The organism is Stenotrophomonas maltophilia group sp. RNC7, from assembly GCF_030910085.1.
Taxonomy (GTDB): domain Bacteria; phylum Pseudomonadota; class Gammaproteobacteria; order Xanthomonadales; family Xanthomonadaceae; genus Stenotrophomonas; species Stenotrophomonas sepilia.
The window spans coordinates 1-57,671 of the sequence record NZ_JAVFVN010000503.1; the positions used below are offsets into that span (position 1 = coordinate 1).

Consider the following 57,671-nt stretch of genomic DNA (forward strand, 5'->3'; position numbering starts at 1 on the left):
GGTCCGAGCGACTCGGCCAACTCCACGGCTTGGTGCTTGAACTCATCGGTGTAGCTACGACGGGTGATACGGGACATAAGGGACCTCCAAGTGCGATCAAAGTATCGCTTCTTGGCGTCCGCTGACGGGGGGCCAGATCACACGCCCCTGCACGGCCCACCCGCCCCGCCTCGGACAGGTTCCGGCGTGCGACCGGCCACGGAGTGAAGAAGGAAAAGCGAAAGCGGGTCGCTTCGCTGCGCTTGCTCGGAGCGGAGCATGGCTCCGCTCTACAGAATCATTCATTCCGGAACATTCGTTCATGAGAACGTTTCATCCACGCATGGCGTGGATCCACCGGACGCACCGGGATACTGTCAGGGGCGGGGAGGCATGGGTTCGCGGGGGTGTCCGCGGCATGGATGCCGCGGCCAAGCCTGCAGGGATGGATTCACGGCGTCCCCCGCGAACCCATGCCTCCCCGCCAAGCCCTCAGCCCAGCTGTTGCTGCTGCCGTTGCTCCGGCTTCAAAGGCGGGTGCAGGGCCGCAGGCCCTGCAATGCAGAAAACCTCACTTACCCCGCAGACGGCTGTGCCTGAAGCCGTAGCAGAAATAGATCACGAAACCGACGAAGGTCCAGACGCCCATCAGCATCCAGTTGTGCATCGTCATCGCCGACAGCAGGGCCAGGCAGCTCAGCACGCCCAGGCTGCAGACCAGCCACGCCATCGGCATGCGGAACGGGCGCGGCAGGTCCGGCTGGGTGCGGCGCAGGATCAGCACGCCGGCACACACCGCCGCGAACGCGATCAGCGTGCCCATCGAGGTCAGCTCGCCAAGGATGTCCAGCGGGAACAGCGCCGCCAGCAGCGCGATGCCGATGCCGGTGATCACCGTGTTGATGTGCGGGGTGCGGTACTTCGGGTGGATCCTGGTGAATACCGGTGGCAGCAGGCCGTCGCGGCCCATGATCATGAAGATGCGCGGCTGGCCGATGATCATCACCAGTACCACCGAGGACAGGCCGACCAACGCGCCGACCTCGACCACCCTGCGCAGCCAGCCCAGCTGCGGATGCGCCGCGACTGCGGTCACCACCGGCTCATCGGTGCCCAGCAGCTGGAATGGCACCAGACCGGTCATCACCGCCGCCATCGCGATGTAGAGCACGGTGCAGACCACCAGCGACAGCATCATGCCGATCGGCATGTCGCGCTGCGGATTCTTCGATTCCTGCGCCGCCACCGACACCGCCTCGAAGCCGATGTAGGCGAAGAACACCATCGCCGCGCCACGCAGCACGCCTTCCATGCCGTACTTGCCGGGGCCTTCGTTGGCGGGAATGAACGGGGTCCAGTTGCTGGTGTCCACATACTTCCAGCCGACCACGATGACCAGCAGGATCAGGCCGGTCTTCAGCACGACCATCGCCATGTTCATCGCCGATGACTTGCTGATGCCGACGTAGCACAGCCAGGTCAGCAGCAGTACCAGCGCAGCGGCTGGCAGGTTGGCGATCGCGCCGGTGGGGCGCAGCTGTGCATCGAGTGGCGCACTGACCAGCGCCGCTGGTAGATGAATGTCGAACTGGCTGAGCAGGCTGAGGAAATAGCCGGTCCAGCTGACCGCCACCGCCGACGCAGAGACGCCGTACTCGAGCACCAGCATCCAGCCGATGAACCAGGCCGACAGTTCGCCGAAGGTGGCGTAGGTATAGGTATAGGCGCTGCCGGAGACCGGCACCATCGAGGCGAACTCGGCGTAGGCCAGCGCGCAGAAGGCGCAGCAGATGGCGGCCAGCACGAACGACAGCATGATCGCGGGGCCGGCGTGGTTGGCGGCGGCCTGGCCGGTGATGACGAAGATGCCGCCGCCAATCACGGCACCGATGCCGAGGGCGGTCAGGCCCCAGGGGCCGAGGTGGCGGCGCAGGCTCAGGCCGTTGGCGTCTTCATGGGCGGCATGCGGGTGCTTGGTGGCCCACAGTTGCTTGAACATGTGTGGTGGTCTTGTCGAAGCGCGCCATGAGCGGCGCGCGGGGAAAACGGACGGGCCGGCACAGGGCCGGCCCGTAGGCGGATCAGGGTGACTTGGCCAGCTTGCTGTTGCGCATGCCATAGCCGAGATAGATCAGCATGCCCAGCACGGTCCAGCCGACGAACAGGTGCCAGTGCACCACGAACGCCTGCCAGAACAGGAACAGGCAGGCCGCAGCGCCAAGCGGGCAGATGATCCACACCGCTGGCACGCGGAACGGGCGGTGGATCTCCGGCTTGGTATAGCGCAGCACCAGCACGCCGATGCAGACCGTGGCGAAGGCCAGCAGGGTGCCCATCGACACCAGTTCGCCCAGCACGTTCAGCGGCACCAGGCCGGCCAGTGCGGCGGCGATCACCCCGACCACGATCGTGGCCCAATAGGGGGTGCGGAAACGAGCGTGGACCTTGCCGAAGAACTTCGGCAGCAGGCCGTCGCGGGAAATGGTATAGGCGATGCGGGTCTGGCCCATCATCATCACCAGCACCACCGAGGACAGGCCGGCGATGGCGCCGATCTCGACCAGGGTCTTCAGCCAGGACAGGGTCGGGTAGGGCTCCAGCGCGGTCGCCACCGGCTTGTCGGTGCCCAGCAGGTGGTACGGCATCATGCCGGTCAGCACCGCGCAGACGATGATATAGACGATGGTGCACACGGCCAGCGAGCCGAGCAGGCCGATCGGCATGTTGCGCTGCGGGTCCTTGGTTTCGCCGGCGGCGGTGGAGACCGCATCGAAACCAATGTAGGCGAAGAACACGATGGTGGCCGCGCGGAAGATGCCGCTCCAGCCGAACTCACCCGGCACGCCGGTGTTTTCCGGAATGAAGGGCTGCCAGTTGGCCGGATCGATGTGGGCCGCGCCGATGCCGATGAACAGGCAGATGACGGTGACCTTGATCGCCACGATGATGGCGTTGACGAACGCCGACTGGGTCACGCCCACGTACAGCAGGCCGGACACCGCCGCCACGATCAGCACCGCCGGCAGGTTGAACAGTTTGCCGGAAGAGACGAACTCGCTGCCGGTCCAGGCGATGGGTGCGGCGCTGAGCAGGTCCGGGAAGGGCATGTGCAGCGTGGTGGTGATGAAGCTGATCAGGTAGGCCGACCAGCCCACCGCGACCGACGCCGAGGCGAACAGGTACTCCAGCACCAGGCACCAGCCGATGAACCAGGCCATGCCTTCGCCGAGGGTGGCATACGAATAGGAGTAGGCACTGCCGGAGACCGGCATCATCGCCGCGAACTCGGCGTAGCACAGGCCCGCCAGGGCACAGGCGAAACCGGCCAGCACGAACGACAGCATCACCGCCGGGCCGGCGTGGTTGGCCGCGGCCTGGCCGGTCAGCACGAAGATACCAGCGCCGATCACCGCACCCACGCCAAGCAGGATGAGGTGTTTAGCCGTGAGGGTCCGTTTCAGCGTGGCTTCGCCGTCCAGGCTGCCTTCGATGGGTTCGCCGGCATCGACGTGCCCGGCCGGCTGGACCGGCTTGACCCTCAACAGAGCTTTCAGCATGCAGTACTTCCTAGTGATCGGATGGGGTGGGCCGCCGATACGTTGCCGGCAACCTTGAATGGTGAAGGCCGCGCGAACGGCCCGCTGTACCTTAGCCAAAGCTGAAGCCAACGCACAAGCGCAATCGCAACAATGAACGGCGATAATGAGCAGTATTTTTCCGAACCGCCCCCATTCATGCGCCAGACCGCCGAAACCCTTGCCGTGCTTGACGATCGCCTGCGTGGCCTGTTGCGTGACTATGCCCGCCGCGAGCCCGCCCACGACGCACTGGCTGCCGAATTCGGCACATTGCTGGACGATCCAGAAGATCCGTTCCGTCGCGAACGGCTGGCCGGGCATTTCACCGCCAGCTGCTGGCTGGTCAGTGCCGACGGCCAGCGCCTGCTGCTCACCCATCACCGAAAGCTGCAGCGCTGGCTGCAGCTGGGCGGTCACGCCGACGGCGACCGTGATCTGGCGCAGGTGGCGCTGAAGGAAGCCGAGGAGGAGTCCGGCCTGAGCGGCCTGGTGCTGGAAGACCCGGCCATCTTCGATCTGGACAAGCACTGGATTCCCGAGCGCAAGGACGTGCCGGGGCACTGGCACTACGACGTGCGTTTCGTGATCCGGGCGCTGGGGGGAGAGGCCTTCGTGCTCAGCGAGGAATCGCTGGACCTGGCCTGGCGGCCGGTGACCGAAGTCGCGGCCGACCCCGAATCGGATGAATCCATGCAGCGCATGGCGCGCCGGTGGTTGGCGCGCTAGCAACCTGTAGAGCCGAGCCGATGCTCGGCTCGATGCAGGCCGGAACCGCAGCCGAGCAAGGGCTCGGCTCTACACGTGCAAGGCGGGACGCGCGTCAATACAGGAGGCGCGTACGCAACGTCCCTGGAATGGCGGCCAGTTCGTCGCGGACGGCGGCGGCCTGTGCCTCGCTGGCGGTGATGTCGATCACCACGTAACCCACCTTCGGGTCGGTGCGCAGGAACTGGCCGTCGATGTTGACGTTGTGGCGCGAGAAGATCTCGTTGACCTTGGACAGCACGCCCGGCACGTTCTGGTGGATGTGCAGCAGGCGCAGGCTGTCTTCGTGTTCGGGCAGGGTCACTTCCGGGAAGTTGACCGCCGACAGGGTGCTGCCGTTGTCGCTGTAGCGCACCAGCTTGGCCGCCACTTCCACGCCGATGTTATCCTGCGCTTCCAGCGTGCTGCCGCCCACGTGCGGGGTCAGGATCACGTTGTCGTGGCGGGTCAGCGGCGACTCGAAGATATCGCCGTTGCCCTTCGGTTCAACCGGGAACACGTCCAGCGCGGCACCACCGACGTGGCCGCTGGCCAGCGCCGCGTCCAGCGCATCGATGTCGACCACGGTGCCGCGCGCGGCGTTGATCAGGTGCGCGCCCTTGCGCATCTTCGCCAGCTCGGTGCTGCCGATCATCCACTGCGTGGCCGGCGTCTCCGGCACGTGCAGGGTGACGATGTCGGCGCGTGCCAGCAGGTCGTCCAGGCTGGCCGCTGCACGGGCATTACCCAGTGCCAGCTTGGTTTCCACGTCGTGGAAGATCACCTGCATGCCCAGCGATTCGGCCAGCACGCCGACCTGGGTGCCGATGTGGCCATAACCGATGATGCCCAGCGTCTTGCCGCGCACTTCATGGCTGCCGCTGGCTGACTTCGACCAGCCGCCGCGATGGCATTCGGCGTTCTTCTGCGGGATGCCGCGGGTCAGCATGATCGCCTCGGCGATCACCAGCTCGGCCACGCTGCGTGTGTTGGAATAGGGCGCATTGAACACCGGGATGCCGGCCAGTTCGGCCGCATCCAGGTCGACCTGGTTGGTGCCGATGCAGAAGCAGCCCACCGCGATCAGACGCTTGGCCTCGGCCAGCACCTCGGCGCTGAGCTGGGTGCGCGAACGGATGCCGACAATATGTGCCTCGGCGATGCGCGCCTTCAATTCGTCCTCGGGCAGCGCCTTGGTGTGCGCTTCGATCTGGCTGTAACCGGCGGCGCTGAATACCTCCACGGCGGTCTGGCTGACCCCCTCCAGCAACAGCACGCGGATATCCTGCTTCGGGAACGAGGTCTTCTTCGGCGACATGAGGCAACACGGCCAGTGGGACAGGGGCTGACCACTATGCCAGATCGAAGCCCCCATGGTGCAGTGCGCAATTGGTTGCATCCGTAGCTATCGGCCCGGCTGCGGGGCTGGACGCTGGCGCGTGCCGCTGGCACGCTTGCCCGTTCTTCACGCCTCGCGCTGGACCGTCATGACCGATTCCCGCATTGCCTCGCTGCAGCAGGCCTGTCCCGGCCTGAAGCTGAAGACCGACCCGGCCGACCTGGAGCATTACGGGCGCGACTGGACCCGGCGCTGGACGCCGGCGCCGCTGGCGATCGCACTGCCGGCCACGGTCGAGGAGGTACAGGCGGTGATGCGCTGGAGTGCCGCCGAGGGCGTGGCGGTGGTGCCGTCGGGCGGCCGCACCGGCCTCTCGGGTGGCGCGGTGGCGGCCAACGGCGAGCTGGTGCTCAGCCTGGAGAGGATGAACAAGGCGCTGGACTACGATGCGGTCGATCGCACCCTGGTGGTGCAGGCCGGCATGCCGCTGGAGGCCGTGCACAACGCCGCGCTGGACCACGGCCTGATCTATCCGGTGGATTTCGCTGCACGCGGGTCGTGCACGATCGGCGGCAACATCGCCACCAATGCCGGCGGCATCCGTGTGATCCGCTACGGCAACACCCGCGAGTGGATCGCCGGGCTGAAGGTGGTCACCGCCAGTGGCGAACTGCTCGAGCTCAACAAGGGCCTGATCAAGAACTCCAGCGGCTATGACTTCCGCCAGCTGCTGATTGGTTCGGAAGGTACGTTGGGGGTGATCGTCGAGGCGACGGTGAAGCTGACCGATCCGCCGCCGGCCAGCAACGTGATGCTGCTGGCCGTACCCAGCTTCGAAGTGCTGATGCAGGTGTTCGCCGCGTTCCGCGCGCGCCTGCAACTGCAGGCCTTCGAGTTCTTCACCGACCGCGCGCTGGAACATGTGCTGGCGCACGGTGCGCAGGCGCCGTTCGACGAGGTGCACCCGTACTACGTGGTCACCGAGTTCGCCGCCAACGACGAAGCGCAGGAAGCGGCGGCGATGGCGGCCTTCGAGGACTGCATGGGCAACGGTTGGGTCAGCGACGGGGTGATCAGTGCCAGCGACGCCCAGGCCGCACAGCTGTGGCGCCTGCGCGAAGGCATCACCGAATCGCTGGCGCGCTACAAACCCTACAAGAACGACGTCTCGGTACGGATCTCGGCGATGCCGGCGTTCCTGGCCGAGACCCAGGCGCTGATCGGGCAAGCCTATCCGCACTTCGACGTGGTCTGGTTCGGCCACATCGGCGACGGCAACCTGCACATCAACGTGCTCAAGCCCGACGACACCAGTGACGCGGATTTCGTGGCGCAGTGCGAGCACGTCACCAAGCTGCTGGCGCAGGTGCTTGCGCGTTTCGATGGCAGCATCTCGGCTGAGCATGGTATCGGCCTGGTCAAGAAGGGCTACCTGGACAGCACCCGCGGCCCGGCCGAAATCGCGCTGATGAAGGCGGTCAAACGCGCGTTCGATCCCCAAGCGCGGCTGAATCCCGGCAAGCTGTTCGACGCCTGAGCCGGGCAAATCCTTCACGCACCCGTTACGCTCCACGCATCCTTACAACCGGCTTCGAACGATGACCCGTCCGCTTCTGCTGCTCGCCCTGCTGTCCCTGCCGCTGGCCGGCTTCGCTTCCAGCTTTGCCGGCACCTCGGCCGGTTCGGCCACCGGTGCTTCCTCCGGCTCCTCGGGCAGCAGCTCGGGTGATGACAAGGTGGTGCTGGCGGCGCGCGACGACGCTGCGGCGTTCGTCGCCAGCGACGGCCAGATCCGTGGCGCCCGCCTGCAGGCCGCGCTGGTCCACCTGCGTGAGCAGAGTGCCGCCGCACAGCAGCAGAGCGACCTGGAACTGGCCCGCGCGCTGCTGGCCCGTTGATCCGGGCTGCATGACCCCGGCGACATCGCGTTCTGTAGAGCCGAGCCATGCTCGGCTGAATGCCTGGCGCATGCGGATCGCAACAGCAGCCGAGCATGGCTCGGCTCTACAGAGAATTGGGCGGTGGAGCGCAGCCACGCATGGCGTGGCTCTACTGCTGATCGCCCACGTCGCGCACGCAGCTGATCGCCTGCAGCTGGACCCGGCAGGGTTAAGCCCTGCACAGCAGCAGGTGGCGACGCAGACCCTGGCCGACGTGCAGTCACTATTGCCGGACGGCCTGCTGGCTGCGTTGCCGGCGCAGGTACGGGTGCGCTGGACGGATGACCTGCCGGCCGATGTGCATGGCCGCACCTTCGCTGGCCATATCGCGTTGCGCCGGAGTCTGCTGGGCGACAGTGCGCCGGGCGCCCGTCGCGCACGCCGCAGCGCGCTGGTACACGAACTGACCCATGTTGGTGACCGTACGGGGGCGAACTGGTCACGCAGTGTGCGCTGGCGTGATCTGGCAGGATGGCAGCGCAAGCCCTGGCATCTGGGCCGTGGCGACAACGACTTCCGTGACCGCAGTCCCGATGCGTATGAACTGAAGGACCCGGCCGAGTACCTGGCAGTGAACGCCGAGCATTTCGTGCTCGACAGCGAGTTCGCCTGCCGGCGCCCGGCACTGGCGCAGTGGTACCAGGCCCATTTCGGAACGCCGCCATCGCTGCCGCAGTCGCACTGCGCGACCGCGTTGCCCTTGCTGCAGGCCGAATCGGAAGAGGGGGCGGCATCGCTGCTGCAGCTCGACCCCGCGCGTGTCTACGCCGTGGATTACCTGTTCGCCGAAGGCAGCGCACAGCCGATGAGCCGCTGGGGCCACAGCATGCTGCGATTGGTGATCTGCAGGCCCGGGCGCGCGCCGGGACCGGACTGCCGGCTGGATCTTGAATACCATCGCGTGCTGTCCTTCCGCGCGTTCGTGGGCGACGTACAGATATCCAACTGGCGCGGCTTGACCGGCGGCTACCCGTCGCGGCTGTTCGTGCTGCCGCTGCAGCAGGTGGTGGACGAGTACACCAAGGTCGAACTGCGCGGCCTGCAGTCGCTGCCATTGCGGCTGCAGCGCGATGAGATCGCCAGCCTGCTCGAGCGTACCGCCCAGGTGCACTGGAGCTATGACGGGCGCTATTACTTCGTCAGCAACAACTGTGCGGTGGAGACCGCCAAGCTGCTGCAGGCCGGCGTGCCGCGGCTGGGCGAGGCCGGGCTGGCCCAGCTGAGCCCGCGCGGCCTCAAGCGCCGGCTGGCGCGGCTGGGCATGCTCGACGAGCGGGTACTCACGGACCGCAACGCCGCGCAGTCACAGGGCTATTACTTCGCTTCCGCGCGCGACCACTACCAGCAGTTGTTCACAGTGGCGGCGACCCAGCTGAGCTTGCCCGCGCGCGATGTGCGCGGCTGGTTGAAGCTGCCGGCAGAACAACGGGCACCGTGGCTGCTGAAGGGCGACCTGCGCGCCAGTGCCGGCCTGCTGTTGCTGGAACAGGCCGCGCAGCGGCGTGCCGAGCTGCGGGCACGCGATGTGCTCAAGCGGCAGCTGCTGGCTGCTGCCAACAGCGCGGAAACCCGCAGCCTGCGCGGCCTGCTGGCGCAGAGTGGGCAGTGGTTGCGCCCGGGGACGCTGCTGCAGGACGGCGGCTATGGGTTGCCGCTGGGCGACGAGCAGGTACTGCTGTCTGCGGCCGTGGCCACTGCCAGTGCGCAGGCGGTACCGGCATGGCAGGCATTGCGTGTGCAGCTTCGCCAGCAGTTGCCGGCGCAGCAGCGTGAGGAAATGGATGCGATCGACGCCAATCTGGCCGCGCTGGGAGCACACCTGCGCACGCAGGCCGCTGGTCCGGCTACTGGCGCGGCAGTTCGATGACGAAACGGCTGCCGCCGCAGCTGCCGGGCGTGCAGCAGGCACGGCCACCATGTGCATCGGCGATGGCCTTGACCACCGCCAGGCCAAGCCCGCTGCCACCGCCCTGGCGCGAACGTGAGCCGTCGGCGCGCATGAACGGAGTGAAGATGTCGGCATGCAGTCCGGGATCGATGCCCGGGCCTTCATCCTCGATGGCCACCTGCACATGGCCCGGCGTGTCATGCACGGCGATCCGCACCTTGCCTGGGCTGGCATAGCGACGCGCGTTTTCCAGCAGCGCCAGCAGCGCCTGGCGCAGGCGCGTGGGATCACAGTGCGCGTTGTGTTCCTCGCGGCTGGTTTCCAGTTCCAGCACGAAGCCCGCAGCGCGGAACTGCGGGTCGACCAGCGTCATCACCGAATGCACCTCGGCCACCACGTCGGTGCGTGCGCGACGCACGTCCAGCCGCGCATTGTCGGACAGGCTCAGCACGCGCAGATCTTCGATCAGTCGCGACAGCCCTTCGACCTGGGCGAGCAGGCTGCGGAACTGCGACTCGTCCGGCTGGAACACGTCCTCAGCCAGTCCCTGCAGGCGGCCGCGCAGGATCGTCACCGGAGTACGCAGCTCATGTGCGATGGCCGCATGCCACATCGCGCGCTCGCTCTCCATGTGCTGCAGGCGGCGCGCCATCGCGTTGAAGTCCTCAACCAGCGTTGCCACTTCGCCCGGCGAATTCTCCTCGACGCTGGCGCGCGCCCCAAGGTCACCGCTGGCGAGCGCACGCACGCTGTCCACCAGCGAATTCAACGGCGACAGGATGCGGTGGGCGAGGCGGAACGAGGCGGCGATGGCCAGCGCCAGGCCGGTCAGGATCACGCCCACCATCCATGCCAGCTCCGGCCCGGTCGGCAGCCAGCTTTCCGGCTCTTCGGTACTTCCGGGGAAGAACTCGACCAGCACCGCGTACAGCAGCCACGACGACAGGATCATCATCACGATGACGCCAATCACCATCAGCGACATCGAGACGATGATGTGGCGGCTGAGCCCGGAACGGCGCAGTCGGGCCATCAGCGGTCAGCCATCAACCGGTAGCCGACGCCGCGCACACTGGCCGGAACATTGACCATGCCCACTTCGTCCAGCTTGCGGCGCAGCTTGCTGACATGGCTGTCGACAGTGCGCTCCAGCGCTTCGCTTTCCGGCAGGCATTCGTGCATCAGCTCGCTGCGGCTGAAGATGCGGGTCGGTGCCAGCGCCATGCAGTGCAGCAGCTTGAACTCGGTGAGCGTGAGCAGCACTTCGTGACTATAGCCTTCGCCCTCCACGTGCACGGCGTGGGTGGCCGAGTCGATCAGCAGCGGGCCGACGCGCAGCGCAGTGGGCGCGTCCACGCGCGAGGCGCGCAGCGTACGCCGCAGCACCGCGCGCACGCGCGCCGCCACCTCGGCCGGGTTGAACGGCTTGACCACGTAGTCGTCGGCACCCATGCGCAGCGCGGTCAGCTTGTCGAGGTCCTGGTCCAGCGCGGTCAGCATGATCACCGGCGTCTCACCACGCTGGCGCAGCTGGGTCAGCACGCTCCAGCCATCCAGGCGTGGCAGCTGTACATCGAGCAGGACCAGGTCGGGGCGGGCGCTGCGATGCAGGTCCAGTGCGCTATGGCCATCGGCCGCGCGCAGCGTGCGCAGTCCTTCGCGTTCCAGGTAGGCGCTGAGAATATCGGCGATCTCGGCCTCATCCTCGACGATCAGGACGAGGGCGGCGAGGGCGGGGGAGGCATGCATGCAGGGGCGGGGCCGTAAGGTGCTTGCCTCCATCGTATCTCCACAGTTCCTCCATCGAAACCCCATCATTGCCACGCACACTGCGCGCTTCAGAACCTATCCGCCGCCTGCGCGGCATTGTGCACAGCAATGAGAACCTTCAGGACACCGGTCGCGTTGATCGCGGCCCTCGCCCTGGCCATGACGGCCTGCTCCACCCCCGAAGCCACTCCCGAAGCCGCACCGCGTGTCAGCGTGGTCACCGTCGGCCCGCAGGTGGTGCAGCGTGACGACGAACTGCCCGGCCGCGTGGCCGCCGTGCGCACCGCGCAGATCCGTGCGCAGGTGGGCGGCATCGTGCAGCGCCGGCTGTTCGACCAGGGGGCCGAAGTGAGCGCCGGCCAGGCCCTGTTCCAGATCGACCCGGCCGCGTTCCGGGCCGATGTCGATTCGGCACTGGCTGCCCTGCAGCGCAGTGAGGCCGCGCTTGGCCGCAGCCGCGTGCAGTCGCAGCGCCTGCATGCGCTGGCCGCCGCGCAGGTGGTCAGCCAACAGCATCGCGACGACGCCAGCGCCGAGTACGAACAGGCCCGCGCCGCGGTCAACGAAGCGCGCGCGATCCTGTCCCGTCGCCAGCTCGATGTGCGTTACGCGACGGTCAGTGCGCCGATTGCTGGCCGTATCGACCAGGCGCTGGTGACCGAAGGTGCGCTGGTCGGCGCGGCCGATGCCGAGCCGATGGCGGTGGTGCAGCAGATCGACCAGGTCTACGTCGATGTGCGCCAACCGGCGGCGCAGCTGGAGTCGCTGCAGCGCAGTGCTGCCGGTGGCGGCGAGCTGCCGGTGACGATCATCGGTGCCAGCGGCAAGCCACTGCCCGAACGCGGCCAGCTGCTGTTCTCCGGCATCAATGTCGATGCGCGAACCGGTGATGTCATCCTGCGCATCCTGGTCGACAACCCGCAGCGGCAGCTGCTGCCCGGCATGTACGTGCGCGCGAGGGTGCCACGTGGCGCGCCCGCCAGTGCATTGACCGTGCCACAGCAGGCGGTGCTGCGCAGCGCCGGTGGCCAGGCCTATGCCTGGGTGATCGGCGCCGACGGCAAGGCGGTGATCCGCACGCTGGAAGTGGACGGCAGTGTCGATCACCAGTGGCTGGTGCGCACGGGCCTGAAGGCCGGCGAGAAGGTGGTGGTCGAAGGCCAGGAGCGCCTGCAGGAAGGCGTGGTGGTCGATGCGCGCGACTGGCAGCTGCCGGTCGCCAGCGCCGGTGCAGTGCAGGCCGGCAGCAAGGGCTGAGCCTTTCCGGGGCCGGTCCCTCCAGGGAAATCCAACATGGCACGTTTCTTCATCGATCGCCCGGTGTTCGCCTGGGTGCTGGCGATCTTCATCATCCTGGCCGGCGTGCTGGCGATCCCGCGGCTGGCGGTGGAGCGCTATCCAGCAGTCGCCCCGCCCAGCGTCAGCATCTATGCCAGCTACCCGGGTGCCAGCCCGCAGACGCTGAATGACGCCGTGGTTGGCCTGATCGAGCGCGAGCTGTCCAGCGTCAAGCACCTGCTGTACTTCGAGTCGTCGGTGGACACGTCCGGCGAAGCATCAATCACTGCCACCTTCAAGCCCGGCACCAATCCGGAGCTGGCGCAGGTGGACGTGCAGAACCGGATCAAGGCGATCGAACCGCGGCTGCCGCGCAGCGTGCGCCAGAACGGCCTGGCCGTGGAGGCCGCTGATTCCGGCTTCCTGATGCTGGTCGGCCTGCGTTCGCCCGATGCCAGCGTCAGCGAGGCCGCGCTGGGCGATTTCATGGCGCGCAACATCATCGAAGAGCTGCGCCGTATCGATGGCGTCGGCCGCGTGCAGTTGTTCGGTGCCGAGCAGGCGATGCGCGTGTGGCTGGACCCGACCCGGTTGACCGGCTACGGCTTGACCATGGGCGATGTGGCCGCCGCCATCGAGCAGCAGAACCTGGAGATTTCGCCAGGACGCATTGGTGATTCGCCGGGTGTTCCAGGCCAGCGCATCACCGTGCCGCTCAGTGCCGACGGCCAGTTGTCCACGCCGGAACAGTTCGCGGCGATCGTACTGCGTGCCGGCGCCGACGGTTCACGGGTGGTGCTGGGTGATGTCGCCCGCGTTGAGCTGGGCGCGCAGAGCTATGCCTGGGGCACCCGCGAGGACGGCCATCCAGCCACCGCCGCCGGCGTGCAGCTGCGCCCGGGCGCGAACGCGGTGCGTACCGCCGCGGCGGTGCGTGAGCGCATGGCTGAGCTGGCGCCGCTGCTGCCACGCGGGGTGGAAGCGAGCATCCCGTTCGACACCGCGCCGTTCGTGAAGATCTCGATCCAGAAGGTAGTGCAGACCCTGCTGGAGGCGATGCTGCTGGTGTTCGCGGTGATGTACCTGTTCCTGCAGAACTGGCGTTACACGCTGATCCCGGCGCTGGTCGCACCGATCGCGCTGCTGGGTACGTTCGCGGTGATGCTGGCGCTGGGCTTCTCGATCAACGTGCTGACCATGTTCGGCATGGTGCTGGCCATCGGCATCATCGTCGACGACGCGATCGTGGTGGTCGAGGGCGTGGAACGGATCATGGCCGAGGAGGGCCTGCCGCCGCGCGAGGCCACCATCAAGGCGATGCGTGAACTGACCGGCGCAGTGATCGGCATTACCCTGGTGCTGACCGCGGTGTTCATCCCGATGGCGTTCGCCAGCGGTTCGGTGGGCGCGATCTACCGCCAGTTCACCGTGGCGATGGCGGTGTCGATCCTGTTCTCGGCGCTGCTGGCCCTGAGCCTGACGCCGGCGCTGTGCGCGACCCTGCTGCGCCAGGCCAACCACGGCCATCACGGTCGCGGCGGGCTGTTCGGCGCCTTCAACCGGGGCTTCGAGCGGATGACCGGGCGTTACCAGCGTGGTGTGGCGACGGTGCTGCAGCGGAGCGGGCGGGTGATGGGCGTGTTCGCCGCACTGGTGGCGGCGTTGCTGCTGGGCCTGCACTGGCTGCCGGGCGCCTTCCTGCCGGAAGAAGACCAGGGCTATTTCATGACCTCGATCCAGCTGCCGGCCGAGGCGACGGCCGAGCGTACGCTGGCCGTGGTCGAAGCCTACGAACGGCACGTGGCCTCGCGTCCGGGCATCGGCTCCAACCAGTCGATCCTCGGCTACAGCTTTTCCGGTTCCGGCCCGAGTGCGGCGCTGACCTACACCATGCTGAAGGACTGGGGTGAGCGCGCAGGCGCAACCGCGGCCGGTGAGGTGGAGGCCGCGCAGCAGGCGATGGCCACGATTGCCGAGGGTGAGGTGATGAGCGTGATGCCGCCGGCCATCGACAGCCTGGGTCGTTCCTCCGGCTTCTCGCTGGCCCTGCAGGCGCGTACCGGGCAGGGCCAGGCCGAACTGCGCGCGGCCCTGCAGCAGCTGCTGAAGCTGGCCGAAGCCAGCCCGCTGCTGTCGGAGGTGCATGCCGATGGCCTGCCGGCCGGCACCAGCGTGCGGCTGGACATCGACCGGGCCAAGGCCGAGGCAATGGGCGTGGGCTTCGAGCAGATCAGCAGCACGCTGTCGGCAGCCATGGGCTCGCAGTACGTCAACGACTTCCCCAACAAGGGACGGCTGCAGCAGGTGATCCTGCAGGCCGATGCGCCGCACCGGATGGAGCTGGAAGACGTGCTGAAGCTGTACGTGCGCAACAGCGAGGGCGGCATGGTGGCGTTGTCCGAGCTGGTCACCCCGCACTGGACCGAAGCGCCGTTGCAGCTGCAACGCTATCTTGGCTTCCCGGCGCTGAACCTGTCCGGCGCCCCGGCCTCCGGCGTGTCGACCGGTCAGGCCATGGCGGAGATGGAGCGGCTGGCCGAAAAACTCCCGCCCGGCTTCGCCCTGCAGTGGACCAGCCAGTCGCTGCAGGAGCGTGAGTCGGGGGCGCAGGCGCCGTGGCTGCTGTTGTTGTCGATGCTGGTGGTGTTCCTGGTGCTTGCCGCGCTGTACGAGAGCTGGTCGATTCCGTTGGCGGTACTGCTGGTGGTGCCACTGGGCCTGCTCGGCGCGGTCGCCGCGGTGCTGTTGCGCGGCATGCCCAACGACGTGTTCTTCAAGGTCGGCATGATCACCGTGATCGGGCTGTCGGCGAAGAACGCGATCCTCATCGTCGAATTCGCGCGCCAGCTGCAGCAGCAGGGGCGCGGTTTGGTTGAAGCAGCGCTGGAGGCGGCGCGGCTGCGCCTGCGCCCGATCGTGATGACCTCGCTGGCGTTCGCGCTGGGCGTGGTGCCGCTGATGCTGGCGCAGGGCGCGTCGAAGGAAACCCAGCAGGCGATTGGAACCGGTGTGTTCGGCGGCATGGTCAGTGCGACCGTGCTGGCGGTGTTCTTCGTGCCGGTCTTCTATGTAGTGGTGCAGGGCGCGCGGCAGTGGATCGCGCAGCGCCTGCGCAGGCGCCGGCCGATGCCGGGAGGAACCGTGGATGGAACGGAACATCGTTGAAGATCTGCATGAGCAGCAGTTGCTGGCGCTGGAACAGCGCCTGTGCGCAGCGCTGCTGGAGAACAATCACGATGCGTTGAACGCGCTGGTATCGCCGGCCCTGTTCCTGATGGACGGCCACGGTGGCCGCATGCTCGATCTGCCGTGGCTGGGCGATTGGCTGGCCGGAGACCTGCAGGTACGAAGTCTGCAGCTGCACGCGGTGGAAACGCTGCTGTGTGGCCGTCTGGCGTTGCTGTCCAGCGACGTGCGGATGTCGGTGTGGCGGCAGGGCCGGGAGCGCGAACTGAAGCTGCGCCTGTTGCGGGTCTGGACCTGCAGTTCCGGCGGCAGTGGCGCGCAGCTGCTGTCGATGGCGGTGCTGGCCGCATGAGTGCGGTCAGGCCGTTTTCAGGCCCCGCTCACCCCGAGGTGGTAGGGTCGAGCATTCCTGTAGTGTCGACAAGGAGTCGAGCCATGCGTGTAGTACCCAGTCTGTTGGCAGCCTCCCTGGGGTTGGTCCTGGCCGCGTGCCAGCCGGCCCAGGCACCCGCGGCGGGCAGCAATGACGCCTCGCCCGCCACGCCGCAGCCGAGCGCCAACACGGAAGGCGGCAGCGAGACCGCCTACCAGTGTGGTGATCTGAGTGTGGGCGCGACCTTCAATGGCGAGGATGCTGCCACGCTGGTGATCGGCGAGCGTCGCTTCGCCATGACCTCCGAGCGCGCGGCATCCGGCGCCAAGTACAGCGATGGCCTTGGCAACAGCTTCTGGACCAAGGGCAGCGATGATGGCCTGCTTAGCCTGAAGGGCGAGCCGGATCGCGAGTGCCATGCGGTGGAAGCCACCGAAGGCGATGGCAGCGCCGGCAATGCCGCGTTCCGTGCCACCGGCAATGAACCCGGATGGCTTGCAGTCGTCGATGGCGATATGCCGGGCCTGCAGGTGGAAGTTGACTATGGCGAGCGCCGCTTTGACGTGGCCAAGCCAACCCAGGGCGCTGATGGATGGAGCGGGAAGGCGTCCGACGGCACCGACGTCAAGCTCAGCTTCCAGCGCACTACCTGCCAGGATGACATGAGCGGCGAGGCATTCGAGGCGAAGGTGATGTTGACCGTCGGTACCCGCCAGTACCACGGCTGCGGCAATTTCGGCGCGAAGCAGCCGTAGGCCCTCTGTAGAGCCGAGCCCACGCTCGGCTGCGTTGTGCTCTGCACAGGCACTGCAGCCGAGCGCGGGCTCGGCTCTACACAACTGCTGTCAGCGATGCGCTGCTTGCTGCCTGCGGCGAACTTGCCGCAGGCAGTGATCGGCAGGCGATCGGCGCAGGATGCTTAGTCGGCACGGCCGGCGAATTCGCCGGTGGCGGTGTTCACCAGCACGCGCTCGCCGTTGACGATGTACTCCGGCACCATGATCTCGATGCCGGTGTTGAGCTTGGCCGGCTTCGGGCGCTTGGTGGCGGTGCCACCCTTCAGTTCCGGCGGCGTCTCGATCACTTCCAGCACCACGGAGGCCGGCAGCTGGATCGCCACCGGCTGCTCGTCGATCACCTGCACGTAGATGCCGGTCAGGCCGTCGGTGATGTAACCGGCGTCATCGCCGATCACGTCCGCATCCAGGGTGTACGGGGTGTAGTCCTCGTCATCCAGGAACACGAAGGCATCGCCGTCCTTGTACGAATAGGTGGACTGGCGGCGCAGCAGTTCGACCTCGACCAGGTTGTCGTCGGCATCGAAGCTGGCGTCGAGCTTGTTGCCGCCCGGCACGCTGTACATGATGAAGCGGAAGCGGACGTTGCCGCCGCGACCCTGCGGCGAGCTGCGCTCGATGTCGCGGATCTGGTACACGCCGTTGTTGTACTCGACGACGTTGCCCTTCTTGATGTCGTTGGCTTTCATGGTGATCTAGGTCGTTGGGGGAGGGCGCCGTCCCGGCGCCCGTGGGGAATCACTTCGGAGCGAGGCGGGTAGCGCCGTCCAGGCGGATGGTCTCGCCGTTGAGGTAGGTGTTTCCGAGGATGAAGCCGACCAGGCTGGCGAAGTCTTCCGGCTTGCCCAGGCGCGACGGGAACGGAATCGAGGCGGCCAGCGACTGCTGCACGGCTTCGGGCATGCCGTCCACCATCGGCGTCCAGAACACGCCGGGAGCAATCGTATTGACGCGGATGCCGAAGCGCGACAGTTCGCGTGCCATCGGCAGCGTCATCGACACCACGCCGCCCTTGCTGGCGGCATAGGCGGCCTGGCCGATCTGGCCTTCATAGGCAGCGATGCTGGCGGTGTTGATGATCACCCCGCGCTCGCCATCGATGCCGGCCTCGTTGTGCTGCATGCGGTTGGCCGCGGCCTTGGCGACATTGAAGCTGCCGACCAGATTGACCATCACCGTGCCCTGGAAGCCGGCCAGCGGCATCGGGCCGTCCTTGCCCAGCACGCGGCCGGCGCCGAGGATGCCGGCACAGTTCATCGCTACGTTCAGGCCGCCGAGGAAATCGTGGGCCTGGTCGATGGCCGCAGCCACGGCGGCCTCATCGCTGACGTTGACGTTGAAATAGCGGGCGTTGTCGGCACCCAGCCCGGCAACGGCGGCGGCGCCCTTGGCGTCGTTGAGGTCAAACAGGGCCACCTTGCCGCCCTGGGCGACGAGGTGCTGGGCCACGGCCAGGCCGAGGCCGGAGACGCCACCAGTGATCACGGCACGTACGGAAGACAACTGCATTGAACGGTCCTGCAGGTTCGAGAACCGCCGATTCTAACGGAAGCTGCGACCGTCGCTGTTGTGCACTGCGCCGCCGCAGCAGGGCGGCGCAGTGCGGCGGTCAACCTGCGGCGGCCAGCGCCTGCCCGGTGCGGCTGGCGGTGGCGCGACCGAGCAGGCCTGCCAGCCAGCGACCGGTTTCGGCCAGTGCCGGCAGGTCCACGCCGCTGTCCAGGCCCAGGCCCTGCAGCAGGTAGACCACGTCTTCGCTGGCCACATTGCCGCTGGCGCCCTTCGCATACGGGCAGCCACCGGCGCCGGAGACAGCACTGTCGACCACGCGCACGCCTTCTTCCAGGCAGGTGGCGATGTTGGCGATGGCCTGGCCGTAGGTGTCGTGGAAGTGCACGGCCAATGCGTCCATCGGAATCTCGGCCGCCACCGCCTGCAGCATCGCCCGTGCCTTGCGCGGGGTGCCGACGCCGATGGTGTCGCCCAGCGAGATTTCGTAACAGCCCATCTGGTGCAGCGCGCGCGCTACCCGCACCACGTCGGCCAGCGGCACCTCGCCCTGGTAGGGGCAGCCGAGCACGGTGGAGACGTAGCCGCGCACGCGCACGCCATCGGCGGCGGCGCGGCGCAGGATGGGCTCGAACCGGGCGAGCGACTCGTCGATGCCGGCATTGGTATTGGTGCGGTTGAACGCCTCGGACGCGGCAGTGAACACCGCCACCTCCTCGACGCCGACCGCACGGGCGCGGTCGTAGCCCTGTTCGTTCGGTACCAGCACCGGGTAGTGGACACCCGGCCTGCGCTGGATGCCGGCATAGACCTCGGCGGCGTCGGCCAGTTGCGGGATCCACTTCGGGCTGACGAAGCTGGTCGCCTCGATGCTGCGCAGGCCGGTGGCCGACAGGCGGTTGATCAGTTCGATCTTGTCGGCGGTGGACACCGACTGCTTTTCGTTCTGCAGGCCGTCACGCGGACCGACCTCGACGATGCGGACGTAATCGCTCATGCGGCTGCCCCATCGGCGGGGCGGTGGCAGACCGCTTCGATGTTGTTGCCGTCCGGGTCGAGCACGAAGGCCGCGTAGTAATCCGGGTGATACCACGGGCGCAGGCCCGGCGCGCCGTTGTCGCGGCCGCCGGCGGCGAGCGCGGCGGCATGGAAGGCATCCACCTGCGCACGGCTGGCGCAGGCGAAGGCCACGTGTACGCCGTGACTGGCGGTGCCGCCATTGCCGAGCCAGAAGAACGGCTTGCCGTCGCTGCCGAAGCCGACGTGGTCGTGGTCGCCGGTCTGTTCGGCGCTCACTTCCATCACCACGCCGATCTGCAGCGGAGCCAGTGCCTGCAGGAAGAAGGTCCTGCTGCGCGCCAGGTCGGCGCTGGTCAAACCAAGATGATCGAGCATGTTCAGGCTTCCGTGACCCAGTGGGGGGCGCGCTTGTCGAGGAAGGCGCCCAGGCCTTCCTGGCCTTCGGCCGAGACCCGCAGGCGCGCGATCAGGGCCGCATTATCGCGATCCAGTGCGTCGCGGTCATGGCTGTCGCGGACCTGCCGCACCAGCTGCTTGGCGGTGGACGAGGCGATCGGGCCGGCCTTGTCGAGCAGGGCCAGCTGGCGTTCCAGCGCCTCGTCCAGGCGCTCGGGTTCGACCAGTTGATGGACCAGGCCGATGCGCAGCGCGGTGTCGGCATCGAAGTGCTCGCCGGTGGCGAACCAGCGACGGGCCTGGCGCGGGCCGATGGCCTCGATCACGTAGGGCGAGATGACGGCGGGCAGCAGGCCCAGGCGGCTTTCGGTCAGGCCGAAGCGGGCCGCAGTGCTGGCGATGGCAATGTCGCAGCAGGCAACCAGGCCGACGCCGCCACCGAAGGCCGCGCCGTGGACCCGGGCCAGGGTCGGCTTGGGCAGCTCGTCCAGGGTGCGCATCAGCCGCGCCAGGGCAAGCGAGTCCTCGCGGTTGTCGGCCTCGCTGGCGGCGGCCATGCCGCGCATCCACTGCATGTCGGCACCGGCCGAGAAGGAAGCGCCGTGACCGGCGACCACCACGGCCCGGACCGAATCATCGCCGCCGGCGGCTTCCAGTGCGGCAGTCAGCCGGGCGATCAGGCTGGCGTCAAAGGCGTTGTGCAGCTCCGGCCGGTTCAGCCAGAGGGTGAGGACAGCGCCACGGCGCTCGATCTGCAAAGCATCGTTCATGGGATTCCAGGGTCACTCCATACCTGTATGGATCATAGCGGGCCATTGGTCATGGGCCATGACGCGACGCGGGAATGTTAGAATCGAGAACCATTTACATCCAGCAGAGAACACGCTAGATGACGCTGTCCGAACTGCCGCTGCACACCTCGGCCGTGGTCGAGTCCGTGCAGGACCTGCATGCCAACGATGCCATTGCCCGTCGCCTGCGCGAGCTGGGTTTCGTGAATGGCGAGGAAGTACGCCTGGTGGCCAAGGGCCCGGTGGGGGGCGAGCCGCTGCTGGTGCAGGTCGGGTTCACCCGGTTCGCGCTGCGGATCAGTGAAGCCAAGCGCGTCGTAGTCGACGCCGTCAGTCAGGAACGACGCGCATGACCGCCACCGTCTCCGCCTCACCGCTGCGCATCGCGCTGGTCGGCAACCCCAACAGCGGCAAGACCGCGCTGTTCAACCAGCTGACCGGCAGCCGGCAGAAGGTCGCCAACTACACCGGCGTCACGGTAGAGCGCAAGGAAGGCCGCCTGCGTGCGCCGTCCGGCCGCGAATTCGCCGTGCTCGACCTGCCGGGTGCCTACAGCCTGCATCCGGCCAGCCTGGACGAGGCGATCACCCGTGACCTGTGCCGGGGCTTCTACCCGGGCGAAGCTGCGCCGGACGTGCTGCTGTGCGTGATCGACGCCACCAACCTGCGCCTGCACCTGCGCTTCGCGCTGGAGCTGCGTGAGCTGGGCAAGCCGATGGTGGTCGCCCTGAACATGGTCGATGCGGCCCAGCGCCGTGGCATCCAGGTGGACGTGGCAGCGCTGGAGCGCGAGCTGGGCGTACCGGTGGTGGAGACCGTGGCGGTGCGCAAGCAGGGTGCCAAGGCCCTGGTCGAGCGCCTCGATGCGATGGTGCCGCACCTGGATGCGCCGGTGCCGGGCCCGGAAGGTGGCATCGACTACCACGCCAAGGTGCGCGAGATCCTGTCGGTCGCCGTGCGGATGCCGGCGCGGACCGCGAAGATCGACGACGCGCTGGACCGCTGGCTGCTGCACCCGGTGTTCGGGCTGATCAGCCTTGCGGTGGTGATGTTCCTGATCTTCCAGGCGGTGTATGCCTGGGCGACGCCGTTGATGGATGGCATCGAGGCTGGCTTCGCCTGGCTCGGTGCTCTCGTTGGCAGCGTGTTGCCGGAGGGGCCGTTGGCCAGCCTGCTGACCGACGGCATCATCGCCGGCGTCGGTGGCGTGGTGGTGTTCCTGCCGCAGATCCTGATCCTGTTCTTCTTCATCCTCGTGCTGGAGGAATCCGGCTACCTGCCGCGTGCGGCGTTCCTGCTCGACCGCATGATGGCCGCCGCCGGCCTGTCCGGCCGCTCGTTCATCCCGCTGCTGTCCAGCTTCGCCTGCGCGGTGCCGGGCATCATGTCCACGCGCAGCATCCAGGACCCGCGTGACCGCCTGGCCACCATCCTGGTCGCACCGCTGATGACCTGCTCGGCGCGCCTGCCGGTGTACGCCCTGCTGATCGGTGCGTTCATTCCGCAGAAGACGGTGTGGGGGGTATTCAACCAGCAGGGCCTGGTCCTGTTCGGCCTGTACGCCGCCGGCATCCTCAGTGCGCTGGCGATGTCGTGGATCATGAAGAAGTGGCGCCGCGACAAGAGCGAGCATCCGCTGATGCTGGAACTGCCGTCGTACCGCCTGCCACATGTGCGTGACCTGGCGGTGGGCCTGTATGAGCGCGGCATGATCTTCCTCAAGCGTGTCGGTGGCATCATCCTGGCGCTGACCATCCTGCTGTGGGTGCTGCTGTCGTTCCCGGCGGCACCAGTGGATGCCACGATGCCGGCCATCGACTACAGCTACGCCGGCCGGATCGGCCATGCGATGGCGGTGTTCTTCGCACCGCTGGGCTTCAACTGGCAGATCTGCATCGCGCTGATTCCGGGCCTGGCCGCGCGTGAGGTGGCGGTGTCGTCGCTGGCCACCGTGTATGCGCTGTCGGCCGCCGATGACGATGCCGCCAGCCAGGCGCTGACCCCGCTGATCAGCGATGGCTGGTCGCTGGCCACGGCCCTGTCGCTGCTGGTCTGGTACATCTACGCCCCGATGTGCATCTCGACGCTGGCGACCATCAAGCGCGAGACCAACTCCTGGAAGCAGATGGGCTTTGCCGCGTTCTACCTGTTTGCCGCGGCTTACGTGGCCGCGCTGATCACCTATCAGGTGACCAAGGCGCTGGGAGGCGGCTGATGGATACCGGGCTGCTGATCCAGTACCTGATCATCGCGGTGGCCGTGCTGGTCAGTGCCTGGGTGGTACTGAAGAAGCAGTTCCCGGGTACCGTGCGCACGCTGCGCGGGGCCTTGGCGCTGGCCCTGCTGAAGCCGGGTCGCGCGGCCTGGCTGCAGGCGCTGGGGCGGAAGATCGCGCCGCCGGCCAGCGGTGGTGGCGGTGCCTGTGGGGGGTGCGACAGCTGCGGGCCGACCAAGAAGTAGCGTCCAGCCATGCTGGACCGCGGCTGTCCGGAGGGTGCGAACTTTCGACCCGCACGCTTTCCAGGGTTCAGACCTCTCTGCGGATGATCGCGCGGAAGTTCCCGTCCTGATTCAATCGCCGCACCGATTCGCGGTTTCCATGGGCTGCTGCGAAACCCGCCACGTCGGCCAGGGCATCGAGCAGCAGGGCCTTCAACGCGTCGCGGTTGCCGGCCTCCAGCAGATCTTCAAGGTCCTGCTGGATGAAGGTCCGGCGCAGGCCTGGCGTTTCTTCGATCCGCCAGTCGACATGGGGCGTGGGAATGCTGGAGCGGTACCGGAAAGCCGTTTCAAGATCGTCAGGCGCGAGGGGATACGCGAGCAGCTCTGGAAAGTAGAGTCCAGCATTCACATAGAAGCCCCGGCTTTCGCTGGCGCGCTGGTGATTAACGACAAGCAGGGCGGCATCCAGCAAGCGGTAGCGCGTGGTCGATGTCCCGGCATAACCGGTCTTCCTGGCGCATTTGCTGAAGACGGTCGAGGATTTCATGGGTTTTGCCCGGGCTGAGGGAAGGGCAACAGACTTGAAGGGGAGCGTTGCCGCGTCCAGTGGCAAACCCGTCACCGCAGAGGCAAGCAGCATCGCAGCGATGGCGCTTGCCGGAGCGGGCGTGCTGCCGCTAGCCTGCAGGCATGAACCAGACTCCCCTGCGATTGCTCATTCACGGTGCCTCCGGGCGCATGGGCCAAGCCCTGCTGCGGCTGGCCGCCGAACATTCCGAAACCCTGCAGATCGTGGCCGCCGTGACCGGTCGCGCGCCGGCCCAGCGCGTAATCGACGGTGTGCCGTTCTTCGCGGCCAGCGAACTGCCCGGTGCGCCGGTGTTCGACGTGGCCATTGACTTCAGCCTGCCGGAGGGCTTCGACCCGCTGCTGGCGCTGTGCGTGGATCGCGGGGCAGGGCTGGTGTCGGGTACCACCGGTATTTCCAGCACGCAGCGCCAGGCGTTGGATGCGGCAGCGGCGAAGATCCCGCTGGTCTGGGCCTCGAACTTCAGCCTGGGCGTGGCGGTACTGGACGAGCTGGTCGAGCGCGCGGCACAGGCGCTGGCTGGCTGGGACTGCGACATCGTCGAATCGCACCACACCCAGAAGAAGGACGCGCCATCGGGCACTGCACTGACCCTGGGCGCGGCCGCCAAGCGGGGCGGGGCGGAGCCGCATTACGCCAGCCTGCGCGCCGGCGACATCGTCGGCGAGCACCTGGTGCAGTTCACCGGGCTGGGCGAGCGCATCGAGCTGGTACACCGGGCCACCAACCGCGACATCTTCGCCCGCGGCGCCCTGTTCGCCGCCCGCCAGCTGCAGGGCCGAGCCCCGGGCAGCTACCGGGTGCGCGATCTGCTGGACGGGCCGCGTTAACCGGTAGCGCCGGGCCGTGCCCGGCGTCGGTGTCGGTTCCGCCGGGCATGGCCCGGCGCTACCAGCGGGCGCCGCATACGCCGCCGGATCGAAATGAATGCGCAATCGCCTGTTCATGAAGCGCGATAACCGCTGGCGCGAGCGCCCCGGCAGCGCTACAATTCGCACTCGCCGAATCACGAAAGCCGGACCGGTCCCAGACCGTACGTCCGCGCTTTTTTGCAACCGGATTTCCGTGAAGCGCAGGCGTGACTTCGGCAGCCCCCTCGGTAGCCAAAGTGAGATTCCCGTGACCCAAGCCGCAATCCTCGTCCTCGAAGACGGCACCGTATTCGAGGGCGAATCCGTAGGCGCGCCCGGCCTGTCCGTCGGTGAAGTGGTGTTCAACACCGCCATGACCGGCTATCAGGAAGTGTTGACCGACCCGTCCTACGCCCGGCAGATGGTCACGCTGACCTATCCGCATATCGGCAACACCGGCATGACCGACCAGGACGATGAAGCGTCCAAGGTGTGGTCGGCCGGCCTGATCGTGCGCGACGTTCCGCGCCGTCCCAGCAACTGGCGCAGCCAGGTGTCGCTGCAGGACTGGCTGATCCAGCGTGGCGTGGTCGCCATCGCCGGCATCGACACCCGCAAGCTGACCCGCATCCTGCGCGAGAAGGGCGCGCAGAACGGTGCGCTGATGGCCGGCGACATCGACGTGGAAAAGGCACTGGAAGCCGCCCGCAAGTTCCCGGGGCTGAAGGGCATGGATCTGGCCAAGGTCGTCACTACCGAGAAGACCTACACCTGGACCGAGGGCCAGCTGGACCTGGATGCCAACGCCTTCGTCAGCGTGCCGGCCCGGTTCAAGGTCGTGGCCTACGACTTCGGCGTGAAGACCAACATCCTGCGCATGCTGGCCGAGCGCGGTTGCGAAGTGACCGTGGTGCCGGCGCAGACCCCGGCCGCCGAAGTGCTGGCGCTGAAGCCGGACGGCGTGTTCCTGTCCAACGGCCCGGGTGACCCGGAACCGTGCGACTACGCCATCGAAGCGATCAGGACCTTCATCGACGTGAAGATCCCGACCTTCGGCATCTGCCTGGGCCACCAGCTGCTCGGCCTGGCCTCGGGCGCGCAGACCATGAAGATGGGCCACGGCCACCACGGTGCCAACCACCCGGTGCAGGACCTGGACAGCGGCCGGGTGATGATCACCTCGCAGAACCACGGTTTCGCGATCGACGAAGCAACCCTGCCGCCGACCCTGCGCGTGACCCACCGTTCGCTGTTCGACGGCACCAACCAGGGCGTCGCCCGCACCGACGTGCCGGCGTTCTCGTTCCAGGGCCACCCGGAAGCATCGCCGGGCCCGCACGACGTCGGTCCGCTGTTCGACCGTTTCGTGGCGCTGATGGAGCAGGCCAAGGCGTGATCAGTACGCCGCCGGCCCCCCGGTGGCGTCGCGATGGACCGTAAACCCCGCATCGCTGCTGCCACTGGCGCGGCGCTGCGGATCAAGATTCCTGATCGACAGCGTGCGATCACTCCCCCTTGTCACGCTGTACTGACTTAGAGAAGAAAATGCCCAAGCGCACTGACCTCAAGACCATCCTCATCATCGGTGCTGGCCCGATCGTCATCGGCCAGGCCTGCGAGTTCGACTACTCCGGTGCCCAGGCCTGCAAGGCCCTGCGTGACGAGGGTTACCGCGTGGTGCTGGTCAACAGCAACCCGGCCACGATCATGACCGACCCGGAGATGGCCGACGCCGTCTACATCGAGCCGATCAACTGGCAGACGGTCGAGAAGATCATCGCCAAGGAAAAGCCCGATGCGCTGCTGCCGACCATGGGTGGCCAGACCGCGCTGAACTGCGCGCTGGACCTGGCCGACCACGGCGTGCTGGAGAAGTACAACGTCGAGCTGATCGGTGCCAAGCGCGAAGCGATCCGCATGGCCGAAGACCGCGAGCTGTTCCGCGTGGCCATGGGTGAGATCGGCCTGGAGTGCCCGACCGCCGCCGTCGCCCACACCCTGGACGAAGCGCTGGAAATCCAGACCCGCGTCGGCTATCCGACCATCATCCGCCCCAGCTTCACCCTGGGCGGCAGCGGTGGCGGCATCGCCTACAACCGCGAAGAGCTGGTCGAGATCGTCAGCCGCGGCCTGGAGCTGTCGCCGACCACCGAAGTGCTGGTGGAAGAGTCGGTGCTGGGCTGGAAGGAATTCGAGATGGAAGTGGTCCGCGATACCGCGGACAACTGCATCATCGTCTGCTCGATCGAGAACCTGGACCCGATGGGCGTGCACACCGGTGACTCGATCACCGTGGCGCCGGCGCAGACCCTGACCGACAAGGAGTACCAGCGCCTGCGCGATGCCTCCATCGCCGTGCTGCGCAAGATCGGCGTCGATACCGGTGGCTCGAACGTGCAGTTCGGCATCAACCCGAAGACCGGCCGCGTGGTCGTCATCGAGATGAACCCGCGCGTGTCGCGTTCGTCGGCGCTGGCTTCCAAGGCCACCGGCTTCCCGATCGCCAAGGTCGCCGCCAAGCTGGCCGTGGGCTACACCCTGGACGAACTGAAGAACGAAATCACCGGCGGCCTGACCCCGGCCTCGTTCGAGCCGTCCATCGACTACGTCGTCACCAAGATCCCGCGCTTCGCCTTCGAGAAGTTCCCGGCCGCCGATGCCCGCCTGACCACCCAGATGAAGTCGGTGGGCGAGGTGATGGCGATGGGCCGCACCTTCCAGGAGTCGGTGCAGAAGGCCCTGCGTGGCCTGGAAACCGGCAAGGTCGGCTTCGACCCGACCGGTCTGGACCTGGGCAACGAAGACGACCTGCAGACCCTGCGTCGCGAGCTGAAGGCGCCGGGCCCGGAGCGCCTGTTCTATGTGGCCGATGCGTTCCGCGCCGGCATGAGTGTGGAAGAGATCTACGCACTGTCATTCATCGATCACTGGTTCCTGGACCAGATCGAGGAAATCATCGCGGCGGAAGGCGAAGTCGCCGCCGGTGGCATCGATGCGCTGGATGCCGCACGCCTGCGCAAGCTGAAGCGCGCTGGCTTCTCCGACGCGCGCCTGGCGCAGCTGACCGGCACCAACGTAGCCGCCATCCGCGCGCTGCGTCGTGCGCACAAGGTGCGCCCGGTCTACAAGCGCGTGGACTCCTGTGCCGGTGAGTTCTCCACCGGCACCGCCTACCTGTACTCGACCTACGAGGACGAGTGCGAGGCCGCGCCGAGCAACCGCGACAAGATCATGATCCTGGGCGGTGGCCCGAACCGCATCGGCCAGGGCATCGAGTTCGACTACTGCTGCGTGCACGCGGCGCTGGCGCTGCGCGAGGATGGCTATGAAACCATCATGGTCAACTGCAACCCGGAAACCGTGTCGACCGACTACGACACCTCCGACCGCCTGTACTTCGAGCCGCTGACCCTGGAAGACGTGCTGGAGATCGTCGAACTGGAACAGCCGAAGGGCGTGATCGTGCAGTACGGCGGCCAGACCCCGCTGAAGCTGGCGCGCGCGCTGGAAGCCAACGGCGTGCCGGTGATCGGCACCAGCCCGGACTCGATCGACCTGGCCGAAGACCGCGAGCGCTTCCAGCAGCTGGTCGACAGGCTGGGGCTGAAGCAGCCGCCGAACCGCATCGCCCGCAATGATCAGGAGGCCCTGCTGCTGGCCCGCGAGATCGGCTACCCGCTGGTGGTGCGCCCGAGCTACGTGCTGGGCGGCCGTGCCATGGAAATCGTCTACGGCGAAGCCGACCTGGCCCGCTACGTGCGCGACGCGGTGAAGGTGTCCAACGATTCGCCGGTGCTGCTGGACCGCTTCCTCGACAACGCGGTGGAGTGCGATGTCGACATCATCGCCGACAAGGATGGCAACGTCCTGATCGGTGGCGTGATGGAGCACATCGAAGAAGCCGGCGTGCACTCGGGCGATTCCTCGTGCTCGCTGCCGCCGTACTCGCTGTCGGCTGAAACCCAGGCCGAGCTGCGCCGCCAGGTGGTGGAGCTGGCCAAGGCCCTGAACGTGGTCGGCCTGATGAATACCCAGTTCGCGATCCAGACCAGTGACGAAGGTGCCGACACCATCTACCTGCTGGAAGTGAACCCGCGTGCCTCGCGCACCGTGCCGTTCGTGTCCAAGGCCACCGGCATGCCGCTGGCGAAGATCGCTGCCCGTTGCATGGCGGGCAAGAGCCTGGCCGAGCAGGGCGCAACCAAGGAAATCGTGCCGGACTATTACTCGGTGAAGGAAGCGATCTTCCCGTTCGCCAAGTTCCAGGGCGTCGATCCGATCCTGGGGCCGGAGATGCGCTCCACCGGCGAGGTGATGGGCGTCGGCCGCACCTTCAACGCCGCCTTCGCGCGTGCGCAGGAAGCCGGCGGCATCAAGGCGCCGCCGGTCGGCAAGGCCTTCGTTTCGGTGCGTGATCCGGACAAGAAGCGCGTGCTGCCGGTGGCCAAGGCACTGCTGGCGCGTGGCTACAGCCTGGTTGCCACCCGTGGCACCGCTGCGTGGCTGCAGCAGCACGGCATGGACTGCGAGATCATCAACAAGGTGGTGGAAGGCCGTCCGCACATCGTCGACTCGATCAAGAACGGCGAGATCGTCTACATCGTCAACACGACCGAAGGTCGTTCGGCGATCAACGACTCGTTCTCGATCCGTCGCGAGGCGCTGCAGCATCGCGTCACCTACTCGACCACCATTGCCGGCGCCAAGGCGCTGGTGGATTCACTGGAATTCCGCGGCACCGGCCCCGTCTGGTCGCTGCAGGAGCTGCACAAGGAGTTGAATGCATGAGAGCCCCGATCACGATGAAGGGCGCGCAGAAGCTGCGCGACGAACTGGATCACCTGAAGTCGGTCAAGCGCCCGAAGGTGATCGCCGCCATCGCCGAAGCACGTGAGCATGGCGACCTGAAGGAGAACGCCGAGTACCACGCCGCGCGCGAAGAACAGGGCTTCATCGAAGGCCGCATCAAGCAGCTGGAGGGCGAGCTGTCGCACGCCGAGATCATCGACGTGAGCAAGCTCAATGCCGGCTCCAAGGTGGTGTTCGGCGCCAGCGTGACCCTGGCCGACGTGGAAACCGACGAAGAGAAGAAGTACCAGATCGTCGGTGACCTGGAGGCGGACATCAAGCAGGGCCTGATCGCGATTTCCTCGCCGGTGGCGCGTGCGATGATCGGCAAGCTGGAAGGTGATTCGATCGTGATCGACGCCCCGGCCGGCCAACGCGAGTACGAGATCGTCAGCGTCAGCTACGTGGACTGACCACGTGGCGACGGCGACCCTGCTGTTGCCGGCACGCAGCCGCTTTGCCGCGGCTGCGCTGCCGGACGATGTGGCACGTGCGCTCGGCCGTGCCACCACGGTGCAGGTCGCGCCGGGCGAACGCGCGCAGCTGACACGCCATTTCTCGGTTGCCGCGTCGCACTGGCCGGTGGCCGCGTTGACCCGCCAGCGCGACGTCGGCGATGCCGCCGGCGCCAGCTGGCTGCGTGCCGATCCAGCCTGCATGGTGCCGGACATGCACGGCGCGCGGATGATGGCCTACGGCGAAACGCTGCGGCCGACGCTGGCCGATTGCCTGGCGTTGCTGCCGGTGTTGCAGCCGTTGTTCGCCGACGCCGGCTTTGTGCTTGACGCACCCGATCCTTCGCGCTGGTACCTGCGGCTGCCGATCGACAGCGAGCTGCCGGACTTCGACAGCCCCGACGAGGTGCTGGGTGATGACCTGTTCTCGCACCTGCCGGAAGGGCAGGGCGGCCGTCGATGGCGGGCGCTGATGACCGAGGCACAGGTGCTGCTGCACAACCATTCCTGGAACCAGCAGCGTGCCGCGCAGGGACAGCAGCCGATCAACTCGCTGTGGTTCTGGGGCGGTGGCGTGATGCCGGTGTCGGTCAGCACCCCGCACGCGCAGGTGCGCAGCCGCGACGCGCTGCTGCAGGGCCTGGCCCTGGCGGCTGGTGTGGCCGTGGACGGCGAGCAGGCCGTGGATGCACTGGTTGACCTGCGCCAGCTGCGCTCTCTGCAGCAGCTCGGCAATGATGCGATCCGGCCGCTGCTGGCCGCGCTCAAGCGTGGCGAACTGCAGCGGCTGGTGCTGGATTTCGAGGACGGCCTGCAGTTCCAGCTGGACCGTGGCCAGCGCTGGCAGTTCTGGAAGAAGCCGCGCCAGCTGCACGACTGACCGGGGTCGGATCCGTTTTCCATCGGAAAACGGCGTTGACCCCGATGTTTGCCGGGGTTGCCGGCCAGCGGGCGGCACTATCGCAGATAGCGGCGCCTCAACGGACCTCGCTGACCACCGTCGGCAGCTGCCAATGACCACCCGCCACGCCGCGGCACTGCCCGGTGGTGAACTCGCCGCTCTTCACGAATCGCGCGCTATCCCAGGCCCAGTCGTGGCCGGAGAAGCAGTCACCGATGCCGCGTCCACGGAAGCGCCCGCGCAGCGTCGCGTCATCGCGATCAAAGTCCTCCGCGTTGGAGGTCACGAACTTCGCCTGGTACGGCGCCCTGTCCTGCACTACCCAGTAGCCGCTGCTGAAGTTGTAGGCACCCATGAAGCAGCTGGTGCTTGCCAGCACATGCTGGGCGTCCAGTCGCTGGATCTCGATCTCGTCTGTCCCGCCCTCGCTCAGGCGGGCGCACTCATCCGGCTTCGGCAGGCTGGCGATCAGTGCCTTGCGCAGGCCCGGTGCGTTCGCCAGTGCCGCGTCCGAGGCGCGCGGTGCTACCAGCGTGCCGCGCATGATCACTGGCACCGGCAACGCCGCAGGTACGCTCGTTTCGGGCTTGTCGCCACGCCGCACCAGCGCCCCCGGCGTGTCCAGCCGGCCCTGGGCCTCGTCCATCTTCAGTAGTACGGCCGCCGCACCGCGGTCGGAGATCGGCCACGCCTTGCCCTCGCCGTCGATGATCTCGATGCGTGCCTCGCGCGGCAGTACGGCGACCAGTGCATCGGTCTGTGCCTGCTGCAACAACACTTTGTCCCCGTCGCCGGTGTCGCGCACCGGGCCCAGGTCCTTGCCGTTCAGGTGCAGGCGCAGCGCCCCGGTCGGCGTCGGGCTTTCGCCATCCTCGCCATTGCGCAGCCGCGCGAGCACCTTCGTACCCGGGCCGCCGGCGCGCTCCAGCATCAGGCTGAGCAGGTTGCCCGCAGCTTGCGGGCTGTAGCCAGCCGCGCGGCAGGTGCGGGTGTTGTCACAGGCCAGCGACCAGTCGTTGTGTTCGAATTCGACCCCGGGCCTGGGCTCAGGCGTCGCGGAGTGGGCGGCCGAGGCCACGGTGAGTGCCATCAGCGCGGTCAGCAGGGTGCGGGTCATGGATGGAAGTCCGTTCCAGGGCAGGCAAGCATGGAAGATGCGGTCGTGAAATCCAAATGCTGCTGGCCGAAGAGCCAAGGGGCCTCGTCAGCAGCGGCAGCCGACCGGGGGAGCGGTGCACGTTATGATGTGCGGGTCTTTTGTAACCGGCGATGCCGATGTCCCTTGCCGCCGATGCTGCGCAGCCGCCCTCTGATACACCGCTGATCCGCCGCCGCGATGCGGTCGTGCCCGGCAGCTGGCCAGAGGGCACGCTGCCATTGCTGGCGCGACTCTATGCCAGCCGCGGTGCGGGAACGCCAGAGCTGGCGCTGCCGAAACTGGGCAGCCTCCACGCGCCCGAGCTGCTGACCGGTATCGATGATGCAGTGGGCCTGCTGATCGAAGCCATCGCCAACGACAAGCGCATTCTGGTGGTCGGCGATTTCGATTGCGATGGCGCCACCGCCTGTGCGGTCGGCGTGCGTGGCCTGCGCATGCTCGGCGCGCAACACGTCTTCCACGCGGTGCCGAACCGCATGGTGCACGGCTATGGCCTGTCACCGTCGCTGGTGGAAGAGCTGGCCGCGCTGCAGCCGGATCTGCTGGTGACCGTCGACCACGGCATTGCCTGCCATGCGGGCGTGACCGCGGCCAAGGCGCGCGGCTGGCAGGTGCTGGTCACCGACCATCACCTTCCCGGGCCGCAGTTGCCGCCGGCCGATGTCATCGTCGATCCCAATCTCGACGGTGATGCGTTCCCCAGCAAATCGCTGGCCGGCGTCGGCGTGATCTTCTACGTGCTGATGGCCCTGCGTCGGCAGATGCGCGAGGCCGGCGTTTTTGCCGATGGCAAGGGGCCGGACCTGACCACGCTGCTGGACCTGGTGGCGGTGGGCACCGTTGCGGACCTGGTAGCGCTGGACCCGAACAACCGTGCGCTGGTCAGCGCAGGCCTGCGCCGTCTGCGCGCGGGGCAGGGCTGTGTCGGCCTGCGTGCGCTGATCGAAGCCAGCGGCCGTGATGCCGCGCGGCTGACCGCCACCGACATCGGCTTCGCGCTCGGCCCGCGCCTGAATGCCGCGGGCCGGCTGGAAGACATGGCGCTGGGCATCGCGCTGCTGCTGACCGAAGACCCGCGCCAGGCGCGCGAGATCGCGCAGACGCTGGAGCAGATCAATTCGGAACGGCGCGCCGTGCAGCAGTCGATGACCGATGACGCCGAGCAGGCATTGACCCGGGTAGTGCTGGACATGGCCGGTCGGCGACCGGTGGCGGCCTGCCTGTTCGATGCCGACTGGCATCCGGGCGTGGTCGGCCTGGTCGCGTCGAAGATGAAGGATCGCCTGCATCGTCCGGTGATCGCCTTCGCCCCGGCCGAGCCCGGCGCCGATACCCTGCGTGGCTCTGCGCGCTCGATTCCCGGGCTGCACATCCGTGACGCCCTGGCGCTGGTCGATGCGCGCCACCCAGGCCTGATCGAACGCTTCGGCGGCCACGCCATGGCGGCTGGGCTCAGCCTGCGGCGTGACCACGTCGATGACTTCAAGACAGCCTTCGTCGCGGTGGTGCTGGAGATGCTCGATCCGGCGGCACTGCAGCAGCAGGTGCTCAGTGACGGCGAGCTGGCGGCGGACGAGCTGGACCATCGCCACGCCGATGCGTTGCGCCTGGCCGGGCCGTGGGGCCAGGGTTTCCCCGAGCCACTGTTCGATGGCCGCTTCGAAGTGGCCAACTGGCGCGTGCTGAAGGAGCGTCACCTGAAGCTGGAACTGCGCCTGCCCGGCGTACCCGGCACCATCAACGCCATCCATTTCGGCGGCTGGCACGGCAACGCGCCGAGTCGCCACGTGCATCTCGCCTATCGGCTCGCCTGCGACGACTATCGCGGCGGCAGCGCCATCCAGCTGATCGTCGAGCACTGCCTGCCCGCCTGAGAAAAAGGGGACGGAGGGGATTAAGTCGCTTGTGCCTTGTTTGCCAGTTGCGACTTAATCCCCTCCGTCCCCTTTTTTGGTCTCCCAACCCCGTTACGGCTGCTGGTGCGTTCAACGATCCACGATCCCACTGGAGTCCGGTCATGGTCTTCGCCCGTTGCTGCATTGTGTTGTTGCTGGCCCTTGCGGCCTGGCCCGCTGGCGCGCAGTCGCCGCCGATCTCCCGGCCGCAGGCCGCCACCCCGCTGCTGATCGCACCGGCGGCTGAGCAGCCGGTTCAATTACGACAAGCCCGCATCGAGGGCGAGATCCAGGCCGGCATCGCCCAGACCCGGATCACGCTGGAATTCCACAACCCCAACCGGCGGGTACTGGAGGGCGAGCTGCAGTTCCCGCTGGCCGATGGCCAGCAGATCAGCGGCTTCGCGCTGGATATCAACGGCGAGATGCGTGACGCGGTGCCGGTGCCCAAGGACCGCGGCCGCCAGGTGTTCGAGGAGATCGCCCGTCGTGGCGTCGACCCGGGGCTGCTGGAACAGACCGCCGGCAACCAGTTCCGGCTGCGCATCTACCCGCTGCCGGCCGGCGGCAGCCGACGCGTGCAGCTGGTGATTCGCGAGCCGTTGGCCTTCGCCGGCCAAGGCTGGCAGTGGACGCTGCCGCTGCAGTTTGCTGCCGGTGCAGCCTCGGTTGAACTGAAACTGCAGGCACCTGGCACGACCACCGTAGGTACGGCGCCATTCCGCATCAGCGCGGGCCAGCTGCAGTGGCAGGGCAAGGGCGCGCAGTTGCCGAAGCAGCTGCACTGGAGCCTGCCGGCAGCACGCCAGGCACAGGTGCAGGTGGCGCCCTGGCAGGACGGCCATTACCTGCTGGCGCAGCTGCCGGTGGCGGCCAGCAGCACGCCGCGCAGACTGCCGAGCGAAATCGGCCTGCTGTGGGACGGCTCCGGTTCGGCGGGACAGCGCGAACGCACGCGCGAGTTCGCCCTGCTGGATCGCTATTTCGCCGCGCTGGGTGACGGCACCGTGGCCTTGACCGTGCTGCGCGATCGCGCCGAGCCGGTGCGTCGCTTCCGCATCCGCGCCGGTAACTGGAGTGAGCTGCGTGCGGCACTGCAGGCCGTACGCCCGGACGGTGCCAGCGCGCTGGCGCAGTGGCAACCAGAGCAGAGGGTGAAGGAATACCTGTTGGTCAGCGATGGCCTGCTGACCTACGGGCCGGAACAGCTGCCGGCGATGGCGCCGGACCAACGCCTGTTTGCGGTCAGCAGCGCCGGTGCGCGCACCGATGCCGTGCGACTGCGTGGCTGGAGCGAAGCGCATGGTGGTCGCTTCGTCGCGCTGGGGAAGGATGTCGAATTGGCCGCCCGTGAGCTGCTGTCGTCGCCGCTGGATGTGCAGGTCGATGCAGGGCGCGGCGTGCAGGACGTGGTGATCGATCGTCGCAGTGAAGCCCAGGGCTGGTTGTGGCTGCATGCACGACTGGCGGCCGAAGGCGTGCCGATGCGGGTGCGCGTGGGTGGCGGCGAATGGCAGGCGTTGCCCGCCACGCAGAAGAGCAAGGACGGTGAACTGCTGGCCGGTTTGTGGGCGCAGGCGCGTCTGCAGCAGCTGGCCGCCGACCGTCATGGCAACCGCGAGGCGATGCAACGCCTGTCACAACAGTTTGGCCTGGTGGGGCCGGATACCTCGCTGATCGTGCTGGAGACGCTGGAGGACTACCTGCGCTATGCGATCCGCCCTTCGGGCACGCTGCGCGCGGAGTACGACGCCAAGTTTGCAGTGCAGGTCAGGGATCGCGCCGCTGCTGATCGCCAGCGCCTGGATGAAGTGGCCGCCCGCTGGAAGGAGCGCCAGCAGTGGTGGAACCGCAGCTGGCCGAAGGATGCGCCGCCGCAGGCGAAGGGCGGGGCACTGGAAGTGGCCTCGGCGGACTACGCGATGGAATCGGCCCCGATGGCGATGCTCGCCGCGCCTGCCCCCGCCGCTCCGCCCGCCCCCACGCCGATGGCGGCGACCGAGCAACGCATGGAAGCCAGCAGCGCGCGTGCACGTCGCTCAGCGCCTGCATCGAACAAGGCCCTGGATTCAATCACGGTCACTGGTGGCCGTGTCACTACGCCCGCTGCCGCCAACGAGGGCGAGCTCGGCATCCAGCTGGCGGCCTGGCAGCCGGACTCGGCCATCGCCCGGCGCCTGCGCCAGGGGCCGCCGTCGCAGCTCTATGACCGCTATCTGGCCGAGCGCGATGCCCACGCCGACAGCAGCGCGTTCTTCCTCGATGTGGCCGACCTGCTGCTGGAGCAGGGCCAGCGCGAGCTGGCACTGCGGGTGCTGTCGAACCTGGCCGAAATGGATCTGGACAACCGCCACCTGCTGCGCGTGCTCGGTTACCGACTGATGCAGGCCGATGCTCCCGCACTGGCGGTGCCGGTGTTCGAGCAGGTGCTGGCGATGGGCCAGGAAGAACCGCAAAGCTTCCGCGACCTGGGCCTGGCGCTGGCAGCGGCCGGCAAGCCACAGCAGGCGCTGGCGCCGCTGTACCAGGTGGTGGTGCGGCCGTGGGACAGCCGCTTCGATGGCATCGCCCTGATCGCACTGGATGAGCTGACCAACCTGGTGGCCAGCAGCACGCCCCGGCTGGATACCACCGGCATCGACCCGCGCCTGTTGCAGGCGATGCCGCTGGACCTCCGCGTGGTGCTGTCGTGGGACGCCGACAACAGCGACATGGACCTGTGGGTAACCGACCCGAACGGCGAGCGCGCTTACTACGGTAACCGGCTGACCTACCAGGGCGGGCAGATGTCGCAGGACTTTACCGGCGGCTATGGCCCCGAGCAGTTCTCGCTGCGCAACGCCAAGCCGGGCAAGTACAAGGTGGAGGCGAACTACTTTGGCAGCCGCCAGCAGCTGGTGACCGGTGCGACAACCCTGATGCTGCGGCTGACCACCCACTGGGGCACGCCGAAGCAGAAGGATCAGACGGTGACGATGCGACTGAAGGACCGTGCCGAGACCGTGCTGGTGGGCGAGTTCGAGGTTAAATAGTCAACTGCCCCAAGTGGCCGTCCGAGGGGGGGCAAGGAAGACCCTCGTCGACGCCGCTCTGGGGCAAGGAGGCCCTGTGTGGGGTCGGCCGCAGCCCGGCCGGCTCCCCGCGCCAAGGCGGACATCGCCCGCCTGAATGCAGCGCCAGTGCATCATGCTGGAGCCCCGGCGCAGGCCCAGGCCCTCATTCCGGGCACCCCCGGCCTGCGCTATCATTACTAGTCATCTTTTGAATGCATAACCGCCGACATGATCGAACTGAATCCTGTCCGCCAGCGCATCACCGATCTGACCGATCGCGTGCTGTCGCTTCGGGGGTATCTTTGACTACGACGCCAAGAAAGAGCGTCTTGAAGAAGTAACGCGGGAGCTGGAAAGCCCCGACGTCTGGAACAACGCCGAGTACGCCCAGAACCTGGGCCGCGAGCGTTCCAGCCTGGAAAAGACCGTGGGCGGCATCGCCTCGGTGCTCGATGGCCTGAACGACGCCACTGAACTGCTGGAGCTGGCCGAGTCCGAGCAGGACGAGGAGACCGCGCTGGCGGTGGTCGCCGACCTCGACAAGCACCAGGCGCACGTGGAGAAGCTGGAGTTCCAGCGCATGTTCTCCGGCGAGATGGACAATGCGGCCGCGTTCGTCGACATCCAGGCCGGTGCCGGTGGCACCGAAGCCCAGGACTGGGCCGAGATCCTGCTGCGCATGTACCTGCGCTGGTGCGAGTCGCGCGGCTGGAAGACCGAACTGATGGAAGTCTCCGGTGGCGACGTCGCCGGCATCAAGTCGGCCACGCTGCGCGTGGAAGGCGATTACGCCTACGGCTGGCTGAAGACCGAGACCGGCGTGCACCGCCTGGTGCGCAAGTCGCCGTTCGACTCGGACAACCGCCGCCACACCAGCTTCACCTCGGTGTTCGTGTCGCCGGAAATCGATGACAACATCGACATCACCATCAACCCGGCCGACCTGCGTACCGACGTGTACCGTTCGTCCGGTGCCGGTGGCCAGCACGTGAACAAGACCGAGTCGGCAGTGCGTATCACCCACATCCCGACCAACATCGTTGTGGCCTGCCAGACCGGCCGCAGCCAGCACCAGAACCGCGACAACGCGATGAAGATGCTGGCCGCCAAGCTGTATGAACTGGAGATCCAGAAGCGCAACGCCGAGAAGGACGCGGTGGAAGCCACCAAGTCCGACATCGGCTGGGGCAGCCAGATCCGCAACTACGTGCTGGACCAGAGCCGTATCAAGGACCTGCGTACCGGCATCGAGCGTTCGGACACGCAGAAGGTGCTGGACGGCGACCTGGACGAGTTCGTCGAGGCCAGCCTGAAGGCCGGTTTGGCCGTGGGCTCCAAGCGCGCCGATGCCTGATCGACGCGCCTGCGTGGATTTCGTCACCCTTGTGCGCAACGCCGAGGGTAGCCGATCACGCTTCCGGTAGAGCCGAGCCCATGCTCGGCTGCTGTTGGCGCAGTAGCAGACGCGTCGAGCATGGCTCGACGCTACAAGGGGTAGGACGGGCCGATGATGCGCAGCGAAAGTGAACGCAAGGAACTCGGTGGCTTCCTCAAGGCCTGCCGCGCCCGTGTCGACCCCGCCACGCTCGGCCTCCCGGCCGGGCGCCGGCGCACCCCGGGCCTGAAGCGCGAGGAAGTGGCGCTGGCGATCGGGGTCAGCGTCAGCTGGTACACCTGGATCGAGCAGGGCCGTGAAGTGCGCGCCTCGCCCGAAGTGCTGGAGCGCCTGGCACAGGTGCTGCGCATGAGCGACGACGAGCGCGCCTACGCGTTCGCGCTGTCCGGCTACGGCGTGCCGCTGGAATCGCCGGACGAGAGCGTGACCGACGGCCTGCGCCAGCTGGTGGAGGCGATGCAGCCGATCCCGGCCTACGTACGCAATACCCGCTTCGACATCCTGGCCTGGAACCCGGCCATCGCCGATCTTTTCGTCGACTACAGCCACCTGGCGCCGCATGAGCGCAACACGCTGCGGCTGATGTTCCTGTACCCGCCGTATCGCACGCTGATCCTCAACTGGGAAGAAATGACCCGCGGGCTGCTGGCGGGCTTCCGCGCGGCGATGGCGCAGGCCCCGGACAAGGCCCCGTTCCTGGCGCTGGTGGAAGACATCGCCGTGCACAGCGAAGAGTTTCGCCAATGGTGGCCGGAGCACGACGTGCGTCGGTTCGATGAAGGTGCGAAGAAGCTCAACCATCCCACGCGGGGGTTGCTGGACCTGCAGTATGTGGCGCTGGTGCCGGAGAGCCGGCACGACCTGTCACTGGTGACCTACCTGCCGCGGAAGTAGGTTGATCGGCAGGGCTTGCAGCCCTGCACCTGCTCAATGCAACGGCCAAAGCCAGAGCCAGAGCCAGAGCTAGGTTCCGTGGTTTGGCGGGGCGGTGTCGGAGTGCGGGGACGCCGCAAGTACGTCCGTGTAGGCTTGGCAGCCGCTTGCTCGTGTGCGCTTTCCTGCGCACACGAGCAAGCGGCGACCGAGCTTACATGGGTAAGGGCGCTTTGCTTGCGAAGCACTGCTTCGCAAGCGCCCGAACGCACAGCCGCCAGCGGCTGGGCCGGGCCCCGGAGGGGTACTTGCAGCGTCCCCCTCAACCGGACCCACCCCGCCAACCCACGGAATGCCAGCTTCTGCCGTTGCCGTTGCCGTTGCCTTGGCTTGGCTTGGCTTGAAGCCTCTGCGGGTGCAGGGCGCAGCCCTGCCGATAACCCCATTCACACAGGTAAGTGCAGGTCACAGGATAAGCAGACGCCTTGTTGCCTCCGCCAATCGGGTCCACATTCCTGTGCAGAAGACGGGCCGCTGCCCGTTGCCGAGACAACAGGAGCCCTGCATGTCCGCTGCCCCCACCACCGCCATTTCCCGCGATCCGGCCACCGGCCAGCAGATCGCCAGCCATCCCTTCGCCACCGATGCCGAGCTGGAAACAATCCTCGATCGCGGCCAGGTCGGCTTTGCGGCCTGGAGCGTCAAGAGCCTCGAACAGCGCGCAGACGTACTGCGTGCGATGGCCGCCGTACTGCGGCGTGACCGCGAAAAGCTGGCCGCGCTGGCTACCGCCGAGATGGGCAAGGTACAGGCCGAATCGCTGGCCGAGATCGAGAAGTGTGCCGTGCTGTGCGACTGGTACGCCGAGCACGGCGCGCAGTTCCTGCGCGACGAACCGACCCAGGTGCCCGACGACAAGGCCTACGTGTCCTACCTGCCGCTGGGCGTGGTGCTGGGCATCATGCCGTGGAACTTCCCGTACTGGCAGGTGATGCGTGCGGCGGTGCCGATCCTGATGGGCGGCAACGGCTTCCTGCTGAAGCCGGCCGAGAACATCGTCGGTACCGCGCAGCTGCTCGACGCGGCCTGGCGCGATGCCGGCCTGCCGGAAGGCACCTTTATCGCCGCCAACATCAGCCGCGAGGGCACCAGCCGCGCGATCGCCGATGATCGCATCGCCGCAGTGACCCTGACCGGCAGCGTGGCCGCAGGCCGCAGCATCGCCGCCCAGGCCGGGCAGGCGCTGAAGAAGGTGGTGCTGGAGCTGGGGGGCTCGGATCCGTTCATCGTACTGGCCGACGCCGATCTGGACGCCGCCGTTGATGCGGCGGTAGCCTCGCGCTTCCAGAACACCGGGCAGGTCTGCATCGCCGGAAAGCGCATCATCGTCGAAGACGCGGTCTACGACCGTTTCGTGGCGCAGTTCTGCCAGAAGGTGCAGGCACTGAGCATCGGCGATGGCCGCGACCCGGCCAACCGCATCGGCCCGATGGCACGCCAGGACCTGCTGGAACAGTTGGACGCGCAGGTGCGCGCCTCGGTGGAGGCAGGCGCGATGCTGCTCGTCGGTGGCCATCAGCTCGATCGCCCGGGCGCGTTCTATGCGCCCACCGTGTTGGCGGACGTGGAACCGGGCATGCAGGCCTTCGATACCGAGACCTTCGGGCCGGTGGCCTCGATCAGCCGCGCCCGCGATGCCGACCATGCAGTGGAACTGGCCAACCAGAGCGAGTTCGGCCTGAGCGGCAACCTGTGGACCGGCGACCGCGCGCGGGCCATGCAGCTGGCGCGCCGGCTGCAGAGCGGCGGCGTGTTCGTCAACGGCTTCTCCGCTTCAGACCCGCGCGTGCCGATCGGCGGCGTGAAAAAGAGTGGCTTCGGTCGTGAGCTCTCGCACTTCGGCATCCGCGAATTCGTCAACGCGCAGACGGTGTGGTTCGACAAGCGTTGACGCGCAGCTTCCCTCCTTCCTGCAACGATCCACCATCAGTCCAGCCAAAAGGACGGCATTCCAATGTCCAAGGGTTCAGATCTGCTTGTCGCCGCGCTTGAGAACGAAGGCGTCGAGCGCATTTTCGGTATCCCCGGCGAGGAAAACCTCGACGTGGTCGAGTCGCTTCGTCATTCCAGCATCGAGCTGGTCATCACCCGTCACGAGCAGGCAGCGGTGTTCATGGCCGCCACCTATGGCCGCCTGACCGGCAAGCCCGGCGTGTGCCTGGCCACGCTCGGTCCGGGCGCGCTCAACTTCACCACCGGCGCCGCCTATGCGCTGCTCGGTGCGTGGCCGGTGATCATGATCACTGGCCAGAAGGGCATCGTCGCCAGCAAGCAGGCGCGCTTCCAGATCGTCGACATCGTCGGCACGATGAAGCCGCTGACCAAGCAGGCGCGGCAGATCGTCTCTGCGCGCACGATCCCGACCATCGTCCGCGAGGCGTTCCGTGTCGCCCAGGAAGAGCGCCCGGGCCCAGTGCTGCTGGAGCTGCCCGAAGACATCGCCGCCGATGAGGTGGAGGGCGTGGCGCTGGTGCCACCGCACGCGGTGGATCGTCCCATCGCCAGCCCGGAAGCGTTGGATCGGGCGGCAGAGACCATCCGCAGTGCAAAGCGACCGCTGCTGATGATCGCTTCGGCGGCGTCGCGGCCGCAGTCCAGCGAGGCGCTGTCGGCGTTCGTGCTGCGCGCCGGCATTCCGTTCTTCACCACGCAGATGGGCAAGGGCGCGGTGGCCGGCGGCTCGGGCCTGTACATGGGTACCGCAGCGCTCACCGAGCGCGATTACGTGCACATGGCGATCGACCAGGCCGACGTGATCGTGACCATCGGCCACGAGGTCACCGAAAAGCCGCCGTTCGTGATGCGCCCGGGCGGGCCGACCGTGATCCATATCGGCTACTCGCAGGCGGCGGTGGAACAGGTGTACTTCCCGCAGGTGGAGGTGATCGGCGATATCGGCCGCTCGCTGACCCAGCTGGCCGACCGCATCGAAGGCGCGGTGCCGAATGCCGCTGCGCTGCTGCCGCTGCGCGCGACCATCCTCGAGCACTTGGCCGACCGCGCCGAAGAGGCCGGGTTCACCCCGCAGCGGCTGGTGCACGACGTGCGCCAGGTGATGCCGCCGGACGGCATCGTGGCGCTGGACAACGGCATGTACAAGATCTGGTTCGCTCGCAACTACCGTACCCAGGTGGCCAACACATTGCTGCTGGACAACGCGCTGGCGACCATGGGCGCGGGCCTGCCATCGGCGATCATGGCCTCGATCCTGTACCCACAGCGGCGGGTGCTGGCGGTGTGTGGCGATGGTGGTTTCATGATGAACAGCCAGGAGCTGGAGACAGCGCGCCGGCTGGGGCTGAACCTGGTGGTGCTGATCCTCAACGACGGCGCCTACGGCATGATCCGCTGGAAGCAGGCGGTGGATGGCTTCACCGACTACGGCATGACCTTCAGCAACCCGGATTTCGTGAAGTACGCCGAGGCCTATGGCTGCAAGGGGCATGAGGTGACCGCCATCGAGCAGTTCATCCCGACCCTGCAGGCGGCGTTCAACGAGGGCGGGGTGCACCTGGTGTCGGTACCGGTCGATTACGCGGAGAACCAGCGGGTGCTGGTGGACGAGCTGCGGCAGGCGTTCCCCGGGAACGCGTAGGCGCCGATCCGCTGATGGGGTCAGATCCCTTTGCTGCGCAAAGGGATCTGACCCCTCTCCAGGCCGGGGCAGGGCGGTTTTGGTATGCTGTGGAGCCGGCCGCGCCGGGCGCAAGATCCCCCTCACTACACGATTCCCGCAGATCCATGAGCGAAGCTACCGATACCCCCCCCGTCGACGAGAACAAGTTGATCGCCGAGCGCCGTGAGAAACTCAAAGCGCTGCGTGGGCAGGGCATCGCGTACCCGAACGATTTCCGTCGTGAGGACTTCGCCGGCCGCCTGCAGGACGAATTCGCCGATGCCGAACAGTGGACCGCCGAGGCGCTGGAAGGCAACGGCCGCCAGGTGAAGATGGCCGGCCGCCTGATGGCCAAGCGCATCATGGGCAAGGCGAGCTTCGCGCAGATCCAGGACGAGTCCGGCCGCATCCAGCTGTTCCTGCAGGGGGCCGTGCTGGGCGATGCCTACACCGCGTTCAAGGGCTGGGACGTGGGCGACATCATCGCCGTCGAAGGCGGCCTGACCCGCACCAGGACCGGCGAGCTGTCGGTCAAGGCCGAGTCGATCCGCCTGCTGACCAAGTCGCTGCGTCCGTTGCCGGACAAGTGGCACGGCCTGGCCGACGTTGAGCAGCGCTACCGCCAGCGTTACGTCGATCTGATCGTGACCCCGGAATCGCGCGCGGTCTTCATCAAGCGCTCGAAGATCATCCGCGCCATGCGTGCGTGGCTGGACAACCGCGACTTCCTGGAAGTCGAGACGCCGATGATGCATTACATCCCCGGCGGCGCGGCGGCCAAGCCGTTCACCACCCACCACAACGCGCTGGACCTGGACCTGTACCTGCGCGTGGCGCCGGAGCTGTACCTCAAGCGACTGACCGTGGGCGGCCTGGAGCGCGTGTACGAGATCAACCGCAACTTCCGCAACGAAGGCGTCAGCACCCGCCACAATCCGGAATTCACCATGATGGAGCTGTACGAGGCCTATGCCACGTACAACGAGATCATGGACCTGACCGAAGGCGTGATCCGTGACGTGGCCAGGACGGTCAACGGCAGCACCGAGGTCGAGTGGGACGGCGCGAAGATCGACCTGGGCCCGGCGTTCCGCCGCTGGCGCATGGACGAAGCCGTGCGCCACCACAACCCGGAAATCTCGGTTGCCGACTGCACCGACCGTGACGCGCTGCTGCGCCATTGCGAGCGCTTGAACATCCGCGTCAAGCCGTCCTACGGCTGGGGCAAGCTGCTGCTTGAGATCTTCGAGGCCACCGTCGAGCACACCCTGATCCAGCCGACCTTCATCACCGACCATCCGGTGGAAGTCTCGCCGCTGGCCCGTGCCAACGACAATGATCCGGGCTACACCGACCGCTTCGAGCTGTTCGTCAACGGCAAGGAGCTGGCCAATGGCTTCTCCGAGTTGAACGACCCGGAAGACCAGGCCCAGCGCTTCCAGGCCCAAGTGGCCGCGAAGGAAGGTGGCGACGATGAGGCCATGCACTACGACGCCGACTACATCCGTGCGCTGGAGTACGGCATGGCCCCGACCGGCGGCCTCGGCATCGGCGTCGATCGTCTGGTGATGCTGCTGACCGGCAGCAGCTCGATCCGTGACGTGCTGCTGTTCCCGTACATGCGTCCGGAGCAGTAAGTCGCGTTTTTGACTCCCGATTGTGCGCGCCGTCCCGAAACGAGACGGCGCGATTGACGCGTCCCGCACTCGGCGTATCGTAATTGCACTACCTTGACGCCTGTTATGGCTTGATCGGCGTCAGGGGAGGGCACGGTGTGGGGAGTCCGCTTCACATTGTGATGACGATCATGAATCGGGACGCATGACACGGGAGTCAGGCCGATGCAGGGTGCGAGCGTTCGCAGCGGCAGAGTATCCTCGCCTGCTGATGATCCAGCGTGGTCGAAAAACCAGGCAGAGTACGCGTTGAATATCGTCATCGTTGATGACCAGACTTCCGCCCGGACGATGCTGCGTCACGTCATCGAAGACATCGCGCCGGAACTGAGCGTGTATGACTTCGGCGATCCGCTGACCGCATTGGCCTGGTGCGAAGCCCATCCGGTCGACCTGTTGCTGCTCGATTACCGCATGCCGGAGATGGACGGGCTGGAATTCGCCCGTCGTTTCCGTCGACTGCCCAAGCACCGCGACATTCCGGTGATCCTGATCACCGTGGTCGGTGACGAGCCGATCCGCCAGGCGGCACTGGAAGCCGGCGTCATCGACTTCCTGGTCAAGCCGATCCGCCCGCGCGAACTGCGTGCTCGCTGCTACAACCTGCTGCAGCTGCGCCAGCAGACCGAGAACGTGAAGCAACGGGCGCTGTCGCTGGAGCAGCGCCTACTGGCCAGCATGCATGAGGTCGAAGAGCGGGAGCGCGAAACGCTGTCGCGGCTGGCGCGCGCGATCGAGTTCCGTGATGCCGGCACCAGCGCCTACCTGGAGCGCATGGCACGTGTGGCCGGCCTGATTGCCGAACAGCTCGGGCTGCCCGAGGAGGAGGTGCGCCTGATCGAAATGGCTGCGCCGCTGCATGACATGGGCAAGATCGCCATTCCCGATGCGGTGCTGCTCAAGCAGGGCAAGCTCAACGAGGAGGAGCTGGCGATCATGCGCCGGCACCCGCGGATTGGCCATGAACTGCTGAGCGGCAGCCAGAATCGTTTCATCCAGGTTGGCGCGTTGATCGCACTGCGTCATCATGAGCGCTACGACGGCAGCGGCTATCCCGATGGGCTGGTCGGCGATGCGATTCCGCTGGAAGCGCGCATCGAGGCTGTCGCCGATGTCTTCGACGCCCTGATTTCGCCCCGTCCGTACAAGGAAGCATGGACCATGGAAGCCACCCTGGCTTATCTCTACGCCCAGCGTGGCCGGCTGTTCGATCCCCGATGCGTGGACGCGCTGCTGCGCGGCCGCGAACAGCTGGACCAGATCTGCGCCGAGCATTCGATGGCGTCCGCGCGCCCGGGGCTTGGCGCGTGAAACGGCTGTTGTCGCAGCTGCGGCTGCGCCTGTCCCAGCGCCAGGACAGCGAACACGGCCAGCAGATCGTCCGTATTGTCCTGATCAGCCTGATCCTGATCTACGTGCTGTTGCCGGCGCCGCGCCACGACCTGCCGCACACGCAGTACGTGGGCGTGCTGGCGATCGTATTGACCGGCCTGAGCCTGTCGCTGCTGTTGTTCGGCTGGCTGCTGTGGCGGCCGGCGCGTTCCGATCCCCGCCGCGTGCTGGGCATGCTCGCCGACTATGGCCTGATCGCTGCCGGCATGGTGCAGATGGGCGAGCCCCTGGCCTGGGTCTACATCGTGGTGATGTGGGTGACGGTCGGCAACGGCATGCGCTTCGGCAACCACTACCTGTACGTGGCGGTGGCGATGGCGATGGTGAGCTTCGGTTGCACGGTGCTGCTGACGCCTTACTGGCAACAGAATTTCCGTCTGGCCATCGGCCTCTGGCTCGGCCTGGCGGCGGTGCCGCTGTACTTCTCGACGCTGCTGCGGCAGCTGACCGAAGCGATGGCCGAGGCGCGCCGTGCCAGCGAGGCCAAGAGCCGTTTCCTGGCCAACATGAGCCACGAGTTCCGCACGCCGTTGAACGGCCTCAACGGCATGACCGAAGTGCTGGCGACCACGCGCCTGGACGATGAGCAGCGCGAGTGCCTCAACACCATCCAGGCGTCGTCGCGCAGCCTGCTGGCGCTGGTGGAGGAAGTGCTGGACATCTCGGCCATCGAGGCCGGCAAGCTGCGCGTGGTGGCCGAAGACTTCGCCGTGGCCGACGTGATCCAGGCAATCGGGCTGATCCTGTTGCCGCAGGCCAAGGCCAAGCGCCTGGATTACCGGGTGAAGGTCGCCGATGGTGTGCCGCCACGCGTGCGCGGAGACGTCGGGCACCTGCGGCAGATCCTGCTGAACCTGGCCGGCAACGCGGTCAAGTTCACCGATCACGGCCGGGTCGAAATCCGTGTCAGCGTGGTGCAGGCCGATACCAGTGGCGCGGTGCGGCTGCGCTTCGACATCCTCGACACCGGCATCGGCGTGGCCCCGGCCATGCGTGCGCGGCTGTTCGATGCCTTCGAGCAGGCTGACGTCAGCATGGCGCGTCGCCATGAGGGCACCGGGCTGGGCACAACCATCGCCAAGGGCCTGGTCGAGGCGATGGACGGTGACATCGGCTATCTGGAAAACCCGCCGCGCGGCAGCCACTTCTGGGTCGAGCTGCCGTTCGCGCCGCCGCAGCCGCAGGTGCCGGGTGCGGTGCCGAGCCTGACCGGCGACGACGACGTGGGGCCGGGCGGCAACGTGATCGCATTTGCCGACCCGTTCCTGCGCCATCGCGCCCGCGTGCGCAGCATGCAGATCCTGGTGGCCGACGACCACGAGGCCAACCGCATGGTCCTGCAGCGCCTGCTGCAGAAGGCCGGGCATCGCGTGCTGTGCGTGGATGGCGGTGAGGCGGTGCTGGATGCGCTGGCCGACAGTGAATTCGACGCGGTCATTGTCGACCTGCACATGCCGGGCATGAGCGGGCTGGACATGCTGAAGGAGTTGCGGGTGATGCAGGCCGGCGGCGGTCCGCGCACGCCGGTGCTGGTGCTCAGCGCCGATGTCACGCCCGAGGCGATCCAGCGCTGTACCCAGGCTGGGGCGCATGCGTTCCTGGCCAAGCCCGTGGTGGCGGTGCGCCTGCTCGATACCCTGGCCGAGATCGCCAGCAACGCCCAGCTGAAGACCATGGCCGCACCGGTGGTGCGACCGATGGCGCTGCAGGATGGGGTGCTCGACAGCAGCGTGCTGGACGAGCTGGCCTCGCTGGGCATGGGCGAGGGCTTCGAACGTGAGTTCATCCGCCAATGCCTGGAGGACGTGGCGGGCTGCATGGGCAAGGCCGAGCAGGCCGGTGAGGCCACGCAGTGGGATGTGTTCCGCGAACAATCCCACGCGATCAAGGGCGTGGCCAGCAACCTCGGCCTGATGCGCGCGTCCAACCGTGCCGGCGAGCTGATGCGGATGGCCGACTGGCAGCTGAAGACCGAATGGCGCCAGCGCCTGGGCATCCTGCAGGAGGCGATCAAGGAAGGCCGGCGCGCGCTGGAGGCACGGGCCGAACGCCGGCTGCGCGGCGCTGCCGACGATGGCGAGGCGCGTTGAACCACGGCAGGGTGCATAAAAAAAGCCCGGTGGCCAACCGGGCTTGAACCCATCCTGGGGGAGGGATGAATCAGGCCGCGTCGAGGCTGGCGCGACGGGTCTGGGCCTTGATCAGGCGGTCCATGGTACGCAGCGAACGGTCGCCGAGTGCGAGGGCGGAATCGACCCATACCTTGGTGATCTCCAGCAGTTCGTCGTAGCTGACCGGCTGGGCGATGGCGCGTGCGGCGTTCATCGCCAGATAGGACTGCGGCGTGCGCTGCTGCTGGCGGATCAGTTCTTCCACCGCCGCCCGGCCTTCGCCCTTCTTCACCAGCACGTCGACCACGCCCATCGCGTGCATCTCCTCGGCGCTGTAGACCCGGCCGTCGAGGATGATCTTCTCGGCCAGGTGGGGGGACACGCGCCGGCACAGGAAGGAGTACGCACCCATGCCCGGGAACAGGCCGAACAGCACCTCCGGCAGGCCCAGTCCGCTGCCTTCCTCGGCGACGATGGTGTGGCAGGCCAGGGCCATTTCCAGGCCGCCGCCGAGGGCGTCACCCTGGATGAGCGCGATCGAACGGACGTCGCCGCCGAACCCGGTGTGCAGGTGGTGCACGCCCTCCACGCAGCGCTGGGCGTAGTTCAGCAGGAGGTCCCGGTTGCCTTCACGGATCAGGCGGGTGAACAGGTCCAGGTCGCCGCCCAGGTTGTAGGCGACGGCATCGGAGGCCAGCACGAAATGCCGCAATGTTCCGCTGTGGCGTTCGGCAGGGCTGCGGGTGATGGCCGCCATGTAGCTCCACATTTCGTCGAGCATGTCCTTGCGGCAGCAGGGGCGGATCCCGGTGGCGGCGTCGGCGTGCATGAACAGCCAGTGGGCAGCGCCGTCGGCGCTGTCTTCGGTACGGATGGTGGCGAACGGTGAGCCGCTTGAAGGCAGCTTTTCGATGGTACTCATGGAAGGGTCCTCGGCATGCGGCCCGCAGTGTCAGGTGGGTGGCCGGCGGGCCGAACGGTCCACACACGCGGCGATGCTACACCGCCCCAGGGGCCTCGCATGCGAAAGGGCCCGGGACGTTTCCGCCCCGGGCCCTGCATCGTTCAAATTGCCGCAAACCCTTACTGGGCGGGCGTATCGCGGAGTTCGCGACGGAGGATCTTGCCGACATTGGTCTTCGGCAGCTCCTTTCGGAATTCAACGATTTTGGGGTGCTTGTAGCCGGTCAGGTTGGCCCGGGCATGCTCCTTGACCATTTCGGCGGTCAGGTTCGGATCCTTCTTCACGATGACCACCTTCACCACCTCGCCGGACTTGTCGTCCGGGACGCCGACCGCGGCCACTTCCAGCACGCCCGGCATCATCGCGATCACGTCCTCGACTTCATTCGGGTACACGTTGAAGCCGGACACCAGGATCATGTCCTTCTTGCGGTCGACGATGTAGAAGAAGCCGTGTTCGTCCATCTTCGCCATGTCGCCGGTATGCAGCCAGCCGTCGGCATCGATCGCCTTGGCGGTTTCCTCCGGGCGCTGCCAGTAGCCCTTCATCACCTGCGGGCCCTTGATGCAGAGCTCGCCGACCTCGCCCAGCGGCAGGATGGCGCTGTTGTCGTCCTTGATGCAGGCATCGGTGGACGGGATCGGCAAGCCGATCGAGCCGTTGTATTCGGTCAGGGTGAGCGGGTTGATGCAGGCCGCCGGCGAGGTCTCGGTCAGGCCATACGCCTCCACCAGGGTCACCCCGGTGACCTTCTTCCAACGCTCGGCCACGGCGCGTTGCACCGCCATGCCGCCGCCCAGGGTGACCTTCAGCGAGGAAAAGTCGACGGTGTCGAAGCCGGGGGTGTTGAGCAGGCCATTGAACAGCGTGTTGACGCCGGTGATGGCGGTGAAGCGCACCGACTTGAGCTCCTTGACGAAGCCCTTCATGTCACGCGGATTGGTGATCAGGTGGTTGCAGCCACCGAACTTCATGAAGACCAGCCCGTTCGCGGTCAGTGCGAAGATGTGGTACAGCGGCAGGGCGGTGATGATCCACTCCTTGCCCATCTCGATGCCCGACGCACTGATCCAGGCCGAGGCCTGCTGCATGTTGGCGATCAGGTTGCGGTTGGTCAGCATCGCGCCCTTGGCCACGCCGGTGGTGCCGCCGGTGTATTGCAGGAATGCAATGTCGTCGTGGTCGATCTCGACCTTGGGCAGGCTGTGGCGGCTGCCGATCTTCAGCGCCTGGCGGAACCGCACCGCGCCCTTGAGATGGTAGTTGGGCACCATCTTCTTGATGTACTTCAGCACGAAGTTGACGATCACGCCCTTGGCGCCAAGCAGGTCGCCCAGGCCGGTGGTGATCACGTGCTTGACCGGCGTATCGGCGATGACCTGCTCGACGGTGTCGCCGAAGTTGTCGACCACCACCAGTGCGGTCACGCCGGCATCGATCAGCTGGTGCTTGAGCTCGCGCGCGGTGTACAACGGATTGACATTGACCACGGTCAGGCCGGCGCGCAGCACGCCGAAGGTGGCCACCGGGTACTGCAGGCAGTTGGGCATCATCAGGGCGACGCGGTCACCCTTCTTGAGCTTGAGCTCTCCCAGCAGGTAGGCCGCGAACTGATTGACCAGCGCGTCGGTCTCGCCATAGGTGAGGACCTTGCCGAAGCTGGAGTAGGCGGGACGGTCGCGGAATTTCGCGACGGAAGCGTCGAAGACCGAAGCTACCGAATGGAACTCGTTGACGTCGATCTCGGCGGGAACACCTTTCGGATAGCTCTGCAGCCAGGGACGATCCAGACTCATATTCCCCCTCCAGGAATCGTGATGTATTAGGTTCCGGCCCTGAGCGTATCGACAACGGCCGGTCATTGCAGCATACCCCGCCGTAGGGAAAACGCGAAGAGGCCCCGAAGGGCCTCTTTGCTGGGTCGTGCCGGCCGCTGGCCGGCATCTGCGCTGGACAGGCGATCCGGCGGATGCCGGACCGCGCCCCACAGGCGGGCCGCTTGCGTCAGCCCTGCTTGCGCACCGGCGCGCCGTTGGCCTTGTAGTACGGCGCAGTGCTGCGGGCCAGCGGGGTGCGGCCGCGGATCACGTCGGCCAGCTTCTCGGCCATCATGATGGTCGGCGCGTTGAGGTTGCCGGTCACCACCTGCGGCATGATCGACGCATCGACGATGCGGAGGCCTTCCAGGCCGTGCACGCGACCCTGACCATCGACCACCGCCATCGGGTCGTCGGCATGGCCCATCTTGTTCGAACACGACGGGTGGTAGGCGGTCTCGGCATGCTCGCGCACGAACGCATCGATCTGTGCATCGGTCTGCAGTGCACTGCCCGGCGAGATCTCGCGGCCGCTGTACGGGGCCAGCGCCGGCTGTGCGAAGATCTCGCGGGTGATGCGGATCGCCGCGCGGAATTCGCGCCAGTCCTGCTCGTGCGACATGTAGTTGAACAGGATGCTCGGATGTTCGCGCGGGTCCTTCGAGCGCACATGGATGCGGCCACGGCTGGGCGAGCGCATCGAGCCGACGTGCATCTGGAAGCTGTGCGCCTTGATCGGGTTGGAGCCGTTGTAGTTGATCGCCACCGGCAGGAAGTGGTACTGCAGGTTCGGCCAGTCGAACTCGGCGTCGCTGCGGATGAAGCCGCCGGCCTCGAACTGGTTGCTGGCGCCGATGCCGGTGCCCAGGAACAGCCACTCGGCACCGATCGCCGGCTGGTTGTACAGCTTCAGCGCCGGCGCCAGCGACACCGGCTTCTTGCATTCGTATTGCAGGTACATCTCCAGGTGATCCTGCAGGTTGGCGCCGACGCCCGGCAGGTGGTGCACCAGGTCGATGTCGAGGCTGCGCAGCAGGTCGGCCGGGCCGACACCGGAGCGCTGCAGGATCTGCGGCGAGGCGATGGCGCCGCCGCACAGCAGCACCTCGCGGCGGGCGGTGGCACGCTGCGGCTGGTCGTGGTGCAGCCACTGCACGCCCACCGCGCGCTTGCCCGAGAACAGGATGCGGTCGGTCAGCGCGTGGGTGACGATGGTCAGGTTCGGGCGTGGCTTGGCCAGGTCCAGGTAGCCGCGGGCGGTGCTGGAACGACGGCCCTTCGGGGTCACCGTGCGGTCCATCGGGCCGAAGCCTTCCTGCTGGTAGCCGTTGAGGTCGTCGGTGCGCGGGTAGCCGGCCTGCACGCCGGCCTCGACCATCGCAGCGAACAGCTCGTTGTTGCCGGCCTTGGGCGTGGTCACGCGCAGCGGGCCGTCACCGCCGTGGTAGTCATTGGGGCCGATGTCGCGGGTTTCGGCCTTGCGGAAGTAGGGCAGGCAGTCCAGGTAGGTCCAGTCTTCCAGGCCCGGCATGCTGGCCCAGTTGTCGTAGTCCATTGCGTTGCCGCGGATGTAGCACATGCCGTTGATCAGCGACGAGCCGCCCAGGCCCTTGCCGCGGCCGCAGTCCATGCGCCGGTTGTTCATGAAGGGCTCGGGATCGGTCTTGTACGCCCAGTTGTAGCGCTTGCCCTGCAGCGGGAAGGCCAGCGCCGCCGGCATCTGGGTACGGAAGTCGAGCCGGTAGTCCGGGCCACCGGCTTCCAGCAGCAGCACGCTGACATCGGCATCTTCGGTGAGGCGGGTCGCCAGCACGTTGCCGGCCGAACCGGCGCCGATGATGATGTAGTCGTACTCGTTATGGGTGCTCATGGGTGTCTCCTGCAGGCCGGGGCGCGCTGCATGCAGGCGTCCCGGCGGAATGTCGGATCGGCGCGGTGGCCGGACGATGGGGCGTGCTCGGGGCGCGCCGGTCAGAACACGCTGGCGTAGTCGCCCAGCTCGACCTGCACCGACTTGATGCGGGTGTAGTGGCCGAGGGTGGAGATGCCGTTCTCGCGGCCGACGCCGGATTCCTTGTAGCCACCGACCGGCATTTCGGCCGGCGATTCACCCCAGGTGTTGATCCAGCAGATGCCGGCTTCCAGGCGATGGATGATGCGGTGGGCGCGGCTGATGTCCTTGCTGACCACGCCGGCGGCGAGGCCGAAGGTGGTGTCGTTGGCGCGACGCACCACTTCGTCTTCGTCGTCATAGGCGAGGATGCTCATCACCGGCCCGAAGATCTCTTCCTTGACGATGGTCATGTCATCGCGGCAGTCGGAGAACACGGTCGGCAGCACGTAGGCGCCGTTGGCCAGCGCGCCTTCGGTGGCACGGCCGCCGCCAGTCAGCAGGCGGGCACCTTCGGCCTTGCCACTCTCGATGTAGCGCAGCACATTTTCCATGTGCGGGAAGCTGGTCAGCGGGCCGAAGTTGGTCTCGGCGGCCATCGGGTCGCCGATGCGGATGCGCTTGACGCGCTCGACAACAGCGGCTTCGAACGCGGCCAGCATGCTGCGCGGCACGAACACGCGGGTGCCGTTGGTGCAGACCTGGCCGGAGCTGAAGAAGTTGGCCATCACCGCGATGTCGGCGGCGCGGTCGAGGTCGGCGTCATCGCAGATCACCAGCGGCGACTTGCCGCCCAGTTCCATGGTCACTTCCTTCAGCGACGAGGACGCGGCGCTGGCCATGACCTTCTTGCCGGTGGCGACGCCGCCGGTGAAGGAGATCTTCTCGATCACCGGGTGCTCGGTCAGCCACTGGCCGATCTCGCGGCCCGGGCCCTGCACCACGTTGAACACGCCGGCGGGAACGCCGGCTTCGGTGTAGATTTCGGCCAGCCGGATCGCGGTCAGCGGGGTCACTTCGGACGGCTTGAACACCATCGCGTTGCCCGCGGCCAGCGCCGGCGCCGACTTCCACATGGCGATCTGGATCGGGTAGTTCCAGGCACCGATGCCGGCGACCACGCCCAGCGGTTCGCGTCGGGTATAGAAGAAGCTCGATTCGCGCAGCGGCAGCTGGATACCTTCGATGGCGGTGGCCAGGCCGGCGTAGTACTCGACCACGTCGGCGCCGGTGACGATGTCCACGGTGGTGGTTTCGGCCAGCGCCTTGCCGGTGTCCAGGGTTTCCAGGTGGGCCAGTTCGTCGTTGCGCTCGCGCAGGAGCTCGACGGCACGGCGCAGGATGCGCGAACGCTCCATGGCGGTCATCGCGGCCCACACCTTCTGGCCTTCGGCTGCGCTCTGCACGGCACGTTCGACGTCGGCCTGGCTGGCGACCTGCACCTCGGCGATCACCTCGCCGGTGGCCGGGTTGATGGTCTTGAAGGTCTTGCCGCTGGTGGCATCGACGCGCTGGCCGTGGATGTAGAGCTGTTGGACGGGCAGGGTGGTCATGGGGCGTACTCCTTGGAAGGGGGCGGGTGCTGAAGCGCTTATAGCGCGGCAGCCTGCAACTGGAAGTCGATATAGCCGTAAGCGATGCGCCGGGACTTCTCGGCATTGAACTGGCCGCCGACCAGGCTGCCGCGCAGCCACAGGCCGTCAATCATCGCGGCCAGGCCGCGGGCGGCCAGGCGGGCCTGCGGGTGGGGCAGCAGGCGGTTGAACTGGTGGCACAGGTTGGAGAACAGGCGCTGGTCGTTGGCGCGCTGCAGCCGGGCCAGTTCCGGCTGGTGCATGCTGGCGGCCCAGAAGGTGAGCCAGACGCGCATCGCGGTGCCGTTGATCTGGCTGTCGTCGAAGTTGCCATCGACGATGGCGCGCAGCTGCTCGCGCGGGCTGTCGCTGGCGTCTGCGCGGTAGCGGGCGACGGCGTCCTTCAGTTCGCGGAGGATCTGCCGCATTGCAGCATTGAGCAGGCCGTCCTTGTCGCCGAAGTAGTGGGCGACGATGCCACTGGACAACCCCGCCTTCTTCGCGATGGTGGCGACGGTCGCATCGGCCATGCCGATCTCGTCGATGGTCTGGAAAGTGGCCCGGATCAGCTGTTGGCGCCGTACCGGTTCCACGCCTTTCTTCGGCATTGTCTCTCCACGGTTTGCGACCCGAAGGATCGGGCTGCCCGCCATTATGCTTTTTATTGATTGAACGTTCAATCAATAAACCCTAGGATGCGCTCGCGCCCCACGCCATGGGCCCGGTTTACCGGTCCGGCCCCGCCCATGTGCTCCCTCGGACTTGATGAGACGACCCCATGTCTTCCCTGGCTCATCCCAAGCGTTCGCCCCTGCGCTTGAACCGTTTTGTCTTCCTCAGCTCCTCAGTGTCGATCGGCATCCTCGGGCTGCTCACCGTGCTCTATCCCGAAGGCAGCGAGCACTGGCTGCAATGGGCGCAGGCCGAGGTCTCGGCCGCGTTCGGCTGGTGGTACATGCTGCTGATCGTGCTGTGCCTGGGCTTCGTGCTGTGGCTGGCGTTCTCGCCGTACGGCCGCATCCGCCTGGGCCACAACGAGGAGTCACCGGCCTTTGGCTACGTTGCCTGGGTCTCGATGCTGTTCTCGGCCGGCATCGGCATCGCGCTGCTGTACTACGGCGCCTACGAGCCGCTGGATCATTTCCTCAATCCGCCCGGACAGCCCGGCGGCACCGTGGCCGCCGGCCGCGAGGCGATGGTGCTGACCTTCCTGCACTGGGGCCTGCATGGCTGGGCGCTGTATGCGCTGGTCGGCGTGGCACTGGGCTATTTCGCCTATCGCCGGGACCTGCCGCTGGCGCTGCGCTCTGCGTTGTACCCGGTCTTCGGTGAGCGCATTCATGGCCGCATCGGCGACATGGTCGATGGCTTCGGCATCCTGGCCACGCTGATCTCGATGGTGACCAACCTCGGCATCGGCGCGCTGGTGGTACAGTCCGGCCTGGTCTACCTGTTCCACATCCCGGATACGCCGCAGGTGCTGGTGGCGATCGTGCTGGTGATGATGGTGGTGGCCACCATCGGCGTGGTCGCTGGCGTGGAAAAAGGCATTGCCTGGCTGTCCAACCTCAACGTGCGCCTGCTGTGCGGCCTGCTGCTGTTCGTGCTGGTCACCGGCCCGACCCTGCACCTGTTCGACGGCCTGATCCAGAACACCGGCGACTACCTCGGCGCGTTCGTGCGCAAGAGCTTCGACATGTACCTCAACGACCCCAAGGGCCGTGAGTGGATGGGGTCGTGGACGCTGTTCTACTGGGCGTGGTGGATCGCCTGGGCGCCGTTCGTCGGCCTTTTCGTGGCGCGCATCTCGCGTGGCCGCACCATCCGCGAAGTGATCTTGGGCGTGCTGCTGATCCCGCTCGGCTTCACCCTGGCCTGGCTGTCGATCTTCGGCAACACCGCCATTGACCTGGTGCTCAACCATGGCCAGGCGATCCTGGGTGACGTGGCCCAGCACGATGCAGCGATGACCTTGTTCAAGCTGCTGGAATACCTGCCTGCGGCGCCGTACGTGGCCGGTGCTGCGGTGGTGATCGGCTTCGTGCTGTTCCTGACCCCGGTCGACTCGGGCACGCTGATGATCGCCAACCTGTGCACGCGTCGCGTTGACGATGGCGTGGAAGATGGCCATGACGCGCCGATCTGGCTGCGCGTGTTCTGGGCCGCCGGCATCACTGTGGCCAGCGTCGGCCTGCTGCTGGCTGGCAATTTCAGCGCGATGCAGACCGCGGTGGTGCTGTGCGGCCTGCCGTTCTCGTTCACCCTGGCGTTCTACATGTGGGGCCTGTTGAAGGCCCTGCGCACCGACCCGGATGCGCCGCGCCGCTGAGCGCTTCTGTAGAGCCGAGCCCATGCTCGGCTCTACAAGGGCATCGCAAACGCAAAGGGCCGGATCCGTGCGGATCCGGCCCTTTGTCGTTACTTGCTGGCCAGCTGGCGCAGCACGTACTGCAGCAGGCCACCGTGGCGGAAGTACTCGACTTCCTTCGGGGTCAGCAGCATCACCGACACCTCGAAGGTCTTCTTCGTGCCATCAGCCCTGGTGGCGGTGACCGTGGCGCGCTTGCTGGCACCGTCCTGCAGGCCGGTGATGTCGATCACCTCGGAGCCGTCCAGGCCCAGAGACTGCGCGTTCTCGCCGTTGCGGAACTGCAGCGGCAGCACGCCCATGCCGACCAGGTTGGAACGGTGGATGCGCTCGAAGCTCTCGGCGATGACCGCCTTCACCCCCAGCAGCAGGGTGCCCTTGGCCGCCCAGTCACGCGACGAGCCGGTGCCGTATTCCTTGCCGGCCAGCACCACCAGCGGCACCTTGTCGGCCTTGTACTTCATGGCCGCGTCGTAGATCGCCAGCTTCTCCGGCTGGCCACCACCGGCCGGGTAGTACAGGGTGTTGCCGCCTTCCTCGCCACCGAACATCAGGTTCTTGATGCGGATGTTGGCGAAGGTGCCGCGGACCATCACGTCATCGTTGCCGCGACGGCTGCCGTAGCTGTTGAAGTCGGCCGGCTGCACGCCGCGCTCCTGCAGGAAGCGGCCCGCCGGTGAGTCCTTCTTGATGTTGCCGGCCGGGGAAATGTGGTCGGTGGTGATCGAGTCGCCGAACAGGCCCATCACGCGTGCTCCGTGCACGTCGTCGATGCTGCCGGTCTGCATGGTCATGCCATCGAAGTAGGGCGGGTTCTTGATGTAGGTGGAGGCGTCGCTCCACGCGTACAGGTTGCCATCCGGCGAGGCGATGGTGTTCCAGCGGGTATCGCCCTTGAACACATCGGCGTAGTTCTGCTTGAACATCTCCGGGCCAATGGTGGCGGCGATGACGTCGCCGATTTCCTTGTTGCTCGGCCAGATGTCGCGCAGGAACACGGGCTGGCCGTCGCTGCCGGTGCCGAGCGGCTGGGTGGTCAGGTCGATGTCGGTGGTGCCGGCGATGGCATAGGCCACCACCAGCGGCGGGCTCGCCAGGTAGTTCATCTTCACTTCGGGGTGCACGCGGCCCTCGAAGTTGCGGTTGCCCGAC

General features: G+C 67.0%; 44 protein-coding genes (1 of these 44 running past the window's edge). 26 read left to right on the forward strand and 18 right to left on the reverse strand.

The window, feature by feature from the left end; genetic code table 11:
• Window positions 1-550: 550 nt before the first annotated feature.
• Together RCF13_RS09660 and RCF13_RS09665 are read right to left on the reverse strand one after the other, a co-directional pair.
• Window positions 551-1,978, reverse strand: a complete 1,428-nt coding sequence (locus RCF13_RS09660) for an amino acid permease (RefSeq protein ID WP_308141101.1) — start codon at window positions 1,976-1,978, stop codon at window positions 551-553.
• Between the two features lie 82 nt (window positions 1,979-2,060).
• Window positions 2,061-3,536: an amino acid permease gene (locus tag RCF13_RS09665; RefSeq protein ID WP_005416354.1), complete on the reverse strand. Its 1,476-nt coding sequence runs from the start codon at window positions 3,534-3,536 to the stop codon at window positions 2,061-2,063.
• 132 nt (window positions 3,537-3,668) lie between these two features.
• Between RCF13_RS09665 and RCF13_RS09670 the strand changes: the two genes are divergently transcribed.
• Window positions 3,669-4,283 carry an NUDIX hydrolase gene (locus tag RCF13_RS09670; protein WP_005416355.1) on the forward strand — a complete coding sequence of 205 codons (615 nt, stop codon included), beginning with the start codon at window positions 3,669-3,671 and terminating at the stop codon, window positions 4,281-4,283.
• 94 nt (window positions 4,284-4,377) lie between these two features.
• On the opposite strand, the gene serA is transcribed toward RCF13_RS09670, so the two are convergent.
• Window positions 4,378-5,619 carry a phosphoglycerate dehydrogenase gene (gene serA / locus RCF13_RS09675; protein WP_231352696.1) on the reverse strand — a complete coding sequence of 414 codons (1,242 nt, stop codon included), beginning with the start codon at window positions 5,617-5,619 and terminating at the stop codon, window positions 4,378-4,380.
• A 169-nt stretch (window positions 5,620-5,788) separates the two neighbouring features.
• Here serA and RCF13_RS09680 point away from each other — a divergent pair, with 169 nt between their 5' ends.
• From RCF13_RS09680 to RCF13_RS09690, 3 genes are all read left to right on the forward strand, one after another.
• Window positions 5,789-7,177 (forward strand): FAD-binding oxidoreductase, encoded by a 1,389-nt coding sequence (locus tag RCF13_RS09680; protein WP_061479255.1) that lies wholly within the window; start codon window positions 5,789-5,791, stop codon window positions 7,175-7,177.
• 61 nt (window positions 7,178-7,238) lie between these two features.
• Window positions 7,239-7,538: a DUF2388 domain-containing protein gene (locus RCF13_RS09685; RefSeq protein WP_049447145.1), complete on the forward strand. Its 300-nt coding sequence runs from the start codon at window positions 7,239-7,241 to the stop codon at window positions 7,536-7,538.
• Window positions 7,539-7,683: 145 nt separating this feature from the next.
• Window positions 7,684-9,447 carry a DUF4105 domain-containing protein gene (locus RCF13_RS09690; protein WP_134969065.1) on the forward strand — a complete coding sequence of 588 codons (1,764 nt, stop codon included), beginning with the start codon at window positions 7,684-7,686 and terminating at the stop codon, window positions 9,445-9,447.
• Here the strand turns inward: RCF13_RS09690 and RCF13_RS09695 are convergent.
• Both RCF13_RS09695 and RCF13_RS09700 read right to left on the reverse strand, forming a co-directional pair.
• Complete coding sequence (locus RCF13_RS09695; protein WP_308141102.1) at window positions 9,425-10,501, reverse strand: ATP-binding protein; 1,077 nt, start codon at window positions 10,499-10,501, stop codon at window positions 9,425-9,427. The two genes, RCF13_RS09690 and RCF13_RS09695, sit on opposite strands and share 23 nt — an antisense overlap.
• Window positions 10,501-11,217 (reverse strand): response regulator, encoded by a 717-nt coding sequence (locus RCF13_RS09700; RefSeq protein WP_005416361.1) that lies wholly within the window; start codon window positions 11,215-11,217, stop codon window positions 10,501-10,503. Before RCF13_RS09700 ends, RCF13_RS09695 begins: the two co-directional genes overlap by 1 nt.
• Before the next feature lie 129 nt (window positions 11,218-11,346).
• Between RCF13_RS09700 and RCF13_RS09705 the strand changes: the two genes are divergently transcribed.
• The 4 genes from RCF13_RS09705 to RCF13_RS09720 all read left to right on the forward strand — a co-directional run bounded on the left by RCF13_RS09705 (window position 11,347) and on the right by RCF13_RS09720 (window position 16,830).
• Window positions 11,347-12,495 (forward strand): efflux RND transporter periplasmic adaptor subunit, encoded by a 1,149-nt coding sequence (locus RCF13_RS09705; protein ID WP_231352698.1) that lies wholly within the window; start codon window positions 11,347-11,349, stop codon window positions 12,493-12,495.
• Window positions 12,496-12,531: 36 nt separating this feature from the next.
• Window positions 12,532-15,681, forward strand: coding sequence for a multidrug efflux RND transporter permease subunit (locus RCF13_RS09710; protein WP_231352699.1), 3,150 nt, complete (start codon window positions 12,532-12,534; stop codon window positions 15,679-15,681).
• On the forward strand, window positions 15,662-16,054 hold the full coding sequence (locus tag RCF13_RS09715) for a nuclear transport factor 2 family protein (protein WP_061479260.1): 393 nt from the start codon (window positions 15,662-15,664) through the stop codon (window positions 16,052-16,054). Before RCF13_RS09710 ends, RCF13_RS09715 begins: the two co-directional genes overlap by 20 nt.
• A gap of 83 nt (window positions 16,055-16,137) precedes the next feature.
• The gene (locus RCF13_RS09720; protein WP_134969255.1) at window positions 16,138-16,830 is read left to right on the forward strand and encodes an MliC family protein; all 693 of its coding nucleotides are present in this window, start codon (window positions 16,138-16,140) and stop codon (window positions 16,828-16,830) included.
• 164 nt (window positions 16,831-16,994) lie between these two features.
• Here RCF13_RS09720 and yeiP read toward each other — a convergent pair whose 3' ends face one another.
• From yeiP to RCF13_RS09745, 5 genes are all read right to left on the reverse strand, one after another.
• The gene (gene yeiP / locus RCF13_RS09725) at window positions 16,995-17,561 is read right to left on the reverse strand and encodes an elongation factor P-like protein YeiP (RefSeq protein WP_005409468.1); all 567 of its coding nucleotides are present in this window, start codon (window positions 17,559-17,561) and stop codon (window positions 16,995-16,997) included.
• Window positions 17,562-17,610: 49 nt separating this feature from the next.
• Window positions 17,611-18,381 carry an SDR family oxidoreductase gene (locus tag RCF13_RS09730; RefSeq protein ID WP_134969256.1) on the reverse strand — a complete coding sequence of 257 codons (771 nt, stop codon included), beginning with the start codon at window positions 18,379-18,381 and terminating at the stop codon, window positions 17,611-17,613.
• A gap of 100 nt (window positions 18,382-18,481) precedes the next feature.
• Complete coding sequence (locus tag RCF13_RS09735; protein WP_061479263.1) at window positions 18,482-19,378, reverse strand: hydroxymethylglutaryl-CoA lyase; 897 nt, start codon at window positions 19,376-19,378, stop codon at window positions 18,482-18,484.
• The gene (locus RCF13_RS09740; protein ID WP_061479264.1) at window positions 19,375-19,776 is read right to left on the reverse strand and encodes a VOC family protein; all 402 of its coding nucleotides are present in this window, start codon (window positions 19,774-19,776) and stop codon (window positions 19,375-19,377) included. The genes RCF13_RS09735 and RCF13_RS09740 overlap by 4 nt, the downstream gene beginning before the upstream one ends.
• A gap of 2 nt (window positions 19,777-19,778) precedes the next feature.
• A complete protein-coding gene (locus RCF13_RS09745; protein ID WP_061479265.1) occupies window positions 19,779-20,567 on the reverse strand; it encodes an enoyl-CoA hydratase/isomerase family protein in 789 nt (262 codons plus the stop codon).
• Window positions 20,568-20,686: 119 nt separating this feature from the next.
• Here RCF13_RS09745 and RCF13_RS09750 point away from each other — a divergent pair, with 119 nt between their 5' ends.
• Genes RCF13_RS09750 through RCF13_RS09760 form a run of 3 tightly spaced genes read left to right on the forward strand, consistent with a single transcriptional unit; the run spans window position 20,687 to window position 23,048 of the window.
• On the forward strand, window positions 20,687-20,941 hold the full coding sequence (locus RCF13_RS09750) for a FeoA family protein (protein WP_049464336.1): 255 nt from the start codon (window positions 20,687-20,689) through the stop codon (window positions 20,939-20,941).
• Window positions 20,938-22,803: a ferrous iron transporter B gene (locus RCF13_RS09755; protein ID WP_134968888.1), complete on the forward strand. Its 1,866-nt coding sequence runs from the start codon at window positions 20,938-20,940 to the stop codon at window positions 22,801-22,803. The genes RCF13_RS09750 and RCF13_RS09755 overlap by 4 nt, the downstream gene beginning before the upstream one ends.
• Window positions 22,803-23,048 (forward strand): DUF6587 family protein, encoded by a 246-nt coding sequence (locus tag RCF13_RS09760; RefSeq protein ID WP_065177612.1) that lies wholly within the window; start codon window positions 22,803-22,805, stop codon window positions 23,046-23,048. Before RCF13_RS09755 ends, RCF13_RS09760 begins: the two co-directional genes overlap by 1 nt.
• 67 nt (window positions 23,049-23,115) lie before the next feature.
• On the opposite strand, the gene RCF13_RS09765 is transcribed toward RCF13_RS09760, so the two are convergent.
• Entirely contained in the window at window positions 23,116-23,577 is a 462-nt protein-coding gene (locus tag RCF13_RS09765; RefSeq protein WP_072168998.1) for a DUF4304 domain-containing protein, read from the reverse strand.
• A gap of 191 nt (window positions 23,578-23,768) precedes the next feature.
• Here RCF13_RS09765 and RCF13_RS09770 point away from each other — a divergent pair, with 191 nt between their 5' ends.
• The 5 genes from RCF13_RS09770 to RCF13_RS09790 all read left to right on the forward strand — a co-directional run bounded on the left by RCF13_RS09770 (window position 23,769) and on the right by RCF13_RS09790 (window position 30,653).
• Window positions 23,769-24,449, forward strand: a complete 681-nt coding sequence (locus tag RCF13_RS09770) for a 4-hydroxy-tetrahydrodipicolinate reductase (protein ID WP_231352700.1) — start codon at window positions 23,769-23,771, stop codon at window positions 24,447-24,449.
• Window positions 24,450-24,738: 289 nt separating this feature from the next.
• On the forward strand, window positions 24,739-25,866 hold the full coding sequence (carA, locus tag RCF13_RS09775; protein WP_061479270.1) for a glutamine-hydrolyzing carbamoyl-phosphate synthase small subunit: 1,128 nt from the start codon (window positions 24,739-24,741) through the stop codon (window positions 25,864-25,866).
• 149 nt (window positions 25,867-26,015) lie between these two features.
• Complete coding sequence (carB, locus tag RCF13_RS09780; protein ID WP_134968886.1) at window positions 26,016-29,258, forward strand: carbamoyl-phosphate synthase large subunit; 3,243 nt, start codon at window positions 26,016-26,018, stop codon at window positions 29,256-29,258.
• Window positions 29,255-29,731 (forward strand): transcription elongation factor GreA, encoded by a 477-nt coding sequence (gene greA, locus RCF13_RS09785; protein ID WP_005409483.1) that lies wholly within the window; start codon window positions 29,255-29,257, stop codon window positions 29,729-29,731. Before carB ends, greA begins: the two co-directional genes overlap by 4 nt.
• A 4-nt stretch (window positions 29,732-29,735) precedes the next feature.
• Window positions 29,736-30,653, forward strand: a complete 918-nt coding sequence (locus RCF13_RS09790; RefSeq protein WP_134968885.1) for a phosphoglycerate mutase — start codon at window positions 29,736-29,738, stop codon at window positions 30,651-30,653.
• Between the two features lie 97 nt (window positions 30,654-30,750).
• Here the strand turns inward: RCF13_RS09790 and RCF13_RS09795 are convergent, their stop codons facing one another.
• The gene (locus RCF13_RS09795) at window positions 30,751-31,791 is read right to left on the reverse strand and encodes a DUF1176 domain-containing protein (RefSeq protein ID WP_134968884.1); all 1,041 of its coding nucleotides are present in this window, start codon (window positions 31,789-31,791) and stop codon (window positions 30,751-30,753) included.
• A gap of 158 nt (window positions 31,792-31,949) precedes the next feature.
• Here RCF13_RS09795 and recJ point away from each other — a divergent pair, with 158 nt between their 5' ends.
• The 9 genes from recJ (at window position 31,950) to RCF13_RS09840 (ending at window position 47,884) form a co-directional block, all read left to right on the forward strand.
• Window positions 31,950-33,707, forward strand: coding sequence for a single-stranded-DNA-specific exonuclease RecJ (gene recJ, locus RCF13_RS09800; RefSeq protein WP_231352701.1), 1,758 nt, complete (start codon window positions 31,950-31,952; stop codon window positions 33,705-33,707).
• Between the two features lie 143 nt (window positions 33,708-33,850).
• A complete protein-coding gene (locus tag RCF13_RS09805) occupies window positions 33,851-36,760 on the forward strand; it encodes a VIT domain-containing protein (RefSeq protein WP_231352702.1) in 2,910 nt (969 codons plus the stop codon).
• 249 nt (window positions 36,761-37,009) lie between these two features.
• Window positions 37,010-38,135 (forward strand): peptide chain release factor 2 gene (prfB, locus tag RCF13_RS09810; RefSeq protein WP_111008336.1). Its coding sequence is split into 2 segments (ribosomal slippage): window positions 37,010-37,084 and window positions 37,086-38,135, totalling 1,125 coding nucleotides; the frame shifts between segments, so codons are not numbered across the junction.
• A 153-nt stretch (window positions 38,136-38,288) separates the two neighbouring features.
• Window positions 38,289-39,071 carry a helix-turn-helix transcriptional regulator gene (locus tag RCF13_RS09815; protein ID WP_134969457.1) on the forward strand — a complete coding sequence of 261 codons (783 nt, stop codon included), beginning with the start codon at window positions 38,289-38,291 and terminating at the stop codon, window positions 39,069-39,071.
• Between the two features lie 544 nt (window positions 39,072-39,615).
• Window positions 39,616-41,001, forward strand: a complete 1,386-nt coding sequence (locus tag RCF13_RS09820) for an NAD-dependent succinate-semialdehyde dehydrogenase (protein ID WP_134968513.1) — start codon at window positions 39,616-39,618, stop codon at window positions 40,999-41,001.
• Window positions 41,002-41,064: 63 nt separating this feature from the next.
• Window positions 41,065-42,705 (forward strand): acetolactate synthase large subunit, encoded by a 1,641-nt coding sequence (locus RCF13_RS09825; RefSeq protein ID WP_134968512.1) that lies wholly within the window; start codon window positions 41,065-41,067, stop codon window positions 42,703-42,705.
• A 146-nt stretch (window positions 42,706-42,851) separates the two neighbouring features.
• Window positions 42,852-44,363, forward strand: a complete 1,512-nt coding sequence (lysS, locus tag RCF13_RS09830; RefSeq protein ID WP_061479278.1) for a lysine--tRNA ligase — start codon at window positions 42,852-42,854, stop codon at window positions 44,361-44,363.
• Between the two features lie 204 nt (window positions 44,364-44,567).
• Entirely contained in the window at window positions 44,568-45,713 is a 1,146-nt protein-coding gene (locus RCF13_RS09835) for a two-component system response regulator (RefSeq protein WP_308141103.1), read from the forward strand.
• Window positions 45,710-47,884, forward strand: a complete 2,175-nt coding sequence (locus RCF13_RS09840; RefSeq protein WP_231352703.1) for a response regulator — start codon at window positions 45,710-45,712, stop codon at window positions 47,882-47,884. Before RCF13_RS09835 ends, RCF13_RS09840 begins: the two co-directional genes overlap by 4 nt.
• A gap of 70 nt (window positions 47,885-47,954) precedes the next feature.
• Here RCF13_RS09840 and RCF13_RS09845 read toward each other — a convergent pair whose 3' ends face one another.
• The 5 genes from RCF13_RS09845 to betI form a co-directional block, all read right to left on the reverse strand.
• Complete coding sequence (locus tag RCF13_RS09845; protein ID WP_061479280.1) at window positions 47,955-48,827, reverse strand: crotonase/enoyl-CoA hydratase family protein; 873 nt, start codon at window positions 48,825-48,827, stop codon at window positions 47,955-47,957.
• A gap of 161 nt (window positions 48,828-48,988) precedes the next feature.
• Entirely contained in the window at window positions 48,989-50,665 is a 1,677-nt protein-coding gene (locus tag RCF13_RS09850; RefSeq protein WP_134968460.1) for a long-chain fatty acid--CoA ligase, read from the reverse strand.
• A gap of 208 nt (window positions 50,666-50,873) precedes the next feature.
• Window positions 50,874-52,556 carry a choline dehydrogenase gene (gene betA / locus RCF13_RS09855; protein ID WP_061479282.1) on the reverse strand — a complete coding sequence of 561 codons (1,683 nt, stop codon included), beginning with the start codon at window positions 52,554-52,556 and terminating at the stop codon, window positions 50,874-50,876.
• Between the two features lie 101 nt (window positions 52,557-52,657).
• Window positions 52,658-54,130, reverse strand: coding sequence for a betaine-aldehyde dehydrogenase (gene betB / locus RCF13_RS09860; protein WP_061479283.1), 1,473 nt, complete (start codon window positions 54,128-54,130; stop codon window positions 52,658-52,660).
• Window positions 54,131-54,168: 38 nt separating this feature from the next.
• Window positions 54,169-54,759 (reverse strand): transcriptional regulator BetI, encoded by a 591-nt coding sequence (gene betI / locus RCF13_RS09865; RefSeq protein WP_134968461.1) that lies wholly within the window; start codon window positions 54,757-54,759, stop codon window positions 54,169-54,171.
• A 170-nt stretch (window positions 54,760-54,929) separates the two neighbouring features.
• Here betI and RCF13_RS09870 point away from each other — a divergent pair, with 170 nt between their 5' ends.
• The gene (locus RCF13_RS09870; protein WP_061479285.1) at window positions 54,930-56,480 is read left to right on the forward strand and encodes a BCCT family transporter; all 1,551 of its coding nucleotides are present in this window, start codon (window positions 54,930-54,932) and stop codon (window positions 56,478-56,480) included.
• 89 nt (window positions 56,481-56,569) lie between these two features.
• On the opposite strand, the gene acnA is transcribed toward RCF13_RS09870, so the two are convergent.
• Window positions 56,570-57,671, reverse strand: partial view of an aconitate hydratase AcnA gene (gene acnA, locus RCF13_RS09875; protein WP_061479286.1) — the final stretch only. The gene runs 1,652 nt beyond the window's last position; the window shows 1,102 of its 2,754 coding nt (coding positions 1,653-2,754); its start codon lies off the right edge, out of view — the gene reads right to left on this strand; its stop codon occupies window positions 56,570-56,572.

What these genes read in the sequence shown, in the direction of transcription:
- RCF13_RS09660 (WP_308141101.1), bottom strand. Translation starts at nt 1,978, where the DNA reads ATGTTCAAGCAACTGTGGGCCACCAAGCACCCGCATGCCGCCCATGAA.
- RCF13_RS09665 (WP_005416354.1), bottom strand. Translation starts at nt 3,536, where the DNA reads ATGCTGAAAGCTCTGTTGAGGGTCAAGCCGGTCCAGCCGGCCGGGCAC.
- RCF13_RS09670 (WP_005416355.1), top strand. Translation starts at nt 3,669, where the DNA reads ATGAACGGCGATAATGAGCAGTATTTTTCCGAACCGCCCCCATTCATG.
- serA (WP_231352696.1), bottom strand. Translation starts at nt 5,619, where the DNA reads ATGTCGCCGAAGAAGACCTCGTTCCCGAAGCAGGATATCCGCGTGCTG.
- RCF13_RS09680 (WP_061479255.1), top strand. Translation starts at nt 5,789, where the DNA reads ATGACCGATTCCCGCATTGCCTCGCTGCAGCAGGCCTGTCCCGGCCTG.
- RCF13_RS09685 (WP_049447145.1), top strand. Translation starts at nt 7,239, where the DNA reads ATGACCCGTCCGCTTCTGCTGCTCGCCCTGCTGTCCCTGCCGCTGGCC.
- RCF13_RS09695 (WP_308141102.1), bottom strand. Translation starts at nt 10,501, where the DNA reads ATGGCCCGACTGCGCCGTTCCGGGCTCAGCCGCCACATCATCGTCTCG.
- RCF13_RS09700 (WP_005416361.1), bottom strand. Translation starts at nt 11,217, where the DNA reads ATGCATGCCTCCCCCGCCCTCGCCGCCCTCGTCCTGATCGTCGAGGAT.
- RCF13_RS09705 (WP_231352698.1), top strand. Translation starts at nt 11,347, where the DNA reads ATGAGAACCTTCAGGACACCGGTCGCGTTGATCGCGGCCCTCGCCCTG.
- RCF13_RS09710 (WP_231352699.1), top strand. Translation starts at nt 12,532, where the DNA reads ATGGCACGTTTCTTCATCGATCGCCCGGTGTTCGCCTGGGTGCTGGCG.
- RCF13_RS09715 (WP_061479260.1), top strand. Translation starts at nt 15,662, where the DNA reads ATGGAACGGAACATCGTTGAAGATCTGCATGAGCAGCAGTTGCTGGCG.
- RCF13_RS09720 (WP_134969255.1), top strand. Translation starts at nt 16,138, where the DNA reads ATGCGTGTAGTACCCAGTCTGTTGGCAGCCTCCCTGGGGTTGGTCCTG.
- yeiP (WP_005409468.1), bottom strand. Translation starts at nt 17,561, where the DNA reads ATGAAAGCCAACGACATCAAGAAGGGCAACGTCGTCGAGTACAACAAC.
- RCF13_RS09730 (WP_134969256.1), bottom strand. Translation starts at nt 18,381, where the DNA reads ATGCAGTTGTCTTCCGTACGTGCCGTGATCACTGGTGGCGTCTCCGGC.
- RCF13_RS09735 (WP_061479263.1), bottom strand. Translation starts at nt 19,378, where the DNA reads ATGAGCGATTACGTCCGCATCGTCGAGGTCGGTCCGCGTGACGGCCTG.
- RCF13_RS09740 (WP_061479264.1), bottom strand. Translation starts at nt 19,776, where the DNA reads ATGCTCGATCATCTTGGTTTGACCAGCGCCGACCTGGCGCGCAGCAGG.
- RCF13_RS09745 (WP_061479265.1), bottom strand. Translation starts at nt 20,567, where the DNA reads ATGAACGATGCTTTGCAGATCGAGCGCCGTGGCGCTGTCCTCACCCTC.
- RCF13_RS09750 (WP_049464336.1), top strand. Translation starts at nt 20,687, where the DNA reads ATGACGCTGTCCGAACTGCCGCTGCACACCTCGGCCGTGGTCGAGTCC.
- RCF13_RS09755 (WP_134968888.1), top strand. Translation starts at nt 20,938, where the DNA reads ATGACCGCCACCGTCTCCGCCTCACCGCTGCGCATCGCGCTGGTCGGC.
- RCF13_RS09760 (WP_065177612.1), top strand. Translation starts at nt 22,803, where the DNA reads ATGGATACCGGGCTGCTGATCCAGTACCTGATCATCGCGGTGGCCGTG.
- RCF13_RS09765 (WP_072168998.1), bottom strand. Translation starts at nt 23,577, where the DNA reads ATGAAATCCTCGACCGTCTTCAGCAAATGCGCCAGGAAGACCGGTTAT.
- RCF13_RS09770 (WP_231352700.1), top strand. Translation starts at nt 23,769, where the DNA reads ATGGGCCAAGCCCTGCTGCGGCTGGCCGCCGAACATTCCGAAACCCTG.
- carB (WP_134968886.1), top strand. Translation starts at nt 26,016, where the DNA reads ATGCCCAAGCGCACTGACCTCAAGACCATCCTCATCATCGGTGCTGGC.
- greA (WP_005409483.1), top strand. Translation starts at nt 29,255, where the DNA reads ATGAGAGCCCCGATCACGATGAAGGGCGCGCAGAAGCTGCGCGACGAA.
- RCF13_RS09795 (WP_134968884.1), bottom strand. Translation starts at nt 31,791, where the DNA reads ATGACCCGCACCCTGCTGACCGCGCTGATGGCACTCACCGTGGCCTCG.
- recJ (WP_231352701.1), top strand. Translation starts at nt 31,950, where the DNA reads ATGTCCCTTGCCGCCGATGCTGCGCAGCCGCCCTCTGATACACCGCTG.
- RCF13_RS09805 (WP_231352702.1), top strand. Translation starts at nt 33,851, where the DNA reads ATGGTCTTCGCCCGTTGCTGCATTGTGTTGTTGCTGGCCCTTGCGGCC.
- RCF13_RS09815 (WP_134969457.1), top strand. Translation starts at nt 38,289, where the DNA reads ATGATGCGCAGCGAAAGTGAACGCAAGGAACTCGGTGGCTTCCTCAAG.
- RCF13_RS09820 (WP_134968513.1), top strand. Translation starts at nt 39,616, where the DNA reads ATGTCCGCTGCCCCCACCACCGCCATTTCCCGCGATCCGGCCACCGGC.
- RCF13_RS09825 (WP_134968512.1), top strand. Translation starts at nt 41,065, where the DNA reads ATGTCCAAGGGTTCAGATCTGCTTGTCGCCGCGCTTGAGAACGAAGGC.
- lysS (WP_061479278.1), top strand. Translation starts at nt 42,852, where the DNA reads ATGAGCGAAGCTACCGATACCCCCCCCGTCGACGAGAACAAGTTGATC.
- RCF13_RS09835 (WP_308141103.1), top strand. Translation starts at nt 44,568, where the DNA reads ATGCAGGGTGCGAGCGTTCGCAGCGGCAGAGTATCCTCGCCTGCTGAT.
- RCF13_RS09845 (WP_061479280.1), bottom strand. Translation starts at nt 48,827, where the DNA reads ATGAGTACCATCGAAAAGCTGCCTTCAAGCGGCTCACCGTTCGCCACC.
- RCF13_RS09850 (WP_134968460.1), bottom strand. Translation starts at nt 50,665, where the DNA reads ATGAGTCTGGATCGTCCCTGGCTGCAGAGCTATCCGAAAGGTGTTCCC.
- betA (WP_061479282.1), bottom strand. Translation starts at nt 52,556, where the DNA reads ATGAGCACCCATAACGAGTACGACTACATCATCATCGGCGCCGGTTCG.
- betB (WP_061479283.1), bottom strand. Translation starts at nt 54,130, where the DNA reads ATGACCACCCTGCCCGTCCAACAGCTCTACATCCACGGCCAGCGCGTC.
- betI (WP_134968461.1), bottom strand. Translation starts at nt 54,759, where the DNA reads ATGCCGAAGAAAGGCGTGGAACCGGTACGGCGCCAACAGCTGATCCGG.
- RCF13_RS09870 (WP_061479285.1), top strand. Translation starts at nt 54,930, where the DNA reads ATGTCTTCCCTGGCTCATCCCAAGCGTTCGCCCCTGCGCTTGAACCGT.